Annotated in this window: 46 protein-coding genes and 3 pseudogenes (2 of these 49 only partly in view); 23 read left to right on the top strand and 26 right to left on the bottom strand. The window is 62.6% G+C overall.

Annotation, left to right across the window (positions count from 1 at the left end; all coding sequences use genetic code 11):
• From FHY19_RS15580 to FHY19_RS15565, 4 genes are all read right to left on the bottom strand, one after another.
• A protein-coding gene (locus FHY19_RS15580) for an aldehyde dehydrogenase family protein (protein WP_259167100.1) crosses the window boundary here: on the bottom strand, nt 1-679 show its 5' portion. The gene continues 788 nt to the left of window position 1, outside the view; 679 of the gene's 1,467 nt are visible here — the first part of the coding sequence; the start codon lies at nt 677-679; its stop codon lies beyond the left edge, outside the window.
• Between the two features lie 107 nt (nt 680-786).
• Nucleotides 787-1,554 carry an SDR family oxidoreductase gene (locus FHY19_RS15575; protein WP_259167099.1) on the bottom strand — a complete coding sequence of 256 codons (768 nt, stop codon included), beginning with the start codon at nt 1,552-1,554 and terminating at the stop codon, nt 787-789.
• Nucleotides 1,555-1,710: 156 nt separating this feature from the next.
• A complete protein-coding gene (locus FHY19_RS15570; protein WP_259157322.1) occupies nt 1,711-2,133 on the bottom strand; it encodes a nuclear transport factor 2 family protein in 423 nt (140 codons plus the stop codon).
• Nucleotides 2,134-2,166: 33 nt separating this feature from the next.
• Nucleotides 2,167-3,846: a GMC oxidoreductase gene (locus tag FHY19_RS15565; RefSeq protein ID WP_259167098.1), complete on the bottom strand. Its 1,680-nt coding sequence runs from the start codon at nt 3,844-3,846 to the stop codon at nt 2,167-2,169.
• Nucleotides 3,847-3,897: 51 nt separating this feature from the next.
• On the opposite strand from FHY19_RS15565, the gene FHY19_RS15560 reads away from it, so the two are divergent.
• The 4 genes from FHY19_RS15560 (at nt 3,898) to FHY19_RS15545 (ending at nt 9,081) form a co-directional block, all read left to right on the top strand.
• Nucleotides 3,898-4,824 (top strand): LysR family transcriptional regulator, encoded by a 927-nt coding sequence (locus FHY19_RS15560; protein ID WP_259167097.1) that lies wholly within the window; start codon nt 3,898-3,900, stop codon nt 4,822-4,824.
• 120 nt (nt 4,825-4,944) lie between these two features.
• Nucleotides 4,945-5,391 (top strand): Rrf2 family transcriptional regulator, encoded by a 447-nt coding sequence (locus FHY19_RS15555; protein WP_259157316.1) that lies wholly within the window; start codon nt 4,945-4,947, stop codon nt 5,389-5,391.
• A gap of 166 nt (nt 5,392-5,557) precedes the next feature.
• On the top strand, nt 5,558-6,202 hold the full coding sequence (locus FHY19_RS15550) for an NAD(P)-binding domain-containing protein (RefSeq protein ID WP_259167096.1): 645 nt from the start codon (nt 5,558-5,560) through the stop codon (nt 6,200-6,202).
• 1,061 nt (nt 6,203-7,263) lie between these two features.
• Nucleotides 7,264-9,081 (top strand): DUF885 family protein, encoded by a 1,818-nt coding sequence (locus FHY19_RS15545; protein WP_259167095.1) that lies wholly within the window; start codon nt 7,264-7,266, stop codon nt 9,079-9,081.
• A 283-nt stretch (nt 9,082-9,364) separates the two neighbouring features.
• On the opposite strand, the gene FHY19_RS15540 is transcribed toward FHY19_RS15545, so the two are convergent.
• On the bottom strand, nt 9,365-10,273 hold the full coding sequence (locus FHY19_RS15540; RefSeq protein WP_259167094.1) for a LysR family transcriptional regulator: 909 nt from the start codon (nt 10,271-10,273) through the stop codon (nt 9,365-9,367).
• A 112-nt stretch (nt 10,274-10,385) separates the two neighbouring features.
• Between FHY19_RS15540 and FHY19_RS15535 the strand changes: the two genes are divergently transcribed.
• The 7 genes from FHY19_RS15535 to FHY19_RS15505 all read left to right on the top strand — a co-directional run bounded on the left by FHY19_RS15535 (nt 10,386) and on the right by FHY19_RS15505 (nt 18,867).
• Nucleotides 10,386-11,306, top strand: coding sequence for an alpha/beta hydrolase (locus FHY19_RS15535; protein ID WP_259157309.1), 921 nt, complete (start codon nt 10,386-10,388; stop codon nt 11,304-11,306).
• A 334-nt stretch (nt 11,307-11,640) separates the two neighbouring features.
• On the top strand, nt 11,641-13,884 hold the full coding sequence (locus tag FHY19_RS15530; protein ID WP_259167092.1) for a glycoside hydrolase family 3 protein: 2,244 nt from the start codon (nt 11,641-11,643) through the stop codon (nt 13,882-13,884).
• Between the two features lie 591 nt (nt 13,885-14,475).
• Nucleotides 14,476-15,063 (top strand): hypothetical protein, encoded by a 588-nt coding sequence (locus FHY19_RS15525; RefSeq protein ID WP_259167091.1) that lies wholly within the window; start codon nt 14,476-14,478, stop codon nt 15,061-15,063.
• On the top strand, nt 15,060-15,260 hold the full coding sequence (locus FHY19_RS15520; RefSeq protein ID WP_259157304.1) for a helix-turn-helix transcriptional regulator: 201 nt from the start codon (nt 15,060-15,062) through the stop codon (nt 15,258-15,260). Before FHY19_RS15525 ends, FHY19_RS15520 begins: the two co-directional genes overlap by 4 nt.
• 55 nt (nt 15,261-15,315) lie before the next feature.
• Complete coding sequence (locus FHY19_RS15515) at nt 15,316-16,899, top strand: alpha/beta hydrolase (protein WP_259167090.1); 1,584 nt, start codon at nt 15,316-15,318, stop codon at nt 16,897-16,899.
• 31 nt (nt 16,900-16,930) lie between these two features.
• Nucleotides 16,931-17,677 (top strand): ATP-binding cassette domain-containing protein, encoded by a 747-nt coding sequence (locus FHY19_RS15510; protein WP_259167089.1) that lies wholly within the window; start codon nt 16,931-16,933, stop codon nt 17,675-17,677.
• Nucleotides 17,674-18,867, top strand: a complete 1,194-nt coding sequence (locus FHY19_RS15505; protein WP_259167086.1) for an ABC transporter permease — start codon at nt 17,674-17,676, stop codon at nt 18,865-18,867. The genes FHY19_RS15510 and FHY19_RS15505 overlap by 4 nt, the downstream gene beginning before the upstream one ends.
• 403 nt (nt 18,868-19,270) lie before the next feature.
• Here FHY19_RS15505 and FHY19_RS15500 read toward each other — a convergent pair whose 3' ends face one another.
• The 5 genes from FHY19_RS15500 to FHY19_RS15480 all read right to left on the bottom strand — a co-directional run bounded on the left by FHY19_RS15500 (nt 19,271) and on the right by FHY19_RS15480 (nt 26,865).
• Nucleotides 19,271-20,281 carry an energy transducer TonB gene (locus FHY19_RS15500; RefSeq protein ID WP_259167085.1) on the bottom strand — a complete coding sequence of 337 codons (1,011 nt, stop codon included), beginning with the start codon at nt 20,279-20,281 and terminating at the stop codon, nt 19,271-19,273.
• A 136-nt stretch (nt 20,282-20,417) separates the two neighbouring features.
• Nucleotides 20,418-21,983, bottom strand: coding sequence for a tryptophan halogenase family protein (locus tag FHY19_RS15495; RefSeq protein ID WP_259167084.1), 1,566 nt, complete (start codon nt 21,981-21,983; stop codon nt 20,418-20,420).
• Between the two features lie 10 nt (nt 21,984-21,993).
• Nucleotides 21,994-23,007 carry a cupin-like domain-containing protein gene (locus FHY19_RS15490; protein WP_259167082.1) on the bottom strand — a complete coding sequence of 338 codons (1,014 nt, stop codon included), beginning with the start codon at nt 23,005-23,007 and terminating at the stop codon, nt 21,994-21,996.
• Complete coding sequence (locus FHY19_RS15485; RefSeq protein ID WP_259167081.1) at nt 22,997-23,698, bottom strand: SapC family protein; 702 nt, start codon at nt 23,696-23,698, stop codon at nt 22,997-22,999. Before FHY19_RS15485 ends, FHY19_RS15490 begins: the two co-directional genes overlap by 11 nt.
• A gap of 152 nt (nt 23,699-23,850) precedes the next feature.
• Nucleotides 23,851-26,865: a TonB-dependent receptor gene (locus tag FHY19_RS15480; protein WP_259167080.1), complete on the bottom strand. Its 3,015-nt coding sequence runs from the start codon at nt 26,863-26,865 to the stop codon at nt 23,851-23,853.
• A gap of 490 nt (nt 26,866-27,355) precedes the next feature.
• On the opposite strand from FHY19_RS15480, the gene FHY19_RS15475 reads away from it, so the two are divergent.
• The 4 genes from FHY19_RS15475 (at nt 27,356) to FHY19_RS15460 (ending at nt 33,166) form a co-directional block, all read left to right on the top strand.
• Entirely contained in the window at nt 27,356-28,045 is a 690-nt protein-coding gene (locus FHY19_RS15475; protein WP_259157292.1) for a glutathione binding-like protein, read from the top strand.
• Nucleotides 28,046-28,538: 493 nt separating this feature from the next.
• Nucleotides 28,539-30,776: a S9 family peptidase gene (locus FHY19_RS15470; RefSeq protein ID WP_259167079.1), complete on the top strand. Its 2,238-nt coding sequence runs from the start codon at nt 28,539-28,541 to the stop codon at nt 30,774-30,776.
• A gap of 63 nt (nt 30,777-30,839) precedes the next feature.
• Entirely contained in the window at nt 30,840-31,313 is a 474-nt protein-coding gene (locus FHY19_RS15465) for a cytochrome c oxidase assembly factor 1 family protein (RefSeq protein ID WP_259167078.1), read from the top strand.
• A 68-nt stretch (nt 31,314-31,381) separates the two neighbouring features.
• Nucleotides 31,382-33,166, top strand: coding sequence for a DUF885 domain-containing protein (locus tag FHY19_RS15460; RefSeq protein ID WP_259167076.1), 1,785 nt, complete (start codon nt 31,382-31,384; stop codon nt 33,164-33,166).
• 99 nt (nt 33,167-33,265) lie between these two features.
• Here FHY19_RS15460 and FHY19_RS15455 read toward each other — a convergent pair.
• The 15 genes and pseudogenes from FHY19_RS15455 to FHY19_RS15385 form a co-directional block, all read right to left on the bottom strand.
• A pseudogene (locus tag FHY19_RS15455) lies at nt 33,266-33,636 on the bottom strand (Type IV secretion system protein virB6); the annotation flags it as partial.
• Between the two features lie 4 nt (nt 33,637-33,640).
• Nucleotides 33,641-34,990 carry a DUF6792 domain-containing protein gene (locus FHY19_RS15450; protein ID WP_259167074.1) on the bottom strand — a complete coding sequence of 450 codons (1,350 nt, stop codon included), beginning with the start codon at nt 34,988-34,990 and terminating at the stop codon, nt 33,641-33,643.
• A complete protein-coding gene (locus tag FHY19_RS15445) occupies nt 34,987-35,634 on the bottom strand; it encodes a hypothetical protein (RefSeq protein ID WP_259167073.1) in 648 nt (215 codons plus the stop codon). The genes FHY19_RS15450 and FHY19_RS15445 overlap by 4 nt, the downstream gene beginning before the upstream one ends.
• Before the next feature lie 544 nt (nt 35,635-36,178).
• Nucleotides 36,179-36,712, bottom strand: coding sequence for a DUF4189 domain-containing protein (locus tag FHY19_RS15440; RefSeq protein WP_259167072.1), 534 nt, complete (start codon nt 36,710-36,712; stop codon nt 36,179-36,181).
• Nucleotides 36,713-36,725: 13 nt separating this feature from the next.
• Complete coding sequence (locus FHY19_RS15435; protein ID WP_326521143.1) at nt 36,726-37,172, bottom strand: hypothetical protein; 447 nt, start codon at nt 37,170-37,172, stop codon at nt 36,726-36,728.
• Between the two features lie 205 nt (nt 37,173-37,377).
• On the bottom strand, nt 37,378-37,908 hold the full coding sequence (locus FHY19_RS15430; protein WP_259167070.1) for a DUF4189 domain-containing protein: 531 nt from the start codon (nt 37,906-37,908) through the stop codon (nt 37,378-37,380).
• 11 nt (nt 37,909-37,919) lie between these two features.
• A complete protein-coding gene (locus tag FHY19_RS15425; RefSeq protein WP_326521142.1) occupies nt 37,920-38,345 on the bottom strand; it encodes a hypothetical protein in 426 nt (141 codons plus the stop codon).
• Nucleotides 38,346-38,354: 9 nt separating this feature from the next.
• Entirely contained in the window at nt 38,355-38,906 is a 552-nt protein-coding gene (locus FHY19_RS15420; RefSeq protein WP_259167067.1) for a DUF4189 domain-containing protein, read from the bottom strand.
• Nucleotides 38,907-38,930: 24 nt separating this feature from the next.
• Nucleotides 38,931-39,825, bottom strand: a pseudogene (locus tag FHY19_RS15415) (type IV secretion system protein).
• A gap of 139 nt (nt 39,826-39,964) precedes the next feature.
• On the bottom strand, nt 39,965-41,440 hold the full coding sequence (locus FHY19_RS15410; RefSeq protein ID WP_259167064.1) for a DUF2235 domain-containing protein: 1,476 nt from the start codon (nt 41,438-41,440) through the stop codon (nt 39,965-39,967).
• 41 nt (nt 41,441-41,481) lie between these two features.
• Nucleotides 41,482-41,997, bottom strand: coding sequence for a hypothetical protein (locus FHY19_RS15405; RefSeq protein WP_259167061.1), 516 nt, complete (start codon nt 41,995-41,997; stop codon nt 41,482-41,484).
• Between the two features lie 160 nt (nt 41,998-42,157).
• The gene (locus tag FHY19_RS15400) at nt 42,158-42,676 is read right to left on the bottom strand and encodes a DUF4189 domain-containing protein (RefSeq protein WP_259167060.1); all 519 of its coding nucleotides are present in this window, start codon (nt 42,674-42,676) and stop codon (nt 42,158-42,160) included.
• A gap of 23 nt (nt 42,677-42,699) precedes the next feature.
• A complete protein-coding gene (locus FHY19_RS15395; protein ID WP_259167344.1) occupies nt 42,700-43,854 on the bottom strand; it encodes a type IV secretion system protein in 1,155 nt (384 codons plus the stop codon).
• 60 nt (nt 43,855-43,914) lie between these two features.
• Nucleotides 43,915-44,691, bottom strand: a complete 777-nt coding sequence (locus FHY19_RS15390) for a hypothetical protein (RefSeq protein ID WP_259167059.1) — start codon at nt 44,689-44,691, stop codon at nt 43,915-43,917.
• Between the two features lie 364 nt (nt 44,692-45,055).
• The gene (locus tag FHY19_RS15385; protein WP_259167058.1) at nt 45,056-45,496 is read right to left on the bottom strand and encodes a hypothetical protein; all 441 of its coding nucleotides are present in this window, start codon (nt 45,494-45,496) and stop codon (nt 45,056-45,058) included.
• A gap of 299 nt (nt 45,497-45,795) precedes the next feature.
• On the opposite strand from FHY19_RS15385, the gene FHY19_RS15380 reads away from it, so the two are divergent.
• The 3 genes from FHY19_RS15380 to FHY19_RS15370 all read left to right on the top strand — a co-directional run bounded on the left by FHY19_RS15380 (nt 45,796) and on the right by FHY19_RS15370 (nt 50,022).
• Complete coding sequence (locus tag FHY19_RS15380; RefSeq protein ID WP_005989387.1) at nt 45,796-46,038, top strand: hypothetical protein; 243 nt, start codon at nt 45,796-45,798, stop codon at nt 46,036-46,038.
• An 88-nt stretch (nt 46,039-46,126) separates the two neighbouring features.
• Nucleotides 46,127-47,116, top strand: a complete 990-nt coding sequence (hemB, locus tag FHY19_RS15375) for a porphobilinogen synthase (protein ID WP_259167057.1) — start codon at nt 46,127-46,129, stop codon at nt 47,114-47,116.
• A 374-nt stretch (nt 47,117-47,490) separates the two neighbouring features.
• Nucleotides 47,491-50,022: a sulfite reductase flavoprotein subunit alpha gene (locus FHY19_RS15370; protein WP_259167056.1), complete on the top strand. Its 2,532-nt coding sequence runs from the start codon at nt 47,491-47,493 to the stop codon at nt 50,020-50,022.
• A gap of 863 nt (nt 50,023-50,885) precedes the next feature.
• On the opposite strand, the gene FHY19_RS15365 is transcribed toward FHY19_RS15370, so the two are convergent.
• Nucleotides 50,886-51,767 carry a TolB-like protein gene (locus FHY19_RS15365; protein WP_259167054.1) on the bottom strand — a complete coding sequence of 294 codons (882 nt, stop codon included), beginning with the start codon at nt 51,765-51,767 and terminating at the stop codon, nt 50,886-50,888.
• Nucleotides 51,768-51,819: 52 nt separating this feature from the next.
• Here FHY19_RS15365 and aroE point away from each other — a divergent pair, with 52 nt between their 5' ends.
• The 5 genes and pseudogenes from aroE to katB all read left to right on the top strand — a co-directional run.
• Nucleotides 51,820-52,671, top strand: a complete 852-nt coding sequence (gene aroE, locus FHY19_RS15360; RefSeq protein ID WP_259157281.1) for a shikimate dehydrogenase — start codon at nt 51,820-51,822, stop codon at nt 52,669-52,671.
• Nucleotides 52,672-52,681: 10 nt separating this feature from the next.
• The gene (locus FHY19_RS15355) at nt 52,682-53,035 is read left to right on the top strand and encodes a hypothetical protein (protein ID WP_259157280.1); all 354 of its coding nucleotides are present in this window, start codon (nt 52,682-52,684) and stop codon (nt 53,033-53,035) included.
• Nucleotides 53,032-53,258: pseudogene (locus FHY19_RS15350) on the top strand (hypothetical protein). The gene FHY19_RS15355 and the pseudogene FHY19_RS15350 overlap by 4 nt, the downstream one beginning before the upstream one ends.
• Before the next feature lie 281 nt (nt 53,259-53,539).
• A complete protein-coding gene (gene dinG / locus FHY19_RS15345) occupies nt 53,540-55,675 on the top strand; it encodes an ATP-dependent DNA helicase DinG (protein ID WP_259167052.1) in 2,136 nt (711 codons plus the stop codon).
• A gap of 531 nt (nt 55,676-56,206) precedes the next feature.
• A protein-coding gene (gene katB / locus FHY19_RS15340; RefSeq protein ID WP_259167050.1) for a catalase KatB crosses the window boundary here: on the top strand, nt 56,207-57,671 show its 5' portion. 41 nt of this gene lie beyond the right edge of the window; 1,465 of the gene's 1,506 nt are visible here — the first part of the coding sequence; its start codon is at nt 56,207-56,209; the stop codon falls past the right edge of the window.

Below are 57,671 nucleotides of genomic sequence, written 5' to 3'. Positions count from 1 at the left end.
GCACATGTGCCGATGCGAACACCGCATCGGAGATCGCGCCGGCGCCGCCAGGCGCATGCGGCACGACGTTGATGACACCGGCCGGAAAGCCGGCTTCTTCGGTAATGCGCGCAACCATCAACCCTGCCGAAACCGGCGCAAATTCCGACGGTTTGATAATGACCGTATTGCCGGCAGCGAGCGGCCCAAGCGCTGCACGCCACGACAGGATATTGGCCCCGTTCCAGGGCGTGAAGCAGGCGATTACGCCGAGCGGGCGGCGAATGCTGAAGGACAGGCGGCCGGTGACATCGCTTGGAAAGGTCTCGCCCTTGGGGTTGTAGATCCAGCCCGCCGCCGCTTCCAGGTTCTGGACGACCAGGCTTTGCTGGAAGCGCGCAAAGGAAATGGTGCTGCCCGTTTCGCGCGACAGGATATCGGCGATTTCTTCCGAGCGTTGGCGATAGATGGCGGCGGCCTTCAGAAACAACGCAGCCTTCTTCGCAGGCGGCATCGCTGCCCAGGCCGGAAACGCCTGCTGAGCCGCTTCGATGGCGGTATTGGCTTCCTCCGCGCCACAGTTGGCAACATGGGACATCAGTTTGCCGCTGTAAGGCTCGAACACATCGAAGCTGGTGGTGCCGGACGACTGTTTCCATTGGCCACCGGAAAAGTAGCCATGATCTTGAATCGTGCTCATTTCACACCTTTATTGGGTTGGTCAGATGCTTGATTGCGGACGTCGAGATCCATCGCGCCACGGGTCTGCCGCAGCGCGTTGGTTTTTTCCACAGTGATTGCGAGGTTTTAGATGAACATGCCGCCGGAGGCTTCGATACGTTGTGCGTTGATCCAGCCATTGCCGTCTGACAGCAGTCCGGCAATCACCGGTCCAATGTCATCTGGCAGGCCCACACGACCAAGCGCAGTCTGCGTGGAGATCAGCGTGTTGAGTGCTGCGTTGTCGCGCACCACACCACCGCCAAAATCGGTCTCGATGGCGCCTGGCGCCACCGCATTGACGGTGATGCCGCGTGGGCCAAGTTCCTTTGCCAGGTAGCGGGTGAAGACCTCGATGCCGCCTTTCATCATCGCGTAGGCCGCATACCCTGGCAGCGCGAAGCGGGTCAGCCCACTCGACAGGTTGACGATGCGGCCACCGTCTGCGATGAGCGGCAGCAACGCTTGGGTCAGGAAAAACACGCCCTTGAGATGAACCGCCATCAATTGATCGAACATGGCCTCCGTGCTCTGTCCGATTGGCGCTGCCAGCCCGATACCTGCATTGTTGACCAGGAAGTCGATGTGGTCGCGCGACCAGGTTGCAGTGAGACTTGCACGTAATCTGGCGACGAACTCGGGAAACGCGCTGATCTCTGCGGTATCGAGGCGAAGCACGGCTGCTTTTCTGCCAAGCTGCTCCACTTCGCGCGCGACCTCACGCACGCTGTGTTCCTGCGACGTGTAGGTCAGCACGACATCGACCCCGTTGCGTGCAAGAGCCAGTGCCGTACTGCGGCCGAGCCCGCGGCCGCCGCCGGTGATCATTGCCAACTTGGGTGTATTTTCCGCCATTGTCCTTTCCTTCGGGCGTGCGCCGTCACACCGCGGTGCCGCAGGCTACTTTGGCGCTGACATTCATGGAGAGACGTTGAATCCAGGCCGCTGCGGCCTGTGGCAACCTGCACGCCTTGCCTGGGCGATGCGTGCAGGCTCCCAGCGATCGCGCGCTTAGAACTTTGCGTCGCTCAATGCGGCAAGAAACGCCATCGGATTCCAGTACTCGCGGTAATTGACCACCAGGCCATTCTTGAACGTCACCACCGTGGCATAGCTCATTTCATACGGGTTGCCGTTGGAGATGACCGTACCCGATGCACTCCACTCGGCGATCGCCACGTTGGGGTCGTCGGTGGCATGGATCTTCAGGCTCGGGATAGTCTTGACGTCGATTACGTTCGGGTAATTGCGCAGGTACTCGTAGATCGCTGCGCGACCGACCAGTTTCCTGGACGACACGTCGGGTGCGAACGGGAACTCGACGACGACATTCTCGTCGCACAGTTCTGACCAGCCTTTCATGTCCTTGGCCAGAAACGTGTCCAGGGTGCGCTTCAGAAGCTGGACGGCGGTGTGGGTGTCTGGGTGGCTCATGCGTTGCTCCGGTGGGTTTGTGGTGTGGCTGGGTCAGGCCTTTGGCCAGACCCAGTTGGATGCGATACGTTCGGCCAGCATCATGGTGGGAAACGCTGTCGCGACCGAAGGGACGTCTGGCCAGATCGATGCATCGACGACGCGCAATCGCTCGACGCCGCGGACGCGGCCATCGGTATCGACCACGGCAGTCGGATCGCGCTCGCCGCCCATCGGCACAGTGGAGGTTGGATGTTGATAGGTCGCCACGCTGGCAGGCAGCGTGGCATCCAGAGCGGCGCGATCGCTGGCAGCCGCGCCGGGCGCGAGCTCGCCGCCGACGACATCTGCAAATGGTTGATGCCGGGCGATGTCGCGGATCATCTCCACGCCGTCGATCAAGCGTTCCCGATCGCCTGGATCACTGAGGAAGCCAAGATCGATGATGGGTGCCGCCTGAGGGTCGCGGCTGGCGATGGTCACAGAGCCGACCGACCGCGGGCGCACCAAGGCCGCGAACAGCAGGAACATCGCGGTGTCGGATGACTGCCCATTGGCGGGCAACGCCGCGGTGCTGATATTGAGGTCGGCTTCATCCCCGACCGCATGCTGCGATTGCGTCCACAGCATGGCGCCGATGGGCGGGTACGGCAGCCCGACCGCCTCCTTCTTGATCGACCACACGGTCGGTACCAGCGGGTGGTCCTGCAGGCGACGGCCAACCGGCAGGTCGGCAACGACATCGATACCGAGGCCGCGCAGCGTGTCGCCAGGGCCGATGCCAGAGCGCATCAGGATCGCAGGACTGGCGTAGGTGCCTGCCGACAGAACGACGGTGTCAGCACGAATCACCTCGCCACCGGCCAGACGGACTCCGATGGCGCGCCTGCCTTCCAGTACGACGGCATCGACCAGCACCTGGTCGCGAATGGTCAGGTTGGTGCGCGCACGCACCGCCTCGCTCAACAGCGTCATGCCGGTCGTCAGCCGCACCCCCATGCGTGTGTTCATGACATAAGGACCGACGCCCAGTGGATCTGCGGTCGCAAACCCGGCCGAGCGTTGATGGCCGGCGGCGAGGGCGGAGGCAATGAAGGCGCGATGCTGGTCCGACACTTCCTCGTCGCCGAGCTGATGGACGGGGAAAGGACCGTCGTGGCCGGCGCCACCGCTGCCGGAGGTACGCTCCAGCGACTGGTAGAACGGCTGGGTGGCGTCCCAGCTCAATGCCTGCAGATCGTAGTCCCGGGCCCAGCGCTCGTGGTCCGACTTCGGCAACCGCATCGCCACTGCACCGTTGATCGCCGACGAGCCCCCAAGCACCTTGCCGCGATTGAGCGGCATGCTTCTGCCAAGCAGCCCGGGCTGCGATTGAAAGCCCCAGTTGTGCTGCGAGTCGCCGCCCACCAGGTCCTGACGCCGCACGGCGTCCGGATAAGCGTCGGGTGCATAGGCCACGCCTGCCTCGATCAGCAGAACGCGACGCGAGGAATCGGCACTCAGCCGGTTGGCCAGCACGGCGCCGGCGGACCCACCCCCAACGATGATCAGGTCGTAGGGGGAACCCGACGAATCGACGACGCCCGCCTTGTTGGAACGAGGCTGCGGTAGATCCTCACCGGTGCTTCCTGCGGCGTTACGATCGATCATCGGCAGTGGCTCCCAAACGTGTGGCGGCGATGCTGACATCCGCGCGTTGTAGTCAACAAGCCTGTATTTTTCGATGCGATCCATCGGTTAATCCGTTGGATGAGCCGGTAAGCACAAATCACAGAAGGCGCCAACATGCTGGATGGTCTATCGCTCGATCAATTGAGAACTTTCATCGCCTCAGCCGAAGAAGGCAGCTTTTCTTCGGCGGGCAGACGCCTTCGACGCACCCAGTCCGCCATCTCGGAAACCATGAACAATCTTGAACGGCAGCTTGGCGTGCGCCTGTTCGATCGGCAGGGGCGATATCCCAAGCTGACCCCGGAAGGGAGGGTGCTCCTGGCGGACGCGAGAACCATCATGGCGGGCGTGGAGAATCTGAAAGCCCGGGCGAAAGGGATATCCGCGGGGCTGGAGCCTGAGCTCGTTGCAGTGATCGACGTCTTTTTCCCGATCACTGCCATGGCAGAGGTTGCCCACGAATTTCGGATCCAGTTTCCGGATACGCCGCTGCGGCTATTTGTCGAGGCGCTGGGTGGCGCGATGCAGCCGGTTGTCGATGGCCGGGCCAGCTTTGGTGTTGTCGGGTCCTTGCAGATGTTGCCTAGTGGCCTGGAGTCGGAACAAGTTGCCACCATCGACTTTGTCAGGGTGGCCGCCAGTCATCATCCGCTTGCCAGCTATGACGGGCCGATCCCGCGCGAGGAGCTTGCCAAGCATGTGCAACTGGTGTTGACGGACCGATCGAGCATCTCGGAAGGGCAGGAGTTCGGTGTGCTGTCTCCGCTGACCTGGCGGCTGGCGGACCTGTTTACCAAGCATGCTTTTCTTGTCAGCGGTCTGGGTTGGGGCGGCATGCCGTTTCACGCGGTTTCAAAAGACATCGCTGAAGGACGGCTGGTTGTGCTCCCGATCGAGGGGATGCCGGTGGGAGGGCATCGGATGCCCATCTCGGCGATCTATCGCATGAGCGCCCCGCCGGGGCCTGCAGGTCGCTGGATGATTGAGCGTCTGAAGCAGTGCACCAGGGGTCGGCAGGTCGCAACGGACCTGGCGCAGTAGCCGGGCATGGGCGATCGGTGCGTCGAATGACGCCCGGACGAGCAGAAACAAAAAAGCTGGACACACCCAAAAAAGTGTATTAGTGTTTGTTACACACATTCACTAGATCGACCTCAGGACATGCCGACCAGCAGCCGTTTCGCCGTTGCCACCCACATCCTCACTGCGCTTGCAGTGGGCGACGGCACGCCGATGCGTTCGGACGATCTGGCGTATTCGGCCAACACCGGTGCCGTTGTCATCCGTGGGCTGCTGTCACGCCTCAGCGAGGCAGGGCTGACGCGCTCGCAACTTGGCGCCGGTGGTGGCGCGATGCTGGCCAAACCGGCGAAACAGATCAAGCTGTTGGACGTCTATGCGGCTGTGGAGGACACGGAGCTGTTTTCGGTGCATCGGACGCCGCCCTGCGAGAACTGTGCGGTGGGCGGCAACATCCTGGCCGCGCTTGAACCGACATTGACCCGAGCTCGCAAAGCACTGGAAGGCGAGCTTGGGAAAACAACCATCGCGGATTTGGCCCGCGACGTCGCTCGGCTGGGAAACTTCTCGATTCCCCTGGTCTGGTAATGTTTTTGTCTTAAATGTCGTTAAGTCGACGACACACATGCAATTTGCGGAATCAAGGCGACAACAGAGCTGCCAGTGGCTTGGGGTGCTGGCGACTTCACTCACTTCTACAACCCCTCACTTCAATCACTTCAATCACTTCAATCACGTCAACAGGATATGGATCATGAGCATCGGCATTATTGGTTCTGGCGCGCTGGGCGCCAACGTCGCACGTGCACTCGCCAAAAAAGGAATTGCAGCATCGATTTCAAACAGCCGTGGGCCGGCTTCGCTCGCTGCGCTGGTCGATGAGCTTGGCCCCTCGATCACCGCAGTCACCACAGCCGAAGCGGCGAGCGCCGACATCGTGATTGCTGCGATACGCTGGGTCGATGCCGAGAACGTCATGACTGGCCTGCCGGCGTGGAATGGACGCATCGTGATCGACGGCACCAATCCGGTGGAGTTTATCGATCCGGCTTCTCCGGACGCCAACGATCCGAACAATCCACTGGCAGCCTACGGCATCAAGGCAGTGGATCTGGCGGGCAAGCACTCGAGCGAGGTCTTCAAGCAGTTCGTGCCAGGGGCAAGGGTGGTCAAGGCGTTCAATCACCTCGACGTCAATGTCCTGGCCGAGCCCGAAGTCGCCGGTGGCAAGCGGGTGCTGTTCTATTCCGGGGACGACGCTGCCGCCAAGGCCGAGGTCCACGCACTCATCGACGCGATGGGCTTTGCGCCGGTCAACCTCGGATCGCTCGATGTCGGCGGGCCGCTTGCATCGCTTCCTTTCGGCTCGCTATCCGCACAGAACTTCGTAAAGCTCTGAGCGTATCGCACAAGGTTGCGGACGGATCGAGTTCCATTTCATCCGTCCGTGCTGTGTTGCAAGTCGCTAAGACTTGCACACAGCTGAGAGGCTGCTGAAATACCAACGCCCATCTGCCGCTGGCTGGAGCATTGTCGATACCGGTGACCCCTGCCGATCGGGCATGTCAGCGAAACAAGCACTGTTCCCCTGCACTATGGCATCCAGGCTTCCCGGTATGCTCCGCTTGATGCCCTCGCCCGGGTTGGCAGGGCCTGCGGTCATCCGGCGTCGCTGAGATGGCCACACCATTTTGAGAGTGCATCTGTCAGCAGGTCGGCCCGGAGCTGCGCGTCAACGCAGGTCTCTTTCAGCCGTCGATTCTCCTAAGGTAGCTCTTCGAGCCGGGACACCATCGAGGCGTCCATGTCGCCAAAGCTGGTGCCATGTCTAAGACGTCAGCGAGCTGATCCCTTCTTGTCAGCATAGGGCAGACGGTAAGCCACCCTCGGCTGCTTGAAAGCGGCGATGATCTGGCTGTCGGTGAAGCAGACCTTTCATGGGATCTGTTCGTTTCAGCCCGCCAAGGGATTGATCGCCGGCGTGGTCCAGATTTCCGCAGGAACCCGCTGCAGCGCCTGCAGACGCCGCCCACCGCCGTGCAACTGATCGACGCGCTAATTGGACCTTCGCAGCGCCCGCGCGCCATTGACGCGTTTTCGCGGTCAATGGCGCTCAACGCGAAGCTGCACCGAGGACGACCCGCCATACGATGGCACGGCCATATATGCTCCTGCGACCGAACACCGCATGCGGTGCTGCGACGATTGGTGCGTGTGAATGAACAGGTGTCTCAGGCAGGCGTGCGCTTGGTAGAACCCGGAAATGCACAGGTTGGAAGCAGAAATTGCATGCTCATTAGGTTGTACTGCGCCCGGCCGCGCATGGATCGTGCAGGGCGCAGGTCTGCCTTTATGAGGCTGCGCTCCAGCGCAGCGACAGGAGCAGATTCCATGCAATCAGCGACGTCGCCGTAATGCAAGGCTCGATCCAGCCTTTTTCTCGTCAATTGGAACGACTACATGAAGGTTGTGCGCCCTTTTACCATCGGTCTGCTTGCAGCTGCAGCGTTCACCGCCTGCAAGCCGGCGCCGCCCGCGGCGGACAAGGCGGCCACCGCAACGCTTGCACCCACTGCCGAACAAGCCGCCAAGGCCTTCGATGCGCTGCTCGACATGCAGTGGCAACAGCAGTTGAAACAATCGCCGGAGTTCGCAAGCACCATCGGCGACAGGCGCTATAACGACCGATGGAGTGACTATTCAGCGCAGGGAATGCAAAAACAGCGCGCCGACGTTGCGGATCTGCTCAGGCGGTTCGAGGCGGTGGATGGCCGAGTGCTGGACGAACAACGTCAACTCAGCCTGCAGATGATGATCGGGCAATTGCGCGATACGCTGGAAGGTATCGACCTGAAAACATACGAAATGCAGCTGGATCCCATCGTCGGCATCCAGCTGACACTGGCCGGGTATGCCGACAGTTTTCCCTTCGAAACCGTGAAGGACTATCAGGATTACATCAAGCGACTGCAGACGCTTCCCACCGTGGTCGATCAGATCATCGATGTCTCGCGCCAGGGCGCGAAGGATGGTCTGATGCAGCCGCGCTATTTGCTCGAGCGTGTGCCTGAGCAGATCGACAGCATGGTGGCCCAGGCTGGAGGAAAAAATCCGTTTGCCTCGCCGCTGAAGAATCTCGATGGCGTGGTGCCGGCAGAGAAGCGCGAGGCGCTGAGGACACAACTGGTGGCAGCCATCGATCAGCAGGTCCGGCCGGCCTATGCCAAGCTATCTGCCTTCGTCCGCAACGAATACGCCCCGCAGGGGCGTCTGCAGGAAGGACTGTGGTCGCTTCCCGACGGTGAGCGACGCTATCGTTACGCCATCCATACCGAAACCACTACCGATCTGTCGCCAGAGGAGATTCACCAGATCGGGCTGAAGGAAGTCGTGCGCATCGAACAAGAGATGACCGCGATCGCCAAGGCCCAGGGCTATGCGGATCTGGGCAGCTTCCGCAAGGCGGTGGCGACCGACAAGCGCCACTTCGCTACTTCCTCCGAGCAGATCTTGGAGCAGTACCGGCACTATGTTGCAGGAATGCAGCAAGAGCTACCCAAGCTGTTCGAGAAGTTGCCGCAACAGTCTCTCGGTGTTGAGGCCATGCCGGGATTCCGGGGCAGATCTCCCCCCGCCATGTACCTGCAGAGCAGCCCGGATAGCAGCAAGCCGGCAATGGTGAGTGTCAACGTCAGCGATGTCGCCCAACGTACCCTGATCAACATGGAGGTCATCGCTTACCACGAGGGCGTGCCGGGCCATCATCTGCAGGTCTCGCTTGCGCAGACCCTGCCGTTGCCGCCGTTCCGTCAGCAGGGTGGTTACAACGCCTACGGTGAAGGTTGGGCAATGTATGCCGAGCGACTGGGCAAGGACGTCGGGTTGTTCAAGGACCCCTATAGCGACTATGGCAGGCTGTCGGCCGATCTGTTGCGCGCCAATCGCCTGATTCTGGACACGGGCGTGCATTACAAGCGCTGGAATCGTCAGCAGATGATGGCGTTCTTTCACGCCCACCCGTCGGACGACGAGGGCAGCATGCAGGCCGAAACGGATCGTTATATCGCGTGGCCGGGCCAGGTGCTGGGCTACAAGCTGGGCCAACTGCAATTCATGACGCTTCGTGAGGAAGCCCAAAAGGAGCTGGGCGATCGCTTCGACATACGCGCGTTCCACACAGCGGTGCTGGGCGACGGCGCAATGCCGCTGACGATCCTGCAACAGCGCGTACGCCAGTGGATTGCAGAGACCAAGGCCGAGCAAGAGCCGCGCCGATGAGCGGCAGCTCGGCCTTGGTACGGGAAACCTCTGCGCAAGGCGCCAAAGATCCGCCACACGATCTGCTCACGTCGGCGAGCGAGCCAAGCAACTGACATTGGATGACGAGCAGGGCCTGGTCGGCCATGTCGCGCAGCGCGATGCCGATCACCAAGGCCACATCGCTCATCCTCCATTGGCGACCGTGTCCAGCGCCGCGAGCGCACTGCCAATGGATGGATACCCTTGGACGCTAGCCACGCCCAAGGCTGCGACCTTAGCCATTGGGCAGGTGCCTGAGCCCTTAGCCCCCTGGTGGATCAGCTGTCCATTCGTCGCTCAGTAGATCAATGAAGCGACGGATCTTGGGCGAAAGGTGGCGCTTGCTCGGGTAGACGATGCGGATGGGCTCAGGAGGGGGCTCGAATTTTTCCAACACCCTGACCAGCCTTCCCGATTCGAGGTCGTCTCGGATGAGATAGTCAGGAAGTTGGGCGACTCCCACACCTGCGCAGGCCGCGTGTTGCAAGGCTTCCCCGCTATCCATGACAAGCCTGCTTGCATCCGAAAAGGAGACATCGCCTTCTTCTGTTCGGAATGTCCACGGTCTTGGGCGTCCTTCGTCCAGGAAGAAACAGCAATGGTGCAGAGACAGATCAGCGGGGGTGGCTGGCTCGTCGTGCTTGGCCAAGTAACCGGGCGATGCGCAAGTGAGCATGCGTTGGTGAGTGACGGTGCGACTGAAGATGCGAGAGTCCTCGCGCGCAGGGCCGGTGCGTACCGCAATGTCGATACCATCTTCAATCAGGTCCACAAAGCGATCGGAATACTGCACAACTGCGCTGACGTTGGGCCACGCCTCGATGAACCGCTCCAGCACAGGAAGCACAAACCGCACCCCTAATGTCACAGGAACACTCAGGGCAAGGCTGCCATAGGGGGCTTCCGAGCGAAGCGCCATCGCAGTCTCGGTCTCCTTCAGATCCTCGAGGATCAGAGAGCTTCTGGCATAGAGCACTTGTCCATCGTCTGTCAGGCTCAAGCTCCTGGTTGTCCTGTTCAACAGCCGCATACCCAGTCGTTCCTCCAAGCGAACGACACGCTTGCCGACGGCCGAGCGCGTCAACCCCAGGCGTTTGGCGGCCAGCGTGTAATTGCCGCTATCGACGGCCGTAACGAACGCGATAATGTCGTTTATGTTTGTGAATTCCACGCAGGCCTCTAGGGATCGATCGCCGGAACAGTAGGGAACCCCATTCCCCAATCATGCGCCTAATCTTGGCATTCGGTTTTTTAAGAACCAATTACCAATTGAGGGAAATCCCATGAACGAGAGCGTCAAGGCAAGCGTCAAAGATTGGGCTGAGAGCTTGGCAGAGCTTGCCCCGGTGGTGACCGGGGAAAACCAAGCGCTCACGATGGAAGAAATTCGCAAAAGCTACGTGAGCATGCTCGCCAGGCAGCTTCCGCCAGCAGGCGTGAGTTTTGAGAAGATCGAGCTGGGCGGCGTGCCTACAACCTTGGTGACGCCACCAGCGCAGACAACGGACGCGGTGCTGTTCTACATCCACGGCGGCGCCTACATCGTCGGTGCGCCCGATGGATATCATGGAATAGGTGGCAACTATGCGCAGATGCTGGGCGCCAGGGTCTACATGCCCGATTACAGGCTTGCTCCCGAATATCCTTTCCCTACGCCAATCGAAGACACGCTGGCGGCCTACAAGGGGCTTCTTGCGTTGGGCATCCCGGCGCAAAAGATCGTTTTTGCCGGCGAATCGGCTGGCGGCGCCATGGTGGTTTCGGTCATGGTGGCGGCGCGCAACGCAGGCCTGCCTCTTCCTGCAGCCGGCACCGCCATTTCGCCGTGGGCGAATCTGGAGCACACCGGAGCATCGGTCACCAATCGCGAAGGACTCGATCCGCTGAACACCGCGGCGGGACTGCGTTTCCTGGCTCGCACCTTCCTGGGCGATGCGTTGCCCAATCATCCGATGGCATCTCCCGTATTCGCCGATGTCACCGGCCTGCCACCGATCCAGATTCAGATCGGCGAGAACGAGTTGATGTTGAGCGACGCGATGCGCCTGGCGACTCATCTTGGAGACAACCGTGTCCGGGTCGACCTCGAAGTCTGGCCGGGCATGTTCCATGCGTGGCACTTCTTTGCCAACGCACTTCCCGAGGCGCGCGAAGCACTAGCAAGCTCGGTGCGTTTCTTGAGTGCGCAGCTCGAAAGGAGCTGAGCCTAGCGATGTAGTGATGGCCTGGCAGAAGTGTCGGTACGCGCTATCTGCCGATGCTGTTCCTTGAACACTGTGCTATCGGCTACAAGGCAGATAGCACAATGGCGTTGGATAAGACTGCTGTGAAGTCGCCTCGCTCGCCGTGTCCGGCGACCCTCGCCATCTGCTGTTCGCCGGTCCGGGCAAGCCATCTTTCATTGAATGCCAACGCGCAGCTTTGCCTTGCGCGTCAAGCGGTCCGATGCTCGCGTCAGGCGCGTATTCGAGAGCCGCGCTTCATCACCTCCATACTCCCGGAAGCGTATTTTTCAGGGAAATTTTCAGGAGTTCCATCTTGGACAACACCCGTCACCGCGATACGCCTGGAGCCACGGATAGCGCGAGCGTCACGCGCAAGGGCCATGCTCGATCGGACGCTACCCGCGCGCAGCAATTTCCCTGGTCCGACGCAAGCCTGCCACCTGAGACGCGGGCGTCTCTGGTGGTTCAGGCGATGACCGAAGACGAGAAATTTGCATGGTTGTCCGGGCCAATGGCAATTCCGATTGCGGGCAGCGACAAGCCGGAAGGTGCCCTCGGATCAGCGGCCTACTACCCGGCAGTGCCGCGTCTGGGGATTCCTGCGCAACAGCAAACCGATGCAAGCCTGGGTGTGGGAAATCTGGCGAATGTGCGTCCTGGCGATAACGCCACGGCGCTTCCATCGTCGTTGTTGCTGGGAGCCACCTTCAACCCCGTCATGGCGCGCGAAACCGGTGCGATGGTCGGGCAGGAAGCCAGGGCCAAGGGCTTCAATGTGCAGTTGGCAGGCGGGGCGAACCTGGTGCGGGAGCCACGCGGTGGACGCAACTTCGAGTATGTCTCCGAAGACCCGCTACTCACCGGTGTGATCGCCGGCAACTCGGTCGCGGGTATTCAGTCGCAAGGGGTGGTGTCCACCGTCAAGCATTTTGCGATCAATCCGCAAGAAACAGGGCGCGTGGTGGTGAGCTCGGACATCGCGGATCAGGCGCTCCATGAGTCGGACCTGCTTGCCTTCAAAATCGCCATCGAGCTCGGTGAGCCAGGTGCCGTGATGCCAGGCTACAACCTGGTCAACGGAGAGTGGGCCAGCGAAAATGCTTACCTCATCAACACTGTGTTGAAAGGAGAATGGGGGTATCCGGGTTGGGTGATGTCCGACTGGGGGGCGACCCATTCGGTCGAAAAGGCCGCACTTGCCGGACTGGACGTCCAATCCGGAGCGAACCTGGACCCTGAACCGTATTTCGGCGAGCCGCTGCGAACGTCCGTCGGCAAGGGCCTGGTTCCCCAGGCGCGTATCGACGACATTGTGCATCGTCAGCTGCGAAGCCTCTTCGCTGTGGGGGTCATCGACAATCCGCCCCAGCCTGGCGCTGCAATCGACTACTCCGCGCATCGACTGTTGGCGCAGCGGTCTGCCGAGCAGGGCATCGTGTTGCTCAAGAACCAGGCAGATGCACTGCCTCTTGCCAGAGGCGCCAGCCGCATCGTCGTCATTGGCACCCAGGCGGACATCGGTGTCGTGGCAGGGGGCGGCTCGTCTGCCGTCACTCCGATCGGGAGTGTGACCAAGCCGGGCTTCGAGTTCATGGGAACGGTGATGGAGAAGGTCTACCACCCCAGTTCGGTGTTGCACGCGATCAAGGCCGAAGCGTGTGCGGCGCAGGTCGACTATGTGAGCGCGAACGATGCGGACGCCGCCGTCAAAGCGGCGCACGCTGCCGATGCGGTCATTGTCGTGGCCGAAGAATGGCGCTCGGAAGGTCAGGATGCCCAGGGTCTCTCATTGCCTGATGGGCAGGATGCGTTGATCGGTGCCGTGGCCCAGGCCAATGCAAACACGGTGGTGGTGCTCGTTTCCGGCGGACCGGTCACGATGCCTTGGCTTGCCGACGTCGTTGGCGTGGTCGCAGCGTTCTACCCCGGGCAGGGTGGCGGGGAAGCCATCGCTGGCATCCTGTTTGGCCGCGTCAACCCGTCCGGGCGGCTGCCGATCACCTTCCCACAGCGCGTCGAACAGTTGCCGCACCCTGAGCAGCGAGATCCGGCAACCACGACCTCCAATCCGGGTGAGCCGATCAAGGGCGAGATCTTCCATATGGATTACAACGTCGAGGGCGCGGACGTCGGTTATCGCTGGTTTGCCTCTCGCGGCCTGACCCCCCTGTTTCCGTTCGGATACGGGTTGTCGTATACGCGCTTTGAAACCCATGACCTGCACGTGCGCGATGAAGGTGGCAGGTTCGTGGCGCGGTTTGTCGTCTGCAATTGCGGCGACCTTGCCGGGGCGTATGTGGCGCAGGTGTACGTGGCGGGTGTGGGTGCGATTGAATTTGCGTACAGGCTTGGCGCCTTTGAGCGCGTCGAACTTGCGCCTGGCGAGAGCAGGCAGCTGGAACTGGAAATCGATCCCAGGTTTTTCGCCAGGTTCGATACGACATCGCGTCAGTGGGCGATTGCGCAAGGCACCTACAGCGTGCGCGTAGCGGACAACGCAGCCGATCCAGGCCAGTCGGTTGCGCTGGACGTGGTAGCTCGCAAATTCATGCGTTAGCGAACTGTAATGGCTCGCGGTGTTCCGCTCAGGTCATGCGATCAATCAGCGGCTAATGCCGCATCGGGCCCGTCCTCCTCACAACCAGGGGGGCGGCGCCTGCCGCTGTAGAACCCGGTCCCATACGTTCCAGCGCGATGGGCGATGCTGCATGTCAGTCCTCCCGGGAGCTCGGGCCGCCCCTGCCAGTGACGTGGTGCCGGCACGCGATGCACACGCAATCAACAAGCTCCCAAGGCAGGAATGGCAACCTGCAGGCGTCATAGATGGGCCGCGCGACATGGGCTGCACGCGCGCGTGTTGGGCGTACTGCATCGCCGAGTGGGGGTGTCCGGCAGATCTGCGGCGATGGTCCATCTCTGCATCCATCTGCTCTCGGGACGTTGTAAAGGACGCTTGACACATCGCAGATCTGCGCGCACGCTGCATGTCAAGGGAACTTGACACAGGGTGTGCGGTGAACAACAGCGCAAACATGTCGCCGGTGCAGGCAGTGTCTTGCCGTGCTGCGACGCTTGAGGAATCTGCTTGTGCTGCCGTGCAGTGCGCAGTGCTCCACGCGCAGGCATCCACGTCGCCGCTGGACGCACGATGAGCGCCAAGACAGCGGCGTTGCGTGTACTGCCGGTCGGCAGCGTTGTCCTCATGTTGCTGGGCGCCTTGCGGCGCTGGCTGCCGTGGCAGGTAAGCGACTACACCCAGGGGCTGCTGATCGGCTGCGGCTTGGGTGGTCTGCTGGTGGCGCTGGTGCTGCACGTCGCAGGCGATAGCCTGCGCGACAGTGCGCCGCCTGCATTGGTCCGCCGCTACCACATTGAGCTTGCGCCGCCGATGCTGGCCTACGTGGTGGTGATGCTGTGCTGGCGGTATTTGCTGGCCAGCGTGCACGCCAACTGGATCCGGGTTCTGGTCGCGTTGCTGCCTGCATTGCTGCTGATGTTCGTGGTCCGCGCCGTGGCACGTTTTGTGCGCGATTCGGATGAAATGCAGCGTCGCATCGAGCTTGAATCGATCGCCATTGCCGCGGGTCTGGTGAGCTTGGCGTACATGACCGCCGGCTTCCTGGAATCGGCTCAGCTGATTGCGGTGCCGGCATCGGCGGCGATGATCTGGGTGTTTCCGGTGCTGTGCATCACCTATGGCCTGACCAAGGCCATCAATGCACGCCGCTATCAATGAACAGCCGTGTGCGTGCCTTGCGCGAAGCCAGCGGCTGGTCGCAAGGCGAGTTGGCCGAGCAGCTGGGCGTGTCGCGGCAAACCGTCAATGCGTTGGAGACCGGCAAATACGATCCCAGCCTGCCGTTGGCGTTCCGCATCGCACGCCTGTTCGGCGAGCCGATCGAGCACGTGTTTCTTTACGAAGATGGTCAGTAGTTGCGGCGGTCACACGCGACCGTCGGCAACGTCAGGGAATGGGCACCAGGAGAGGATGGACATGCTGAAACAACTAAATGTGGCCGCCGCGGTGCTGGCTGCGCTGCTGGCGGCAGGATGCCAGCGTGCCGAGCTGCCTGCTGCCGGCAATGCCGGCGCATCCAAGCCGGGTGTGGCACAGCCGCACACGACGGACACGCATGAAGGCACTGCGGCCGGCAATCGTTATGGCCGCCTGCAATTTGCACCGTGCACGCTGAGTTCCGGCAGCGCGGCGGGCAACATCGAAGCGCAATGCGCGCAGTTGCACGTGGCGGAAAATCCGGCCGCGCCGAAGGGGCGGCAGATTGCCTTGAAGATCGCCTGGCTGGAAAGCGACACCGGTGGCGGCAGCAAACCGGATCCGGTGTTCTTCATCGCCGGCGGGCCGGGGCAATCGGCGACGCAGGTCGCCGCGATCGTGGACATGGGCTTGCATGAGGTACGCAAGCAGCGCGACATCTTTCTGGTCGACCAACGCGGCACCGGCGGTTCGCACCCGCTGGAATGTCGCGATGCGGCCGGCAAGCCGCTGGAAATGGACGGTGGCGCCGCAGCCAGCGTGACCCAGCTCACCGACTACGCGCGGCAGTGCGCAGACGGTTTGCGCAACGATGCCGACCCGCGTTATTTCACCACCACCGAGGCCATCGCCGATCTGGATGCGGTACGCGCAGCGCTGGGTGTTCAGCAGCTCAACCTGATCGGCGGCTCCTACGGCACGCGCGTGGCACAGCAGTACGCAATGCATTATCCGCAGCACACGCGCAGCGTGGTGCTCGATGGCGTGGCGCCCAACGATCTGGTGATCGGTGGCGAGTTTGCGCGCACCTTCGAAGATGCGATCGCGTTGCAGACCAAGCAATGCGCATCCACGCCGGCATGCGCCAAACGCTTCACGGTCGATACGCGCAGCCAGCTGCGACAGGTGGTCGAGCGCTTGCGCCAGGCGCCGGTGGCGGTGGACTATCGCGACCCGCGCACCGGCGCGCTGCGTCACGAGCAGGTGACCGCCGACACGGTGGTGGGGTTGGCGTTCGGATTTTCGTATGCACCGGAAACCGCGTCGCTGCTGCCGCTGGTGCTGGACGAGGCTGCCGCAGGCCGCTATGCGTCGCTGATGGCATTGGCGCAGATGAGTGCGTCGGGCATGTCCGATCAGATGAATCGCCCGATGCAATGGTCGGTGTTGTGCAGCGAGGACGCCGGGCGCTATCGCGTGCCCACGGACAAGGACGCCACGTTGCTGGGCAACGAGGTGGCCGAGATGTTCTTCGCCCCGTGCAATGTCTGGCCCTCCAAGCCGGCACCGGCCGATGCCGCCAGGCCGTTCGTATCGACGCTGCCGGTCTTGCTGCTGTCCGGCGAGCTCGATCCGGTGACACCGCCACGCTACGCGCAACGGGTCCTGCAGGGTCTGCCCAACGGCCGCCACATCATCGCGCCCGGGCAGGGGCATGGCGTGTTCCGACTCGGCTGCATGCCCAAGGTGTTGAGCCAGTTCTTGCAGAGTACCGACGCCAAGGCCCTGGATGCCAGCTGTGTGGCCAGCCTCAACAACGTGCCCGCGTTCACCTCGTTCAACGGATGGGAACCATGAGCCGCATCGACCACGCCACGGAGGCGCACGCATGATCGTCGTCGAGAATCTGCACAAGTCGTTCAAGACCAAGACCGGGCTGGTGACGGCGGTCGATGGGGTCAGTTTCAGCGCTGCCGACGGCCAGATCACCGGGCTGCTCGGTCCCAACGGTGCGGGCAAGACCACCACCTTGCGCATGCTCTACACCTTGATGTCGCCGGACCAGGGGCGCGTCGCCGTGGATGGCGTGGACGCCGCGCACGACCCGGTGACGGTACGCCGTGCACTGGGCGTCTTGCCGGATGCGCGCGGTGTGTACAAGCGGTTGAGCGCACGCGAGAACATCGCCTACTTCGGCGAGTTGCACGGCATGTCGCGCAGCCAGATCGCCGAGCGCACACGGGTATTGTCCAGCGCATTGGACATGGACGACATTCTCGACCGCCAGACCGAAGGGTTCAGCCAGGGGCAGCGCACCAAGACCGCCATTGCACGCGCGCTGGTGCACGACCCGCGCAACGTGATTCTGGACGAGCCCACCAATGGCCTGGACGTGATGACCACGCGCGCGATGCGTGGCTTTCTGCAGCAGCTGCGCGCAGAAGGGCGCTGCGTGATCTTTTCCAGTCACATCATGCAAGAGGTGGCGGCGCTGTGCGACCGCATCGTCATCATCGCCAAGGGCACGGTGGTGGCATCCGGCAGCGCCGACGAACTGCGCGCGGCGACCGGTGAAGACAACCTGGAAGACGCCTTCGTCAAGGCGATCGGCTCGGAAGAAGGACTGCACGCATGAGCAAGCGTTCCCTGTTGGCCACGTTGTGGACGGTGCTGCGCAAGGAACTGCGCGACATCTCGCGCGACCGCCGTACCCTGGCATTGGCGTTGCTGCTCTCGCCGTTGCTGTATCCGATCCTGATCCTGGGCATGGGCGCGCTGAGCGAAAGCCGCGTGCGCACGCAGATCGACAAGCCGCTGGACATCCCCACCCTCGGCCGCGAACACGCTCCCAACCTGGTGCGGTTTCTGGCCGCGCAGGGACTCAACGCGGTGGACGCACCGGCCGATCTGACCACGGCGATCCGCAACCAGGATGTGGACGTGGCGCTGCGCATCAGCGACAGCTATGCCGACGATTGGCGCGAAGGCCGTCCGGCGCTGGTGGAAATCATCAAGGACAGCACCCGCCGCGAGGCCGACGTGCCCAGCATGCGCCTGCAGGCAGCGCTGAGCGGCTACAGCCAGCAGGTCGGTGCGTTGCGTCTGTTGGCGCGTGGCATCGATGCGCAGGTAGGCCGGCCGCTGGAAATCGCTGCGCAGGACCTGGCCACCGCCGAAGCCAAGCGTGGCCAGATGATGGCGATGCTGTTGCCGGTGTTGCTGGTGATCACCTCGTTTCTGGGTGGCGCCTCGCTGATCCTGGATGCCACCGCCGGCGAGCGCGAACGCCAGTCGCTGGAGCCGTTGCTGGCCACACCGGCGCCGCGCAGTGCGATCGTCAGCGGCAAGATCGTCGCCGCCTGCGTGATCGGCATGGTGTCGTTGTTGCTCACGCTGCTTGCGTTCAAGCTGAGTGCGCAGTTGTCCACCTCGAACCTGGGGCGCCAGCTCAATGTCGGTTTTTTGCCGATGCTGCAGATGCTGTTCATCCTGGTGCCGATGCTGTTTATCGGCACCTCGCTGCTGACCTATCTGGCTGCCGCTGCCAAGAGCATGAAGGAAGCGCAGGCGCACATGACCTGGCTGCTGCTGCTGCCGATGCTGCCGGGCTACGCGCTGATGGCGTATCCGCTGAAGACCCAGCTATGGCACTTTGCGGTGCCGTTCCTGGCGCAGAACCAGATGCTGCTGAAGGTGATTCGCCACGAGCAGATCAACGCGCAGACCTGGGCGGTGTATCTGTTGGCGGGCTTCGGTGTGGCCGCAGTGTTGTGGTACGCGGCGGTGCGTCGTTATCACCAGGAGCGGCTGGCGATTTCCGGCTGATGTGTCCTTCTCCCGCCGGGAGAAGGTGGCGCGCAGCGCCGGATGAGGGTATGGATTGCCGATACGAATGCACGGTGACGCATGTTGATGTTGAATGATTGAACGTCCTTGTTGTCTGCTTAGGGCGTGACGTCCACTTGGTCGCCGTACCCTCACCCCAACCCCTCTCCCGCAGGAGAGGGCTTTACTCCTTCTCCCCTCGGGAGAAGGTGCCCGAAGGGCGGATGAGGGGACGGATGGCCAGCCAACAAAAAGCCCGCATCGCTGCGGGCTTTTTGTTGGGCGCCTGGTATTTGCCAGAAGTGCAGTGCATCAATCGTCAGCAACCATCAATCATCAACTATCAACAACCAACGCACCAACTCGGCCGCGTGCAGAGCCACGCAATCGCCCAGCCACCCACTCAACCACCTGGATTGAACGACAACGTACGCCGCGTGGTCACCGGTGCGGCAACCGGCTCGAAGCGCCAGCGCTTGACCGCATTGAGCGCTTCGCGGTCGAACACGCGCGGCGGGTTGGCGCGCAGCACGCGCGAGGCGGTGATCGAGCCGTCGGTACCGACCGTGAGCTCGACCAGCACTTCGCCCGATGTGCCGGCGCGCAGCGCTTCGGGTGGATAGCGCGGTGCCGGGGTGCTGATCGGACGCAGCGATTGCGCAGCCGGCGCCGCAGCGGCGGCGGCCGCTGCCGGGCGTGGTGCGGCCGGGGTCGGGGCAGGGGCCTCCGCCTGACGGCGGGCGGCGGCCTGGCGCTCGGCTTCGGCGGTCTGCTGGCGGGCGGCTTCCTGCTGGGCGGCAATCTGCTGGGCAGCGGCGGCCTCGCGGGTCTGCTGTTCGGCCAGACGCTTCTGCTCGGCGGCCTGCTTGGCCTTGTCCTCGACCAGCTTCTTGGCCTGCTCGGCGTCCTGCTCGGAGCGGTTGGCGGCGGTCTTCATGCCCGTCTCCAGGCCCGACTTCAGGCGCGGCAGTGCCGGTGCCTTGGGATCGACCTTTTCGATCAGTGCGATCAGGCGCTGCGCCTCTGGAAATTCTTCGCGGCTGATGCCTTGTTCGGCGGCGATCAGCGTGTACGGCAGCAGATCGGTCAGCGCGCTGTTGACGGTGGCGTCCTGCGGCTGCTTCTCGCGCAGGGCCAGGTAGTACTCCACCGCGTTGTCGCCGGCCGGGGCGTACATGCGGTTGTCCTGCAGCGCCTTGGTGGCCGATTCGCGCAACTGGTCGGCGGCCATCGACTGCACCTGTGGCGACACCGCGGTGGCGGGCGTCGGTGCCGCCGGTGCCGCCGGCGTGGCGCCGGTGGCAGGCGTGGTGGCGGCGGCCTTGTCTTCCTGCTTGGAGCAGGCAGCCAGGCCAACCAGCAAAATGACCGGCGCGATCCGGCGTGCCATACGGCCCTGTGTCAGATCCAACATGCGTCCCCCTTACCCCGAGTGCGAAAGATAACGTTGCGGCGAGCGCCGGCCATTGTTCCCGCAATGGACGGCAATGCCGCAATCTAGCATTGCTGGGGCGGTGTAAGCCAAGGGTTGCCGCAGCCGGATGCGAAATTTATCCCGCCGGGGCCGCCAGCGCCGCATCCGAGGGCATGCGCGGGGCCGGGTCGGGCGGCGGCGGGGCCGGGCAGTGGCGGCGCAGGAAGTCCGCATGCGGCGGCAACGTGGCCACGGTCGCGTCCACGCGCTGGCGGATGCTCTGCAGAAAATGGCTCAGCTCCGCATCGCCCATCAGGTCGGCGACCGGGTGGTGCTGCTGCGGGGTGATGCCCTGGCCCAGCATCACCTGCACCCAGGAGTTCTCCGCAAACAACTCGTTGCCCTGGTGGAACACGCGCCCGCTCTGGCGGAACAGCTCCATGCGGTGGCGCAGCGAGTCGGGAATCTCCATCGCCGCGCAGTCGCGCCAGAACGGCGTGTCGCGACGATCGGTGGCGTGGTAATGCAGGATCACGAAATCGCGGATATGTGCGATCTCGTCGGCCGCCTGGCGGTTGTATTCGGCGATGTCGACCGCGTTGATCACCTGCGGGAAGGTCTGCAGCAAGCGGACGATGCCGCGCTGGATCAGGTGGATATTGGTCGACTCGATCGGCTCCAGAAACCCGCTGGCCAGCCCCAGCGCCACGCAGTTCTTTTCCCACACGCGGTGACGCTGATTGGGGGTGAAGCGCAGCGCCCGCGGTTCGGTCAGCGCGCGCCCCTGCAGGTTGCGCTCCAGCACCGCCCGGGCACTGTCCTGATCGGTATAACGGCTGGAATACACGATGCCGTTGCCCACCCGGTGCTGCAGCGGAATGCGCCACATCCAGCCCGACTGGTCGGCACGCGACCGCGTATAGGTCACCGGCGGGCCCACCGATTCGGTCTGCACCGCCAGCGCGCTGTCGGCAAACAACCAGCGCGACCAATCCTCGCTGCCCACGCCCAGCGTCTTGCCGATCAGCAATCCCGCAAAGCCGGTGCAATCGATGAACAGGTCGCCTTCCACGCTGGTGCCGTCCTGCAGCGTCAGCGCGGTGAGATAACCGCTGTCCGGGTCGGTCTGGACCTGGCCGATGCGCCCTTCGAGACGCTTTACGCCAAAGCCTTCGCTGAAGCGGCGCAGGAAGCGCGCATACAGGCCCGCATCCAGGTGGTAGGCGTAATTCATGCCGCCGTTGGGCAGGTGCGCAAAGCGTCCTTCCTGGGCGGCGCGCAGTTCCAGGCAGTAGTCGCCGAAGTCGCGTGCCACCCCGCGCTGGCGGCCCTTCAACCAGAAATGATGAAACCCCGCGCTCCAGTGATCGGTGCCGGTGTGACCGAAGGAGTGGATGTAGTGCCTGTCCACATCGCGCCAGTGCTCGAAGCCGATGCCGAGCTTGAAGGTGGCCTGGGTGGCGGCCATGAAGGTCGCCTCGTCGATCTCCAGCAGCCGGTGGAAGGTGACCAGGCTGGGGATGGTGGCTTCGCCCACGCCCACCGTGCCGATCTCGTCCGACTCCACCAGGGTGATCTGCAACTGCCGGCCCAGCAGCTTGGACAAGGCCGCGGCAGCCATCCAGCCGGCGGTGCCGCCACCGGCGATGACCACGCGCCGTACCGGGCGCTGCTGGGGGGGCAAGGGGGCGGCGTGCGACATGGTCAGTCCTTCAGCGGTTCAAGCGTTGCAGCAGGCGCGCACGCAGGCTGCGGGCGCGGTTGTCGTCCATCGGGGCCAGCACGCCGCGCGCTGCGTCGGGCACATGCGCGGCAGTGTCGGCATCGGCGTCGAACACGTAATGCCGGAACACCTCCTGCCAGGTGGCGCGTTGCTCGGCCGGCAGGTCGCGGACGGTCAGCAAGGCCAGCATCAGCGCGTTCATCGGCGAATCCATGTAGGCCGGGCTTTGCCGCCACCAGAAATTGACCAGCACGTTGAAGCTCTCCAGCGCCTGGACGTGGTGCCACCACATGCTGGGAATGAACAGCGCATCGCCCGGTTCCAGCTCGGCCACCAGCGCCTGCTCCAGCGCCTGTGCATAGCGCGGAAAGCGCTGCAGATCCGGTGCGGCGATATCCACCAGGCTGACCGGTTGCCCGGCCGGGGTCAGATCCAGCGGGCCGATGTACAGATTGCGCAACTGCTCGGGCGGAAACAGCGTGAAGCGGCGGCGCCCGGCGACCACGCAGGCCAGGTTGTCCGGCAGATCCTGATGCGCGGCGATACGGGTGCGGTTGCCGATCCAGATGCTGGCCAGCGGCTCGGCCTGCGGCAGCGCGATGGGATTGGCCGCACGCAGGCCGGGCAGGTAGGTGTCCAGCGTGGTGGAGCCGACATAGATCGCCGGCGGCTGCGCGTTGTGCAGGTCGCGCAACAAGGTGTCCAGCACCACCGCCAGCGGCACGCGCTCGGGGCGGAAATTGAAGCCGCTCATGTCCGGGTTATAGAAGAACCGCCCGTCGATCTCCGGCGGCCCGACCTGCGCCACCACTGCCTCGCCGCGATCGAACCCACGCAGGTACGCAGCGGCCGCCTGCGCGGATTGCGCACCGGCGCGGGCCAGCGGCCAGTCGCGCACCAGCCCGCGCAACACCAGCGGCGTGGTCGAGCACAGCAGCGCCGGATCCAGCTGCTGCGGGTCCAGGCCGTGGCGCTCGTCGATGGCGCGCGGCTCAGCGGGCATGGCGGCGATTCAGGCGTTCGAGCAGGGGGCGGAATTGCGCCACCGAGGCCACCGCCATGTACAGCGGCTCCAGATCGCCATTCCGGTGCAGGTCCAGCAGCGCGGTCTTGCCGAGCGCGCGCAGGCGTTCTTCGTGCACGGTGTGCAGACCGGCCAGCCGGCAGTCCAGGCCGTTGTCGAGCGTGGCTTCGAACACGAACGGTTCCAGCAACTCGTAGCGCAACAGGCGCTCGACGAAGGCATCGCTCGCCGCCAGCCCGTCGTGCAGCGTGCGCAGCAATTGGCTGATGTGATACAGGAAATCGGTGGTGCCGCCGTGTTCGCGGAACAGCAGCTCGCCTTCCTGGGTGCTGATGCGCGGACTGTCCAGATCCACGTGCACCATCGGCCCTTCCGGTTGCTGGCCGATCAGGAACGGTTGGCGCTGAATCGCCAGCGGGACATACGGCGCATCCCAGCGCGCGCCATCCAGAAACAGGTTCTCGCCCAGGCGCAAGCCCAGCAGGGCCAGCGGCTGAAAACGCCCGCTGTCGCTGCGGTGGAACACGATCGGGTACTGGCCCTGCAGCTGGCGGAATTCCTGCGGAAACGTCGCCGCCGACATCACGTCATCGCCATAGGCGGCGCCATGGGCGGTGATCACGCGCAGATCGCGGTGATCGAGATTGTTCAACAACACGGCATTGGTCATGGGGGTCGCCACATCACGCGGGGGCGCGTGGCCCATGCTTGGACAGTTACCCCTCGCGCGGCAAGTGCCGGTGCAGTGCTGCACCTGTCGCAGGAAGGTCGTGCAGGCCCCCCGGCAGACGCGCTGCCGGGGTGCTCGGTACCGCAGTTACATCACCAGAACTTGTAGCGCAGGCCCAGCATGTAGCGCGGGCCGGTCTGGGTGGCGTAGACGATCTGGTTCTTCTGCCTGCCGTGCTGGCGCTGCACCTCGTCGGTGAGGTTGATCGCCTCCAGGCTCAGCGACAGGTTCTCGTTCCACTGGTAGCCGATGCTCAGATCCAGCTGGCCATAGGCTTCGGTGTAGACCGGATTGGGCTGGCCGCTACCGTCGAAACGCGCGGCTAGGAATTCGTCGCGCCAGTTGTAGGCCGCACGCACCTGCCACTTGTCGCGGTCGTAGAAGCCGACCACGTTGGCCGAATCGCTGAGCCCTTCCAGCGCGAACTGCTCGCCGATCACCGCGTTGTTGTAGGTCAGCCCGGAATCGACCATGGTGTAGTTGGCCGACACGCCGAAGCCGCTGGCGCCGAACATGTGCTGCAGGTTGAATTCCCAACCGTCCAGCGAGGCCGAGCGCTGGTTGGCCGGCGCGGTGATGGCGAAGTTGGCCACCGGATCGCCGGGCTGCCCGCTGATCACGCCGGTGGCATTGCCGTTGGCGTCGTCGGCCCCGCGCACCACGCCCGGCGCGCCGCCGCGGTTGCGGAAGATGTAGTTGCGGATACAGGTCAGGTCGGCCGAGGCGCAGCCGTTGCCCAGCGCTTCGTTCCAGTACGCGCCGCCGACCGGGGTGTTCAGGCCCAGCGAGGTGTCGTTGCGCGTGGTCACGCCGATGTAGTTGTCGATGTTCTTGCGGAAGAAGCCCACCGAAGCGTAGCTGGCATCGCTGTAGTACCACTCCAGCGAGAAATCGATGTTGTGCGAGAGCAGCGGCTTCAGGCCCGGGTTGCCTTCCTGGCCGGTGCCGCCTTCCAGGCGCGCGATCTGGTTGAGCGTCTGCCCGCCCTGGATGTCGCCCCAGCCGGGCCGGCCGATGGTTTCGCCGTAGCTGCCGCGCAGCACCAGGTCTTCGGTGAGCTTGAAGCTCAGGTCCAGGCTGGGCAGCCAGTATTCGTACTTGCCGCTGCCGCCGGCGAACGCCGAGTCGGCCAGGCGGATCGGCAACTCGTTGTTGGCGACCCAATCGATGCCCACTGCCACCGGCACCAGCGCCTGCGCGTCCACCTTGGTTTCTTCGTAACGCACGCCGGCGGCCAGGCTGATCGGCACGCGCAGATCGTCCCAGCTGTTGTTCCACTGCAGGTAAGCGTTCTTGGATTTCTCGGTCACGCGGCGGTCGGTGGTGAACTCCGGCGAGATGCGGTACAGCGCGTCATCGCCGGCGGCTTGCGCGGCGGCCTGACGTGCGCGCTCGAAGTCGAACAGGAACAGCTGGTTGAATTGCGCCGGGTTGCCGCTGCCGCCGATCGCATCGAAGTACTGCGCAAACGCACTGGGAATCCACAGATCGTCCGGATAATCGGCCGCAGTGCCGTTGCCGCCCCAGGTATCGCGCTGCACGTTGGAGAACGCCGAGCGGTTCTTGACCTCGGTGCTGCCGATACCGAACTTCAACTGCGAATAATTCTCGAAGGTGAAGTCGCCGTTGACCTGCGCCTGGTCGATCTCGGATTTCATGTAGCTGTTGCGGAACGCCGAGCCGGTGACCAGCGTGCGCGAGGGGTCCAGCCCGTTCAGGCCGAAGCCCAGCTGCTGCTGCAATACCGGGAAATCCTTGCTGAAATCCACCACCGAGGTGCCGCGGTAGAAACCCGACACGCCCAGCGAGTTGCTCGACCCATACGGGCTGTCCGCGCCGGCTTCGGCGGTGGAGCGGTGGATGTCGAAGTTGAGCTTGAACTGGTCGTTCACCGCCCAATCCACGTTGAAGCCCAGCGACTTGTTCTGGTTGCGCGTGGCCGCGTTGGAGCCGGCGGTGGCCAGATCGCTGGTGGCCGGGTTGACGATTTCCGAATACGTGATCGGACCGGCCACCGGGCCGTTGGTCCAGGCGCTGGCCGACGGGCCGTAGTTGAACCACACCGACATTTCGTTGCGCTGCTGCTGGATCTTGTTTTCCGAGTAGGTGTAATCCAGCGTGGTGGTGATGTTGTCCAGCGGCTTGTACTGCAGTACCAGCTGGCCGTTGGTGCGCTGGCGTTCGACGCCGACCACGCGGTAGTTGAGGTTCTGCGGCACCGAATAGATATCGTTCGGGCCGGGGCGGTTGACGATGTTCTCCGAACCCGGCGTACCCGGCTGCGGAATGGTGCCGTAGGCGGTGGAATCGCCACGGAATGCGCGCCAGCCATTGGGCACGCCGACCTGGCTGTAGCCGAAGTCGCGCTCCTGGTAGCTGCCGCTCAGCGACACGCCAAAGCGGCCATCGTCCGAGGTGGTGCTGAAGATGCCGGAGATTTCCGGCGTCAGCGAATCGCCCTGCAGGCGGCCGGGCAGGTTCTCGTTGGACGCATCGTGCACGCCCTTGAGGCCCACGTTGGCATGCATGCCCGGGTTGTCCAGCGGCCGGGCGGTCTTGATGTTGATGGTGGCACCGATGCCGCCGGTGGGCGTGCTGGAGCGGCTGGTCTTGAACACCTCGATCCCGGAGATCGACTCCGACGCCAGGTTGGCGAAGTCGAATGCACGCGAGTTGGAGGCGTTGGATTCTTCGATGCTGGCGCCCGGCATCTGCCGGCCGTTCAACAGCACCAGGTTGAAGTCCGGGCCGACGCCGCGCACGGTGACGCGCGAGCCTTCGCCCAGCGAGCGGTCGATCGACACGCCGCTGATGCGCTGCAGCGACTCGGCCAGGTTGGTGTCGGGGAACTTGCCGATGTCCTCGGCCACGATGCCATCGACGATGCCTTGCGCATCGCGCTTGACGTTCATCGACGAGGTGAGGCTGCCGCGGATACCGCTGACCTGGACGGTATCGAGCGTGGCAGGGTCGGCCTGGCTGGAGCCGGGGACGGTGGATGCCGACTGCGGCGCAGGCGCGGTCTGCGCGGCAAGCGGCGTCGACAATGCGAACAACAAGGCAGACGTCAAGCGCCGCGTGCGCGGCAGGGTGCGTAGCTCTCTCACGATGATTCCATCCCCAAGCAAGGAAAAGCCGGCCCCAAGCGGGACAGGCAAAAGGTCGACCAGCAATCGCGCATTTGTTAGCGCCGGCTTAACGAAGTCAATTTGCAGTGCAGCATCGGCCGCGAGCCACTGGCGTCACACATCGTTCCAGTCAGGGCACCGACCGATACACGCGCACGCAACGGCTTGGCCGTACCATCGAGCGGCGATGGGGCAGTGACTCACCGCTGGGACGTGGCAGTGGTCATTCGGAATCGGCGACGGCTCGCAGCCCTTGGGCTCGCGAGAATCCCCGATTCCACTGCCGCACCCTGTTGCGAAGGACCATCGCTGCGACCGACAGGACGGCCCCGCGTGCACCGGCGAACACGGCCGGCGCACAGGTCGGCCTGGCCGCAAGGTCGCTGCCGATCTCACGACGCGTGCCTGCGCGCGTGGATGGCCGCCTCGTTGTCCCCGTCGCGCATCACCCTCACGTACCGGAGCACGCATGATCGACCTGTATTACTGGCCCACCCCCAACGGCCACAAAGTCACCTTGTTCCTGGAAGAATCCGGGCTGGACTACACCCTCAAGCCGGTCAATATCGGCAAGGGCGAGCAGTTCGAGCCGGCGTTCCTGCAGATTTCGCCCAACAACAAGATGCCGGCCATCGTCGACCATGCCCCGGCCGATGGCGGCGGGCCGCAGAGCGTGTTCGAGTCCGGCGCGATCCTGCTCTATCTGGCCGAGAAGACCAGCCGCTTCCTGCCGCGCGACGCGCGCGGCCGCATCGCCGCACTGGAATGGCTGTTCTGGCAGATGGGCGGGCTGGGCCCGATGACCGGCCAGATGGGCCACTTCAACGTCTACGCCCCCGAAAAGATTGCCTATGCAATCGACCGCTACAACGCCGAGGTACGCCGCCTGCATGGCGTTCTCGACAAGCGCCTGGCCGATCATGCGTTCCTGGCCGGCAACGATTACGGCATCGCCGACATGGCCAGCTATCCATGGATCGAGGTCTATGCCGACATCCGCCCCGATTACGCCGACTTCCCGCACCTGAAGCGCTGGCACGACGCCATCGCCGCGCGTCCGGCAACCCAACGCGCGTATGCGCTCAAGGAGCAGGTCAACCCCAACGCCGGCAAGCCGCTCAGCGACGAAGAGCGCAAGCACCTGTTCGGCAAGCGTTGAGGCAAAGCGGCAGGTGCGCTCGCGCAACAGGCCATACGGCGAGAGCGGCGACTGTTGCAGCTGCGCAGCAACAACCACCGCAAAACCGCATCAACAAGCAACAAAGACAAGCAGCAAGCAGCATCACGGGTTGGCAGAGGCATGCGCATGCATGACCCGTGCACAACACAAGCCCGGCGCCTCGAGCCCCTCTCCCCCGGGAGAGGGGTTGGGGTGAGGGTACGCAAGTAGCGCCAGACCCACCGCCCCCGCAAGCTGCGCCGCATGAAATGCGCACCTCTCATCGACAGCGCGTCAACTGCAACCACCAGTCCACAGGCATCTCTGCTCGCCGGAAAGCAGCGTCACCAACAACCCCAGCACCACGCTGCAGCACACGCGCACCGCCGCGCGTACATCCCTCATCGCGCGCGCGCCATCGCCGCCCATCGCCGCGCTTCTCAAACACCCCACGCGCCCGCATCCTGTGCGCTATCCCAAGACAGGATCTTCGATGCGCGCCCTGTTCGCCGCTCTTGCCCTCATGCTCAGCACCGTCCCCATGGCCCACGCCGAAAAACTCACCCTGGAGGCCATCACCGGCCCGCTGCCGCTGTCCGGTCCGACCTTGCTCAAGCCCAAGGTGGCTCCGGATGGTTCGCGCGTGACCTTCCTGCGCGGCAAGGACAGCGACCGCAACCAGCTGGACCTGTGGGAATACGACATCGCCAGCGGCCAGACCCGGCTGCTGGTCGATTCCAAGGTGGTGCTGCCCGGCACCGAAACGCTCAGCGATGTCGAAAAGGCCCGCCGCGAGCGCCAGCGCATCGCCGCGTTCAACGGCATCGTCGATTACCAGTGGGCGCAGGATGCGCAGGCGCTGTTGTTCCCGCTGGGTGGCGAGTTGTATCTGTACGACCTGCACAGGACCGGCGCCGCCGCGGTGCGCCAGCTGACCCACGGCGAAGGCTTCGCCACCGATGCCAAGCTCTCGCCCAAGGGCGGCTTTGTCAGCTTCGTGCGCGAGCGCAACCTGTGGGTGATCGACCTGGCCAGCGGCAAGCAGCTGCAGCTCACCAGCGACGGCAGCCAGACCATCGGCAACGGTGTGGCCGAGTTCGTCGCCGACGAAGAAATGGATCGCCACACCGGTTACTGGTGGGCGCCGGACGACTCGGCGATCGCCTTCGCGCGCATCGACGAATCGCAGGTGCCGGTGCAAAAACGCCCGGAGGTCTATGCCGACCATACCGAGGTGATCAGCCAGCGCTATCCGCAGGCCGGCCAGCCCAACGTGGCGGTGCAGTTGGGTGTGATCCCGCCACGCACCGGTGCAGCGCCACGCTGGATCGACCTGGGCAAAAACGCCGATCTCTACCTGGCACGCGTGGATTGGCGCGATGCACAGCGCCTGACCTTCCAGCGTCAATCGCGCGATCAGAAGACGCTGGAGCTGATCGAGACCACGCTGGCCAGCGGCAGGCAACGCACGCTGATCACCGAAACCTCGCCGACCTGGGTGCCGCTCCACAACGATCTGCGTTTTCTCAAGGACGGCCGCTTTGTCTGGAACTCCGAACGTAGCGGTTACGAACATCTGTACCTTGCCTCCGAAGACGGCGCCACGCTCACGCCGCTGACCTCCGGCGCCTGGGTGGTGGACGCGCTGCTGGCCGTCGACGAGCAGGCCGGCCTGGTGTACTTCGCCGGCAGCAAGGAGTCGCCCACGCAAACGCAGCTCTACGCGGTGCCGCTGGCCGGCGGCGTCATCGAAAAACGCTCGGCCTCCAACGGCACGCATGCGGCCAGCTTCGCCAACAACGCCAGCGTGTATGTCGACAGCTGGTCCAACACCACCACACCACCGCAGATCGAGCTGTTCCGCGCCAGTGGTGAAAAAATCGCCACGTTGCTCAAGAACGACCTGGCCGATCCGCAACATCCCTATGCCAGGTACCGTGATGCACAGCGCCCGATCGGTTTCGGCACGCTGACCGCAGCCGATGGCAAGACTCCGTTGCACTACCGGCTGACCAAGCCGGACAACTTCGACCCGAGCAAGCGCTACCCGGTCATCGTCTACGTCTACGGCGGTCCCGCGGCACAAACCGTGCTCGATGCCTGGCCCAGCCGTGGCGATGCGTTGTTCGATCAATATCTTGCGCAGCGTGGCTACGTGGTGTTTTCGCTGGATAACCGCGGCACCCCGCGACGCGGCCGCGACTTCGGTGGCGCGCTGTACGGCAAGCAGGGCACGGTGGAAGTGGACGACCAGCTGCAAGGCGTGGCCTGGCTCAAGGCGCAGCGTTGGGTGGACCCGGCCCGCATCGGCGTACAGGGCTGGTCCAACGGCGGCTACATGACGCTGATGCTGCTGGCCAAACACAGCGACGCCTACGCCTGCGGCGTGGCCGGCGCACCGGTCACCGATTGGGGCTTGTACGACACCCACTACACCGAGCGTTACATGGACCTGCCGGCCGGCAACGCCGCCGGCTATCGCAACGCGCGCGTCGCCACCCATCTGGACGGCCTGCACGCCAGGCTGCTGCTGATCCACGGCATGGCCGACGACAACGTGCTGTTCACCAACTCCACCGCGCTGATGAGCGAGCTGCAGCAACGCGGCACGCCCTTCGAGTTGATGACGTATCCAGGCGCAAAGCACGGCCTGTCCGGCAGTACGGCGTTGCACCGTTACAAGACCGCCGAGGCGTTCTTGCAGCGCTGCCTGATGCCGTCGCAGCAGTAGACGCTCGCCGCTTCCTTCCAGGTCTCGCCTGCCGTTTTCCCCTGCATCTGCGCAAGGAGTGCCATGTCGCTGCCCCCACCCATCCCCGCTGCATCGCCGCAGCACCCGCGCGCTGTCGATGTCTGGAGCCGGCATTGGAAGTGGGTCGTGCCCGGCATCGGCGTGGTGCTGTTCGTGCTGCTGGCATTGGTGATCGGCGCGCTGATCTACGCGATTGCCGCAGTGGTGAAATCCAGCGATGTGTACCGCGACGCGCTGCGCATCGCCAAGGCCGATACGCAGGTCGTGCAGACCCTGGGCACGCCCATCACCGAAGCGCTCCTACCCGATGGCAGCATCAGTTACGTCGGCGACATGGGCGAGGCGCATTTCAGCGTGGGCCTGCATGGGCCGCGCGGGAACGGCAGCGTGCAGGTGGATGCCACACGCCGGCATGGCCGTTGGACCTACCAGGCACTGACCTTCGCCGGCACCCATGGCGGCCAGATCGATATGCTGCCGGCCACAGCATCGCCACCGCAGCCCTGCCTGCCATGACCTAAGGCAGATTGCCGCGGCCGTTGCAGATGGGTAGGGTCGCGCTACTCAATTCGCGGATCTGCCTCATGAAGCCACTCGTTCTCGCCGTTGCGCTGGCGCTCGGTTCCTCGTTGCCGTTGCAGGCACAGACCGGCAAGACAGCGCCGACACAACCCGCCAGCCCGGCCTGGGTACAGACCAGCAACGGCTACGCGCAGATCCTGCTCAACGCGCAGGCACCGTTCCAGCCCGAATACGCCAGTTTTTTCGGCGTGCCCGGCTATGACGACCAGGTCGTCGACCTGGGGCCGGACAACGCCGCGCGTTATCGCGATGCCATGCGCAAGGCGCGCGCCACGCTGCAAACCAAGCTGACCACCGAGCGCGATGCCAACGTGCGTCAGGACCTGCAGATCATGATCGGCGCCGCCGAGCAGAACATCGAAGGCAGCGAGCTCAACGAGCGCTATCTGTTGCCCTGGAGCGACGCGCCTGAGGCGGTCTTCAGTGGCCTCAACGGTCTGCTGTCCGACCAGACTGTGCCTGAGCGCCGCGCCAAGGCGCTGGACCGCCTCAAGCGTTACGTCGGCCTGGTGCCGGGCAGCACACCCACCACCACGCTGGCGCGCCAGCGCTACGAGGAAAAGCTGGGCAACAAGGCGTTGCTGCAGCCCACCCAGCGCGAAGTGGAGCAGGCGCTGGCCAACGTGGACACCTACGTCGCAGGCATCGGCGAGCTGTTCGCCAAGTACAAGATCGCCGGCGCCGACGAAGCGCTCAAGGCCATGTCCACCCAGCTCAAGGACTATGCCGCCTGGACCCGCAGCACCGTGCTGCCCAAGGCACGCAAGGACACCCGCCTGCCGGAACCGCTGTACGCGTACCAACTCAAGCAGGTGGGCATCGATATCGCCCCGCAGCAGCTGATCCAGCGCGCGCAACTGGAATTCATGGAGACCCGCTCGGCCATGCGCCAGCTGGCCCCGCTGGTGGCCAAGGCCAAGGGCGTGCAAGGCGCGGATTACGTGCAGGTGATCCGCGCGCTCAAGGGCAACAAGATCGCCGACGACCAGCTGGAAACCCACTACCGCGGCGTGATCGACCAGATCGACCCGATCATCCGTCAGCAGCGCATCGTCGATGTGCCCAACCGCCCGATGCAGATGCGCCTGGGCAGTGCCGCCGAAAGCGCTGCGCAACCTGCGCCGCACTTCCTGCCCGCGCCGTTGATCGGCAATACCGGCCAGCAGGGCCAGTTCGTGCTGCCGCTGGGCAACCCATCCGCCGAGGGCGGCAAGAAGGAGCAGTACGACGACTTCAACTTCGGCTCGGCCGCCTGGACGCTCAGCGCGCACGAAGGTCGCCCCGGTCACGAACTGCAGTTCACCGCCATGGTCGAACGCGGCGTGTCGCTGGCGCGCAGCATGTTCGCGTTCAACTCGGTCAACGTCGAAGGCTGGGCGCTGTATGCCGAAGCCGAAATGGTGCCGTACGAACCGCTGGACGGCCAGCTGATCGCCCTGCAGTTCCGCCTGCTGCGCGCTGCCCGCGCCATGCTCGACCCGATGCTCAACCTGGGCCTGATCGACCGTGAACGCGCACGCCAGGTGCTGGAAGACGACGTCGGCCTTTCGCCGGCGATGACCCGCCAGGAACTGGACCGCTACACCGTCCGCGCGCCCGGCCAGGCCGGCAGTTACTTCTACGGCTACACCCGCATCCTCGAACTGCGCATGCGCACCGAACTGGCCCTCGGCAAGAAGTTCGACCGCCTGGCCTTCAACAACTTCCTGCTCGACCAGGGCCTGCTACCACCGGATCAGCTGGCCAAGGCGGTGGAAACGCAGTTCATTCCGGCGCAGCAGAAGTAATCACGGTACTCGCTGTTCTAGATGCCAGTTCCTGGCAAACAAGCGCCTGGTCAGATCGCGCGCTGAAACGCGCGATCTGGTTCCGGGCCGTGTTGGCTTAGCCAACAGCGCGATCTGGGTGTAGGCCAGGGTCTCGCCGATGGCATCGGCGGCGGTGCCCTCCTTGCCGGTAAAAAGGGTGTGGATCTGCTGATCCAGATTCTGGGTCGTGTTTTGGTGCAGCATGGCGCCATTCGCGCCCAGTGCCGAGGCAAGGCTGATGATGAGGGCCACCTTTGCCGGCCTTGATCATGGTGGCCATCGCACTCTAGCGCGATTGCCCGGTGGCGATGCAGTAGCACAGAATCAGCACCCACAGCGGGTCACCGTCAGCGCAATGGTGCTGACCCACTTCATGCACGGCCCATCAACGCCAAGCCAAAGTCCTGGAAGGTAGGGCTGACATCGTCGTTGTCGATCAGCCGCGCCATCGCCCTACATCACACGCGTCGGTGTCGGCGCTGTCATCTCCGGCTGCGCCCGTTGCGCATCCAGTGCGCGCAACTGCTGCTGGCTCTCTTGCAACGGCGGTGCCTCCGCCGCCAGATCCACTTTGGCACGGAACCCCGGCGTATTGCCGACTATCCAGGCATTGCCCTCTTGCATGGTCACGCTGCGCAGCTGGTGGACGTCGACGATGCCGGCGCGTTTGGCTTCCACAGTCGCATGCATGACCATGGCATCGGACGTGCCCTGCGGCAACTTGCTGTGGATGGAGCGGTACAACGGATCATTGGACATGGCCGCCGCGCCCGGATCTACGCAGCGCTCTGGGGTACTGCCCAGCGGCAGCTTCCAGCCAGGGGCCACATAGACCGGCTTGTCTTCGCGCTCCATGCGCTGCTGCGTTTCCTTCCAGCGCTCGGCTGCCATCTCCTCCGCGCCGGCACCAGGGGCCAGTGTGCCATGTAGGTGTTTGATGGCATCGGGTAAGTTCATCGATTGGGCGCTGCGCGATGCCAGGGTCAGGCCGCCGCGCAAGAGCGCCACATCGCCACGGTACTTGTCGATCATCGGTGCGTACTGATGCGCCAGCTGTTGCGATTTGGAGTCTTCCAGTACCGAGCGATCTGGCTTGCCATTGCCGTCAACGGGCAGGAAGTTATGCATGCGATGCGAATCGCCCAACTCCAAAGCGGCAAGCGGGTTGCGGTCATCCAGCACACTGCGGTCGTTGGCATAACCGGCCTTCTGCAATGTGGCCACTTCTTGTGGCGTGGCGTAGATCTTGACCTGGCCATAATGCTCGCTGGCAGCACTGACCGCATCGCCAGCCATCACGTGATTGATGACATCGGTGCCGCCTTCGGGGATGCGCCGGTCCAGGCTGACCGCGCCGTAGGCGTTGAACGTCTCGCCTTTGAGGCCGAAGTGGTGTGCGGTCACCTGGGCCAAGTCGCCGCCAAGCGAGTGGCCGGTGACGGTGACTTCCACCGTTTCACCGTCCTTACCGAGTTTTTGTGCATAGACCAACGCCTGCTTAGTCAACTCAATTGCTTCGGCGGCTTGGCGATTGTGACGTGCTGCGACCATGCCGCCATCGGCGTAAACACCGTCCTGCTTAAGCTCGCGCTCAGTCTCGGTGCCACGATGGGCGACGATGATCTCGTTCGTATCGATCCGCTGGTAGACCATGCCTTGATAGCCTGAAGGGCTGTCTACATACTCGAGGCGCTTGTAAGTAATGCCGCCAATATTTACAGGTCGACTAACCGGGCCTGTTTCTCGCGGCTCCTGATAAACATCGTCAGAGAGAGCGGCATATTGCTGGCTCGTAAGGCTCATGGGGTCACCTTTTCAGTAGTCAGGGTGACTTTAAAGATGTCATTACGGGCATTGTCATTGAATTGGTCGATTCTTGATCTGCCGCTGTCAGGGAAGTTCTCCACATCTTCCTTCGGGTAGCGTCCTTTCCAAAAGTAGGTGACCTTTGGAGCTTTGCTGTAAATCTCGTTCTTAAACAGGGCGGGCTGAAAGCGTGTATCTTCATGCTTTTCGGAAGCTTTCAGGGAGATTCCAACTCCGTCTAACTCAAAATAACACGTCCCCTTGCCATAATAGTCCGCATCTACCATGCCGTCGGCATAGACCGTGCCAACATACGTGGATGCATTTATCTTCTCGAAGTGGATGGGAACTCCGTCTTCACCAGACTTGTTCCACACGCCGGCAACGGGTTCGATTGGCGTGCATTGCTTGTGGTTGGTCATCTGGTAGAACGCCGTACCCGAGACCCACTCGAACGGCCCCGGCGCATCCTCGATTGTCATCGTGATCCGGTACGCTTGCGTCGGATGCGAGTTCTTCCGGTAAGTCGGATCGCTGGTCGTCGCGTCGGCTTTTGAGGATGGGGTAGTCATGGGTTTGCATCCTGCAAGGAGAAGGGGCATGAGGATGAAAGCGAAACGACCGATAATCTTGGGATTCATTGGAAATGCTGTCGCTGCCTGTGCGCATTGCGCAATCGAGGAAATGCAGTTTTGGCCCGGATTGGGCGATTCGCTGATCCCGACATCGCACTAGTGCGGCGACGCGAACTTCCCAGGACCAGCATAGGTTCAAAGGGCACCTCGAACAACCCCGCCTGATCCAATGCGGCCCATGCACGATACTGTCCTGTCATTCGAAAAATCAACAAGCTGACATGTTCGGGCACGCCCCCAGCTGGCCCATGCAATGGGTGTGGCGCTCTTTCGCTCGCGGCCATGTTGTAGCGGACCTTGCATCCATACGTCGAATAGCAGGCTGCACCAAAACTATGGCGTACAAACTTTAAGAGCCAATCTGCCACGGTATTGTCAGGTTTTGCATAGGTAGTGTTCATAGGGTTGCAACCTGTCAAAGAAAGAAAAGACAAGTGGCAAGGAATCATCACATTTATGTGCTTAATCATTTTTTTTGGGCCATGTGGCAATAAAGTAAATCTCGGCATGTAGTAAACATGGCTTTGAGAATTTGTTGCTTTATGGTGCTCTAGAACTTTTCAAAAATTGGTTCTGAGCAGGCGCTGTAAACAATCGCGCACTTTGATCCTGAAAATTCTTTGTTGGTTTGATTGCATTTAATCAGCGCAATATCGCTTGCTTTCTGCACCGTGCTGGCCCCGATGAATGCGGAGTATCCTTCGGAAAATGGCTTGTCATTGACATGGGGTTCGGCAACAACTGCACATTGATTTCTATAAGCCAATCCAATCCGGCAGTTAGTTTCACCGTGCGATCGGCATCGTAATAATGCATCTGCCTCTGCCTCTGCTTTTGAGAGTTTTCCCGTAGTTACACCGTAGCTTGTGACGGAGTCAATAGATCCCATGGCTATGGCACCCCACGTTTTAATCCATTTCCCGCTTGGCCTAGCTTGTTGTTGGTTATTGCCTTGAGGTAACGGGGCGCATGCCATTGCTCCTTGGCCACCTATCGGAAACTGGCCGGGCGGACATCCGCCTTCAGCGTGTGCAAAACCCACGAAAGAAAGTAAATAAAAAGATAATAAAACTAAGATATTCAAATTAGCCTCTATTCTAAGTAAAGCGACTGTTATCTTGATTGGCTACGCCTCCAGTGCCCGTGCCTTCCTGGGGTGCAGTAATCTGATGAGTGCCTGATGCTCTCTGTCCGCCCGATGCATTGAGCAGGGGGGCTTGTGAGTTAGCCTTATCGTTGGAGATCTGCTGCGGCATATAAGACCCAGGCGGCTGCCCCTGTGGCCCGGGTGCAGCACTGCTAGCACCAGCGGTACCAAATGCCGAGTACGCCATAAACGTTCCCATGCTTCCCTGCCATAGCGCTGCCGCGACGGTAGGCATGGTGATGATGAGGGTGGTCAGCAGTAAGCCGATGCCGCCTTGCTGCAAGGCTTGCGAGCTCAGGCCTTCCGTATTGTTACCCATCAGCCCGGTGATGCCTTTGGCAACCCAGAGCGCGATGGCGACCTTGGTAGAGAGCTTGAGCACGATGGCCGAAGTCACACTAATGTATACGTACTGTGATCAGTCTAGGCTGTAAAACGTTCCCGAAGAAATCCCTTGGCTAGACGCCGAAAAGCTATGGGGAATTTGCAATTATCGTGATTTCACCTGAAATGTAAGCGGACACAAGATGAGGATGGCTAAACGCATACTATTTCACAGCCATTCCGACCGTTCTGTGAGTCTGTGTTCTATTTAAAATAATTCAAAACTTCTCAAAAATTTGCTCAGAACAAGCTGTGTGAATTATTTTGCACTCAGCGCGTGGATTTTCCTCGCTACATCCACGAAGGGCTGCGCCTTTTGCAAGCTGTTCGGTAGGCTGCCTTGAAAACTCAATAATACCATCAGGTTTTGGCGATCCTTCGATTTGAGGTTCACCTATGGACATGCATTGATTACGAAAAGTCGTCGAGGGCCGACACCCCTTGGCGCCTGACTTGTTGCATCTATCCAAAGCTTCTTTTTTTGCTGCGTCTTCTGAGGCGAGACCAACCGGTACGGCATACAGGGGTTTGTCGTCCAATATACCAACTGCAACCGCACCCCATGTTTTTATCCACTTTCCACTTGGGCGAGATTCTTGCTGAACACTTCCCTGTGGGATTGGGGCGCATGCGATTGCTCCTTGACCCCCAATTGGGTATTGCCCCGCCGGGCACCCGCCTTCAGCCTGCGCTAGAGGTGAAAAGCAAATAATCAAAACTAGTAAGAGGAGTGTAAAGTGGATTCTCATAACTATTTCGCTCAAGTGAAGCGGCTGTTGTTATTGGCTGCACCCCTCGAACCGCTACCTTCTTGCGGCGTGGAGGTTTGTAGTGATCCTGAGTAATTATGACCACTTGGCATCTGGCGTGAGGTTTCTGGAGTAGAGGTGTTACTTCCGCCATGCTGGGGAACATACGACCCCGGTGGCTGTCCCTGTGGCCCGGGTGCAGCACTGCTAGCACCAGCGGTACCAAACGCCGAGTACGCCATAAACTTTCCCATGCTTCCCTGCCATAGCGCTGCCGCGACGGTAGGCATGGTGATGATGAGGGTGGTCAGCAGTAAGCCGATACCGCCCTGCTGCAAGGCTTGCGAGCTCAGGCCTTCCGTACTGTTACCCATCAGCCCGGTGATGCCTTTGGCAACCCAGAGCGCGATGGCGAACTTGGTGGCGAGCTTGAGCACGATGGCCGATTAGAAATCTTGGAAAAAGGGCTCTGAGCAGGCAGTGTATACAATCTTGCAGTTTGCGTTTGTTACCTTGCTATTGTCTTTTTTGCAAATTGCTAAAGCATCGTCGCTGGCCGCGCGGATAGTCTTTCTGCCAATGAAGCGAACAAATCCGCCAGAAAGAGGCTTTCCATCCACTTGTGGTTCGACAATGACAGCGCACTGATTCTCATATGTGAGTCCAACGCTGCAATTTTTCTCTCCATGGGATGCGCAGCGTCTCAATGCGTCAGTTTCTGCCTCTGCTTTAGTGCGTTTTCCTGTAGTAACGCCATAACTCGTAATTGAGTCTATAGAGCCCATCGCAATGGCTCCCCAGGTCTTAACCCATTCCCCGGTAGGCTGAGCTGGCTTTTGCTGTTGATAATAGCCAGCAGGTATCGGTCCGCAGGAGGACATACTGCCTCCTGCCTGACTAGGAATTTGCCCTGCGGGACAGCCTTGCTCTGCCTGAACCTCGCCAGTCGTGAAAAGTATAAAAATAAAAATAATATTGAAATTTAAAATTTTCTTCATATAATAATCAGCTCAATTTTTCCATTAAGTAAATCTGCTGGAATCTTGGTTGGCCACCCCTCTTGATCCCGAATTTTCAGAGATCAGAGTTGGCTGTGGGGACCCTGAGGCTCGATGATTAGTTTGCGGGAGCTGGGCAGGTGAGCTATTTGATCGCGTATCGTTGTTTTCAATTCGGCCTGATCCATAAGATCCGACCGGTTGCCCTTGTGGCCCGGGTGATGCAGCGCCACCTCCGCCAAATGCTGAGAAGTGCATGAAGCTGCTCATGCTTCCTTGCCACAGCGCTGCCGCAACGGTTGGCATCGTGATGATCACTACAGTCAGTAACATCCCGATACCGCCCTGCTGCAAGGCTTGCGAGCTCAGGCCTTCCGTATTGTTACCCATCAGCCCGGTGATGCCTTTGGCAACCCAGAGCGCGATGGCGATCTTGGTGGCGAGCTTGAGCACGATGGCCGATACCACCGAGAGCATCGACATCGAGAATAAGGTGCCGATCACATAGAACAGCCACTTCTTGAAGAGATCCTTGGTTGCATCAAACATCAGTGCCAGGATGAAGATGGGGCCAACGCCGACCAGGAACGCCATCGTGAACTTGAACAGCAGCAACATCGCACCGGCCGCCATGGCGGGGCTGGATGCGCCAACGCCTGCCACCAGCATGGCACTGCGCTTTTGCTCGAGCGACTCCGGGTCGTCCGGGTCGATGCGCACTACATCCACCGCCGCCAAGGCGAGCTGGGTCAACGCCAGATTCTGGTCGATTGCATCGGCCGACGTGGTGTCTTCCGGTGAACAGCCCATGCAGCTCCTTGTCCAGGTTCTGGGTGAAGGTCTTGTGCAGCGGGGCGTCGTTGGCGCCCAGGCTGGTGGCGATCATCACGATGAAGACGATCTTGGTCGTCTTGCCCATGGCCGCCAGGGCCGATTCGCGCGACTGCCAAGTGCCCTGGCGGTAGCCGACAATCAAGCTGTGGCGATGAGGACATCGACTGGGCCAAGCGACAACACGCACAAGAGGATCCTTCCGTTCGTCGAACGGCCAGTATGTCTTACATGGTGTGGACGGGCGAGGGCGTGCGGTCAGGCGTAGGACGCATGCGCTGCTCATCAAGCGCTTGCGATTGGCGAATGCTTTCGTCCAAGGGAGGCATGGGGGCAGAAAGGTCTACTTTGACCCGAAAACCTGGTGTCTGACCAACGATCCAGACATTGCCTTGCTGCAGCGTCACGCTCTGCAGCTGATCGGCCCGCACGATGCCTTCGCGCTTTGCCTCGACCGTGGCATGCATGGCAATGGCGTCAGAAGTACCTGCCGGTAGCTTGCTGTGAATCGCTTGGTAGAGCGGGTCGTTTGGAACTGTTGATTGTGAAGCTTTGAGTGCATGTGGCTCAGCCGGCACCGGTCCAATCGCAACCGGCTTGAACGTAAATTTCTCTGCCAAGGCCTTATCGACCGGCTGTGCATCCAGGCAATCGATGCGACACAGCGCAGGTGGTGCCAGTTCTGTTTGCACGCCGCGCGCACCGGTCTTGTCGTACAGCGAAGTGCTGTAGATAAACTGATGTTCCTCAGACCGGTGGACGACATTCATTTCTGGTGCGCTTGGTACGGCGCGTTTATCTAGAAATGGTTGGGCACTTAACCCATTGAGATAATCCACCATGACGTTGCCGCTGCGGATGGCAAGACCATTTTGACTATAGCTTCCACCGATGTCGCTGTGTGCGCCACCCACGGTGACGTTGAGGAAGCGGCCGTCTTCTGTGCGGCCGTTATCCATAATGGCCGTAGACTGGAACAGATTGCGGCGTTCATCCTCGGCAGTGATCTGGAAGCCGGAAATCACCGATGGCGGCAGGCGTCGGTCATGGTCGCGAGGAACGCCAGTACCCACAGGATCGAACAGTCCAACCGATTGGGCGACTTGCCCTGGTGCAACCAGCGGCGGCTTGGTGAATTCGATATGCTCGATCAGGCCATTAGTTCCGCGCTTGATCACCATACCCTCAGGGTCCTGGATGCCGCGCTCGTGGACCAAGCGTGCGAAGCCTGCTGCCTGCTCGGCGCCACGGCTGAAACCAATCGGAGCGACACTGATCTTTGCTTCGGGGTCCTCTCGAATCCACTTCGCTGATTGCTCTGCAAATTTCACATACATCTCTTCCAGGCGTGCCTCATAGGTGTAGCCCTGCATGAGATCGCGTGTACCGCCTAGCCCACCTTGGGTGCCGACCCCTTCGACGTAGCCAGCGCCGATATTTTCAATTCCCTCTTTCCTCCGCGCAGCATCAATCTGCAGGTAGGCTTCAGCGACATTCGTTCGATGCTCAGGCGCATCTTTGTACAAATTATTGCCAGTACCATCGAAGGCGGCAACAAATAAACGGGAATGCGGCTGTGCCGAGTCCACCATTATTGGTAATTTCTGAGCTGAGAGCGCTTGGGTCGCGTTATCGTAGCTAGCAAGGTCCTTTGCATCGGCTGGATAAGTGGTCACACCATCCGGAAGGGGTTTCTTTTCCATGAAACATCTCCATGATTACAATGACAAAAAAACAGTGGACGCTAGTACGATCTTGTCCAAGCTACGACCAAGTCATCCCTAAAGCTACTGCGAGGGTTTCCCGGGATCTGAGGGGTTTTTGTAGGGATGAAGGCACGCATGTAAACATTCACCGTACGATCATTAACCTCTAACACGATTTCTGGATCGCCGATTGAAATGCCCGCCGGGATATCTTCGCGTTTGACGTTATGTCGGATCAAACCGTCACCAAAAATCTCTGCCAAATCGACCTTGGCCTCATGGGTCTGACCATCTTTTGAGCGCCAGGAGATCTCGATCGGGGGCGGAAAGTTCTTTACGCCTAGGTAGCCGCCACCAAGATTGGAAGGATACTTTTCTCCCAACGAAGCCGACGACACTTCGAGCTTGTCATCCGGGTCATCAATGAACAGGAAATTGTTGTAGCGGACCTTGCATCCATACGTCGAGTAGCAGGCGGCGCCGAAGCTATGCCGTACAAACTTTAAGGGCCAATCGGCCACGGTATTATCAGGTTTTGCATAGGCAGCATTCATAGGGTTGCAACCTGTCAAAAAAAGTAGGGCGAAGCAGAGTAGGGCTTTTATAAATAGGTGCTGCATAACGAGCTTGGTCTCTGGCAGATTTTCAATTCTGTTATAAGTCGTGCTCGCGTGCAATAAATCAATTTACACGTTGTTGTTATCTATAGAGTTCCTAGAACTCCTCAAAAATTGGCTCTGAGCATGCAGAATAAATAACCTTGCATTGCATTGTAGGATTTCTCCTTTCGCAACTTTTTAGAGCTTCTTTAATTGCGTTTTCTTGGCCTGGTTGTCGTGCGAACTGAACATATCCGTTCGGATCTGGCTTCCCATTACTCTGAGGTTCACCTATTGCTGTACATTGGTTGCGATAAGTGACAACAATGTGGCAGTTGTCTGCGCCTAGCTTCGTACATCTTGCAAGGGCTTCTTTTTTTGCCGAAGATTCGCTAGGTAATCCCGTTGGCACGCCGTAATTCGGAACCCCATCAATAGTTCCTAGCGCAATAGCGCCCCAAGTCTTAATCCATTTTCCGCTTGGGCGAGGTCGCGACTGTTGAGTGGATTGAGGTATAGGAGCACATGCAACTGCGCCCTGACCGCCAATTGGGTATTGCCCGGATGGACAGCCTTGTTCCGCTAATGCGGAACAAGGAATTACTAGAAAAAAAATAAATAATAGTCTCAACATCGGCGCTACCTTCTAATCAGCTCTTAGGCGATTCGGTTGTCTGTACCTGAATTTGCTAAACCTCGCGAACCAGCTGCAGCCGTGACAGCATTACTGGCAGAGGATCCCGAAACTCGGCCGGCACTCAGGTCTGCTGGTCGAGATTCTGGGGTAGATCTGGCTCCATCATCACTGCGCGCTGGTGTGTAAGACCCAGGCGGCTGCCCCTGTGGCCCGGGTGCAGCACTGCTAGCACCAGCGGTACCAAATGCCGAGTACGCCATAAACGTTCCCATGCTTCCCTGCCATAGCGCTGCCGCGACGGTAGGCATGGTGATGATGAGGGTGGTCAGCAGTAAGCCGATGCCGCCCTGCTGCAAGGCTTGCGAGCTCAGGCCTTCCGTATTGTTACCCATCAGCCCGGTGATGCCTTTGGCAACCCAGAGCGCGATGGCGACCTTGGTGGCGAGCTTGAGCACGATGGCCGATACCACCGAGAGCATCGACATCGAGAATAAGGTGCCGATCACATAGAACAGCCACTTCTTGAAGAGATCCTTGGTTGCATCAAACATCAGTGCCAGGATGAAGATGGGGCCAACGCCGACCAGGAACGCCATCGTGAACTTGAACAACAGCAGCATGGCGCCTGCCGCCATCGCGGGACTTGCTGTGCCAAATCCGGCAAGCAGCATGGCATTGCTCTTCTTTTGAAGCGCCTCCGGATCGTCGGAGTCGATGTTCACCACATCCACGGCGGCCATCGCAAGCTGCGTATAGCCAAGATTTTCGTCGATTGCATCGGCTGCTGACGTACCGCTTTCGCCTGTGAACAGTTCGTGGATCTCCTTATCCAGGTTCTGCGTCATCGTCTTGTGCAGCATCGCGCCGTTGCTTCCCACCGCGGTGGCGATACTCAGGATAAAGACGATTTTCGCGGCCTTACCCATGGTCTCCATTGCCGAATTGCGAGACTGCCCGGTCGCTAGCCGATAGCCAACGACCATCACCCACAGCGTGACCAAAATCATGGCGATTACGCTCACCCACGTCATGGCACGGCCGATGAGCTCCATACCGAACGTGTCGATTTCCTTATTTAGGTAATCATTGATCAGCTTGAAAAAAACATAGTCGCCAATGCCTACATCGGCCATCGGCTTAAGCCAACTCAATGCACCCTGAAAAACGCTGTCCATATCCGCCCCGATTTGATCCTGAAAAACTGCCTGCCGTGCATGACAAATGTGCAAGTGCATTCAATCAACTGATAATGCCGCCTTCAAAGCAGCAGCCTGTACCAGCTGGGTGACCAGTGGAATGCCGCCCTCCTTATTGCCATCAAAGGCGCGCTTGGTCAGCTTTCGCTGGTCGCCTTTCAAGGAAGCCTCGTAGTAGTCGTAGGCCTTCAATTTTGCCTGCCAGTAATCGAGCTCCATCGAGTTCTGCGCCACAAAGCGTGCGACCTCGTTGTCATTTGCGGCAAGCGCGCCCTGGCTGGTTCCGACGCCTTTCCGTTGCGACTGAATCCTCTGATCGAACTCTTTGTTGCGCTGAATCAATCGTTTGAGCATGCGGACAGATTCGTTGTAGCGCGCGTTGTCAGTCATCACCATCAGCTGACAGATCTTGGTCTGCTCAGTCACCAGGTTGCCATCCATGTTGGGCAGCATGTTTTTGATGCTTGTCATAATGCCTCCCAGGCCACCGCCTGTACCAGAGCATGCTGCTGCCATCCCGTAGTTGAGATCGCGCTCGACGAAGTTGTCTTCCAACTTCGTAACGCTCAAGTTCAGGCTCTGCAGCCTGATCAGCTGTTGCTGGTAATGCGCATATTCCTTCTGGTATTGCGAAATGGTCTCCTTCCAGCGCGATAATTCCTTTCCGTATTCACCCAAAATGCTTTCCAGCGTCAGCGGGTCATGGGTAATCACCCCCTGTGCATTTGCTTGACCCGCACAAAGCCCCACGGCGAGGAACAAGCCTGCTGCAAGGCGGGAAAACGGGGCGCGCGAACGACGGACATGGTCAGTCATGGCAAGTCTCACTGAATTAGCTTGATACGGAAAGAAAGACAGACGGCAGCCCCGACCGGTCCTCTCGGCGGCTTTCCTGAGAGCGGACCCAAGGCTGCCGATGCAGCGATAGACGCCCGCGCTGGCGCTACTGTCAGCGCTGAAATTGTTCGTTTGAGTGCCTGCCACGGCCATCTTCCTTGTGTGCGGTTAAACGCAGGTCTGCCGTAAGGTGCCACAGAGCTAACCGCATTTCCAGACTTTTAATGCCTATCGCCTGATGAATGTCTTCAGATTTTCGGCAGGAGCCCGCTCCAGGCGACGTGCGTCCTAACTGCTCGTCCTCGCAAGGAATCTCCGGCGCGTTGCCGTCCTGAAGCGACTCTCAGGGTTCTTTGGTGGCCGTCTCCCTGGCCCCCGCCGGCACCCAGATCGCCATACCCGCCGCACGCTTCTGGGTGGTCGGGATGCCGATACCCAGGCCGCCACCGACGCGGCCGCCGTAGCTGCCGCCGCCGACCGACAGGCCGCCGCCGGAGCGTTCCGAGCCGACGCCGACAATGACCACGCCGTTGGCGCCCAGCTTGGCGGCTTCGCGCTTGAGGCGCTGCACGGCGGCATCGGTCTGGCCCTGGGTGCCGAAACCGGCGGCGCTGGTGGATTCGAGCTGGGCGATCTCCACCGAGCCGACCGGGGCATGCGAATAGACCTGCACCTGGGCGGGGTCGATCGGGGCGCGTGCCTGGCCCAGCATGACCTTGGAGCTGCTGGCGCAGCCGGCCAGCAGCAGGGCAAGCGCAGCGCCGACGACGAAATGCCTGTTCATGATGTGGCCCCCTGAAAGATGGTGATGACGGCGATGATCCGGCGCCCTGACTGAAGAGTGGCTAACACGACGCGGCAAGCCGACGTGCCACCTGGCGGCGACGACGCCATGGTCCTGGCAGCACTCTGAAACCCATCGGACGCTGTCGCACACTAGCCACGCCCGTGTGAGGCTGCCGCCAAGCCGCCAAGCCGCCAAGCCGCCAGGCCGCCATTGGTCAGGGTGACCGCCTGCCCACGCCGTGCGGACGGCCGCGCCGGTATGCTCGCGCTTTGTTCAAGGAGAGGTGGCACGTGGGATTGATCAGTCTGTTGTGGGGGATCGTGGCGCTGCTGTGGATGGTGCTGGCCTTCATTCCGCTGCTGGGCTGGGGCAACTGGTTCCTGATTCCGTTCGCGGCAGTGGGTGCGCTGATCGCGGCGATCGCGCTGTTGTTTACCTCGGCCGGCAATCGTGGCCGTGCCAAGACCGGCCTGCTTCTCAACGGTCTGGTGATCGTGGTCGGGGTGATCCGCTTGAGCCTGGGCGGCGGCGTGATCTAGCCGTTGCAGCGCTGCGACAGTGCGTCGCAGCGGCGTCCGCAGCAAGGTGGCGGGCGTAGACTTGTTGGCTGTCACAAGGAGCCTTGTCATGGCCCACCCGCACTATCGTCCCCGTCGCATGCGCCACGATGCGTTTTCGCGCCGCCTGATGCGCGAAAACACCTTGACCACCGATGACCTGATCTGGCCGGTGTTCGTGCATGAGTTGTCCGGCCGCGCGCCCATCGCCTCGATGCCGGGCGTGGAGCGGCTGTCGCTGGACGAGCTGCTGCGCGAAGCGGAAAACGCGCTGGAACTGGGCATTCCGGTGATCGACCTGTTCCCGGTGATCAACCCGGCCGGCAAGAGCCTGGATGCGGCCGAGGCCTGGAACCCGGATGGCCTGGCGCAGCGTGCGGTGCGCGCGCTCAAGGCGCGCTTCCCGGAGCTGGGGGTCATGACCGACGTGGCGCTGGACCCGTACACCACCCACGGCCAGGACGGCATCATCGACGCCAAGGGTTATGTGCTCAACGAGATCACCGTCGACGCGCTGGTCAGGCAATCGCTGTCGCATGCCGAAGCGGGTGTGGACATCATCTCGCCCTCGGACATGATGGATGGCCGCATCGGTGCGATCCGTCGCGCGCTCGATGCCGACGACCATCTCAACGTGCGCATCATGGCGTATTCGGCCAAGTACGCCTCGGCGTTCTACGGCCCGTTCCGCGATGCGGTCGGCAGCGCCGGCAATCTGGGCAAGGCCGACAAGACCACCTATCAGATGGACCCGGCCAACAGCGACGAGGCCATGCGCGAGATTGCGCTGGACCTGGAAGAGGGTGCGGACATGGTGATGGTCAAGCCGGGCATGCCGTACCTGGATGTGGTGCGCCGGGTGAAGCAGGAATTTCGCGTGCCGACCTTCGCCTACCAGGTCAGCGGCGAGTACGCGATGCTCAAGGCGGCCGCCGCCAACGGCTGGCTGGACGAACGCCGCTGCGTGCTGGAAGCGCTGATGGCCTTCAAGCGCGCCGGTGCCGATGGCGTGCTGACCTATTTCGCACCGCAGGTGGCGCGCTGGCTGCGCGAAGGTTGAGCGCGTTTAGACGTGCTGCGTGAGAGGCGTTGTGGTGGCATCTTTCGTGGATGCCGCTCAACGCGCATTTGATGCGGTGAAGAGGGCATCCGATGGTCGTGTCGGATCTTCCGCGTTGTTGCACGGACCGGCAGCGCCGGCCTGTTGTGCGCTGTAGCGGTCCGATCTGATCCACGCGATCTGCTTCTACTTACCGGCACATCGCCGGCCTAGGGCCGCAGGCCGGCAACCAGGCGCCTGATCGCGATGCGCAAGCAGCGTGGCCGGCCAGGGCTGCCTGCAAGACGACGCATTCGCCATCGATCCAGGCGCGCCGACTGCGATAACGATTCTCATCTACAATGGCGAGCCCTGCCGCTTCAGGTTGTTCGCGCGTGCTCAAGACGGTTCTGTTCCAACTGCACTGGCTGCTCGGCATCACGGCCGGGTTGGTGCTGTCGGTGATGGGCGTGACCGGCGCGCTGATGTCCTTCGAAAACGAGATCGTGCGGCTGGCCAACCCGGCCATCGCGCAGCTGGCCGTACGGCATGCCGCCGGCGAGCGTGCGTTGCCGGTGGATGTGTTGTTGCAGCGGCTCGACCTGACTCCGCGCGATGCAGGAAAACAGCAGGCGGTGACACGCATGCTGATCGACCCCACCGGCGCGCGGCCTTCCACCGCACGTCTGGCAGGCAAGGGCGGCGGGCGCGTGTACTTCGACCCTTACACCGGCGAGCGCGTCGCCGCGCCGCGCTTGAGTGGCGCGTTTGCGTTTATCGAAGACCTGCACCGCCATCTGACTGCGGGCAAGCGCGGCCAGGCAGTGACCGGGGCATGTACCTTGATCCTGCTGTTTTTCTGCGCGTCCGGGCTGTATCTGCGTTGGCCGCGGCGCTGGTGGAGCCTGCGGACCTGGTGGGCGGTGGAATGGCGGCGGCAGGGGCGCAGTTTTCTGTGGAGCCTGCATGCGGTGTTCGGCACCTGGTGCCTGCTGGTCTACCTGCTGGTCGCGCTGACCGGGCTGACCTGGTCGTACGACTGGTATCGCGACGGCATGGTGGCCTTGCTCGGCAAGGAGCCGGCCATGCGCGGCGACGGGGGCGAGCATCGGCCGGCGACGGTGGATTTCGCGCGCGTGCAGCGCACTCTGGACGGTATCCCGGGCACCCATCACGCCGCGTTGGATCTGCGGGTCCCCACCCGTGCCGGGCAGCCGATGAGCGTACGGTTCTTGCCGGCCCGGCCCGACCACGACCGCGCCTACGACAATCTGGAAATCGACGCCGCCAGCGGCGCCTTGCTGCGTCGCCAGGATTACGCGCAGTTGCCGCGCGGCCAGCAGTGGCTGGTGAGCATGTTCCCGCTGCACTCGGGCAGTTTTTTCGGATTGCCGGGGCGCATCGTGGTGATGCTGGCGAGCATCGGCATGTCGGTGTTCTTCATCAGCGGCTGGATGCTGTACCTGGATCGCCGCCGCAAGAAGCGCGAGTTGCGCGCCGCACGCGTGCTGCTGCAGGGCGCGCCGCCGGCCTCGCAGGCCGAGCCGTGGTTGATCGCCTTCGCCAGCCAGAGCGGTTTTGCCGAGCGGCTGGCCTGGCAGGCAGCCGGGCATCTGCAGGCGGCCGGCCTGCCGGTGCAGGTGCGCGCGCTGGCGCAGGTGGATGCGCCGCAGTTGCAGGCCACCCGGCACGCCTTGCTGGTGATCAGCACGTTCGGCGATGGCGAGCCGCCGGACGCGGCGCGCGGATTCGAGCGCGAACTGCTGCGCCAGCGCATCGCCTTGCCGCAGCTGGCTTACGCGGTACTGGCACTGGGCGACCGCCAATATGCGCAGTTTTGCGGATTTTCGCGGCGCATCGAGCAGTGGCTGGACGCGCAGGGCGCACGCGCGTTGTTCCCCGCCGTGGAAATGGACAACGCCGACCCGCAGGCGCTTGCGCAATGGCATGCGCAACTGGCGCAGATTGCCGGCGCGCCGGTGGCCGCTGTCGCGCTGACGCGGCCGCGCCTGACGCAGTGGACGCTGTCCGCGCGCACGCATCTCAACCCGGGCAGCGAGGGGGCGCCGATCTGGCGCATCGACCTGCAGCCATCGCTGCAGGCGCACTGGCAGGCGGGCGATATCCTCGAGGTGCAGCCTGCGCACGCCGATGCGCAGGTGCGTGCATGTCTGGCGGCGTGGGGCCTTTCGCCCGATGCATTGGTGCATGTCGATGCGCAGTTGCTGCCGCTGCATCAGGCCGCCGCCGAGCGTGTGCTGCCGCCGCCGGCCGCGCCGCCAGCGCCGTGTCCCGATCCACAGGCCTGGCTGGATGCCTGCGACTGGCTGCCTACACGCGACTATTCGCTGGCCAGCGTGCCGGCCGATGGCGTGGCCACGGCGGTGGTGCGCCTGACCGCCCGCAGCGATGGCAGTCCAGGGCTGGGCTCGGGCTGGCTGATCTGCCATGCGCCGATGGGTGCGGCGGTGCGCGCGCGGTTGCGCACCAATCCCGGCTTCCATCGCGTCGAGGCGGCGCCGATGGTATTGATCGGCAACGGCACCGGCATCGCCGGTTTACGTGCCTTGTTGCGCGAGGCCGAGCTGGCCGGCGTGCACGGGCATTGGCTGCTGTTCGGCGAACGGCAGGCCGCGCACGATGGTCTGTTTGCCGACGAACTCCAGGCCTGGCATGCACGTGGCCATCTGCAGCAGCTGGACCGGGTGTTCTCGCGTGACCAGGCGCACAAGCGCTACGTGCAGCATCACTTGCGCGAGACCGGCGACACCTTGCGCCACTGGATCGATCGCGGTGCGGTGATCCATGTCTGCGGCAGCCTGGACAGCATGGCGCGTGAGGTCGATGCCACGCTGCGCGACTTGCTGGGCGAGACGCGGCTGGAGTCGCTGACCGCAGCGGGACGTTATCGGCGCGATGTGTATTGAGCGCGGTCATCGCCACTGCATCGCTGCGTTGGAGCGGCTAGTAAAACGTGGCGTGCGGTCGCTAAGCGGGTGCGAGCGGTTTGGAGAAATCGCGGTGAACGACCGATACATGCTGCGTCCTAGCTAGGATCGACCATGCACTCCTTGCAGCGTGCGCGGTGGTTTTGTGAGCCGCCAACCATGGCGGCGTCTAAGCGCGGTCCGATGCTTGAATCGAAAGCCTGGTTGATCGAGGGCGCGATGCCCTCACCACCTCCGGGACACGCCGTGAATCCGTCCATGCAGGCTCCTTGGCGGCATCCATGCCGCCAAGGGTCCCGGAACCGGTAAGGACATCACGCCTGCCAAATTGGTCGTGCGCTGATGGAACCGCACAAGCGGGATGACTTAAGCGAGAGGACTTAACGCAGCGGCCTGGCTGCTTGTATGCATGTGTGGATGACGATTAGCGATAGGGGGAAACCCCATCCACTTGCTGCGCGCCTTCGACGGAAAGTTTTGGAAATCAGACCACGTCTGCCAGATCACAAGGATCATGCAACCACCGCTGCATCTGACCCGCTTGCTGCCGCTCCCGCTTTTGACCATGCACACCGACCATCTCGACTGGCCCTTGTCCGCCTACCGGCGCGGGACCTTACGCGGCACGGATGCCGCGTAAGAGCCTAGCAGGACGTACTTGCGGCGTATCCTGCGATGGTAGGCGGGCAAGGGCCCTGCGACCAAGCCTCAGATCAGCAGCCCTACAGTCACACCGCAGATCAGCGCCCTGCAGCGTGACCCAGATCATCCGCTCTGCAACAGCTTGGCGTGAAGTCGTGTCCCAGGCAGCCCCTGGCAAGAGTTTGCGCATCCATCCGCCTTCAACGGCAGCTGGCATCTCCCTCCACCGCCGGCGCCTTCATCCGGTAGATATCCAGTTGCCCCGCGCGTGGTGCGCGCGCGCTGCCGGTGACCAGCAGCTCGCCCGGTTTGGCCGCATCCACCACCGCGCCGAACGTGCGCTCCTGCGGCCCGTTGAACGACAGCGGCAAGGCCTGGTCCTGGGCGTAGTGCCCGTTGCTGCATGTGGCCAGCAACAACTGGCTGGGGCCATCGACTGCACCGCGCGCCCATACCAGGCCACGCCCGTCGCCAAGCCAGGCCGCATCCAGTTCGTCGGCACCGGTATTGATGTCGCGCAGTGGCGCAGGTGCGGTGAACGCGCGCCCATCCCAGCGCGCCACCAACACATCCAGGCCGCCGGCGCCGCCGTGGCCATCGCTGGCGAACAGCAGTCGCGTGCCGTCCAGCGACAGGCTGGGCGCGCGCTCGTTGCCGCGGCTATTGATCGCCGCGCCCAACGATTGCACCGCGCCCAGGCCACCCTGCGCATCCACCGGCACGCGGTACAGGTCGCTGCCACCGGTGCCGCCCGGCCGCGACGAGGCGAACAGCAGCCAGCGCCCATCGGCACTGAACAGCGGCGTGATCTCGTCCTGGGCGGTATTGAGCGGCAGCGGCTGCGCGTCCTGCCAGCGCCCGCCGCGCAGATGTGCCTGCCACAGGTCCCAGCCACCGGGGCCCCCGGCGCGGTCGCTGGCCCAGACGATGCGTTGCCCATCCGGGCTGAGCGTGGCGTGCGCCTCGTTGGCCGGTGTGGACACCACGCCCATGCCTTCGATGCCGAACTCGGCAAGTCCCGACGCGGACGGGACGAAGAGTAAACTCGCCGCCAGCGCGAGCGGCGTCCATCGAAGTTGCATGCGGTGTTCCTGCTCCAGGTCACGCACAGTCTAGTCAACCAGAGATCGTTTCATGCCCGTATCCCGTTATGCCGTGTTCGGTCACCCTGTCGCCCATTCGCTGTCGCCGGCCATCCATGCCGACTTCGGCAAGCAGACCGGCATCGCGCTGGACTACACCGCCATCGATGCGCCGCCGGAAGCGTTCGCCAGCACGCTGCAGCGCTTCGCCGACGAAGGCGGCAAGGGCGCAAATGTCACCTTGCCGTTGAAAGAGGCCGCCTTTGCGCTGGCCGCCAGCCTGAGCGATCGCGCGCAGCTGGCCGGGGCGGTGAACACGCTGGTGCGCAACGACGGCCAATGGCAGGGCGACAACACCGACGGCATCGGCCTGGTACGCGATCTCACCGATCGCCACGGCCTGGATCTGCGCGGTCGTCGCGTGTTGCTGCTCGGCGCCGGTGGTGCCGCCCGCGGCGTCGCGCCGGCCTTGCTGGAAGCGGGCATCACCGAAATGGTGGTGGTGAACCGCTCGCCCGAGCGCGCCGATGCGTTGTGCGATGCGCTCGGCGAACCCGCTAGGGTGGTGTCGCGTTACATCGAAGACCTGCGCGAACTCGGCGACTTCGAGCTGATCGTCAACGCCACCGCCGCCGGACGCGACCGCGACGCCGGTGCGTTCGCGCTGCCGCTGGGCCTGGTCAACAGCCTCACTGCCGCGGTGGATCTCAACTACGGGCAAACCGCCATCGCGTTCCTGGCCTGGGCGCGCGCGGCGCAATGCCGTTACGCCATCGACGGCCTGGGCATGCTGGTGGAACAGGCTGCCGAAAGTTTCGCGCTGTGGCACGGCGTGCGCCCGGACACCGACCCGGTCTACGCCGCGCTGCGCGCACGCGATGCCGTGCTGGTCAGCGCGGACTGAGCCGTTGGCCATGACCACCACCGACATCCTGCTCAGCCTGATCACCGGCCTGTTGTCGCGGGTGCCGATGCTGATCGCCTTGTTGCTGGGGCTGGTACTGCTGTGGCGCGCCCCCTTCGGGCCGTTGCGGCGTGCCGCGCTGGCCGGGCTGTGGCTGCTGCTGGGCTGTGTGCTGGCCGAGGTGGGCCTGCAGGCGATTCCGATGTTGTTGATGCAGCAGGGCAACGTGCGCCAGATCGGTCTGGTGATGGGCGTCGGCCGCTTCGTGCTGACCGCCGTGCAAGGCGTGGGCATCGGCGTGCTGGTGTGGACCCTGGCGCGCAGCCTGCAACGGCTGCCGCCTGCTGCCGGTCCGCGCGCATGATCCCGCTCAAGGCGCTGGCGCTCACCCTGGTCGGGCTGATCTGTGCAGGGCAGGGCGGTTGGACTTGCTGCATCCGCAGTCCCTGGCGACCGTCAACCGGGCGGGCCTGCTGTACGCGCGCTTCGGTCCGGCCGGGGTGGGCATCGGCATGCTGGCGGAGGGCGCGATGATGGCGGTGATCGGCCTGGTCTGGACGCGTTACGCCTGGCCACAACGCGCTTGATCGCACTGGTCTGACAGTCTGGCGGTGCTTGCCGGGTGCCGGTCTTCGAGCGCGCCCACGCATCGCTGCCTGGCATTCAAAACAACCAGCAGTGCGCGACAGCGGCACGCGCGGCAGGCAGGCACGTGTCGAGCGCAGCGTTTGCCTCTACCCGCCGACGCCCCGCCGTTCTTCCGTTCCAGCGCTTGGGTCCCAGGCGATGCATCGGCAGTGCACAAACAGGTTCAGCTGCCCCGCGTATCGGTCGCAGGCGCTGCGCCGGTCCGTGCGAAAATAGCGCGATGAGTGATCTTGCCCCACCGGCTGCGCCGTCCGCGCCCGTTCCCACCCAGCGTGTGCTGACCGACCCGATCAAGGCCGGCATCCGCGACGCCTACGCCAAGCTGCAGGCCAACACGCCCGGCTTTGCCACCCGCCGTGCGCAAAGCCAGATGATCGGCCTGGTCTCGCGTGCGCTGGCCACTTCCGGTGGCATCGGCATTGCCGAGGCGCCTACCGGCGTTGGCAAGAGCCTGGGCTATCTCACCGCCGGCGTGCCGATCGCACTGGCCACCAAGAAGAAGCTGGTGATCAGCACCGGCACCGTGGCGCTGCAGTCGCAGCTGGTGGAGCGCGACATCCCGGCCTTCCTCAAGGCCACCGGGCTGGAAGCGACCGTGGCGCTGGCCAAGGGCCGCACCCGCTATCTTTGCACGCGCAATGCCGCCGAGCTGGAAGGCGACACCAGCCAGAACGCCATGTTCGAAGACGAGCAGGCGCTGTACGACCGCCCGCTCAGCCCCGTCGATGCGGACCTGGCCAAACGGCTGGCCAAGGCCTATGCCGCGCGCACCTGGAACGGCGACCTGGACGATGCTCCCGAGCAGATTTCGGTGCCGCTGCGCATGCGCATCACCACGCCTGCCTCCGGCTGTGCGGGGCGCCGTTGCAGTTATGCCGCGCAATGCCCGGTACTCAAGGCACGCACCGATGTGCGCGAAGCGCAGATCGTGGTCACCAATCACGCCTTGCTGCTGTCTTCGCTGTCGCTGGGCGATGCCGAAAACGGTCAGCCGCTGATCGCCCCGCCGTCGGACATGCTGCTGGTGCTCGACGAGGGCCATCACATCGCCGGCGTGGCGATCGACCAGGGTGCGGCCAATCTGCCGCTGGACGAGATGGCCAAGCGCACTGGCCGCATGCAGATTCTCATCGCCGCTGCGTACCGCGCGGTGGACAAGGACAGGATCGGCAACCTGCTGCCCAACGAAGCCATCGACGTGGCGGCGCGAGTGTCCAAGCTGCTCAAGGCCTTCCATGCCGAGGTCGAGCGCGTCTGGAAGCCCGAGCCAGGCGAGCGCGATCCGTTGTGGCGTGCTGCCAACGGCAAGTTGCCGCCGCAGTGGGGCCCGGCCATCGAAGAACTCGGCGAAGAAACCCGCGCGCTGTTCAACTGGGTGCATGCCGCCCATGGCGCGGTGGCCAAGGGCAAGCAGGACGATGCCGCACGCGAGCGCCTGCAACGCAACCTGGGCCTGGCGCTGGAAATGGCCGAGCAGCAGCACAATCTGTGGAGCGGCTGGCGGCGCGAGGACAAGGAAGGCCAGCCGCCGATGGCGCGCTGGATCACCCTCTCGCGCGACGGCGACCTGATCTGCCACTGCTCGCCGGTGTCGGCCGCGCAGGTGCTGCGCACGATGATCTGGAACGAGGTGGATTCGGTGGTGATGACCTCGGCCACGCTCACCGGCGGCGGCGATTTCCAGTCCTTCGCCATCGACAACGGGTTGCCCGATCACGCCGAAATGGCCTCGCTGGCCTCGCCGTTCGACCTGCCCAATCAGGCCGAATTGATCGTGCCCAATTTCCCGGTCACCCCGGACGACCGCGAAGGCCATCCCAAGGAAGTGGCCAGGTATCTGGTGCGCGAACTGGATTGGAACGCCAAGGGCAGCATCGTGCTGTTCACCTCGCGCTGGAAGATGGAAAAGGTCGCCGACCTGATGCCGCTGGCGCAACGCAACCGCGTGCTGGTGCAGGGCGAGGGCAACAAGTCGCAACTGATCACCGAACACCTGCGCCGCATCGCCGCCGGCGAGGGCTCGGTGCTGTTCGGGCTCAATTCCTTCGGCGAAGGCCTGGATCTGCCCGGCGAGGCCTGCACCACGGTGGTCATTACCCAGGTGCCGTTCGCCGTGCCGACCGATCCGCAGACCTCCACCTTGAGCGAATGGCTGGAGAGCCGCGGCCATAACGCCTTCAACCTGATCGCCATCCCGCACGCGCTACGCACGCTGACGCAGTTCGCCGGCCGTTTGATCCGCAGTTCCAGCGACCACGGTCGCGTCATCATTCTCGACTCGCGCCTGCTGACGCGTCGCTACGGAAAACGCATCATCGACGCGCTGCCACCGTTCAAGCGGGTGATCGGGCGTTGATCCACTACCAGGTGCCGCATCGGTGCAGGTTCTGCATCGATGCAGGCATCGGCCGATACACAAGCGGTGCCGCTGCGTCAGCATCGCTGTATGAGCGAGATCGCACCCTGGGTTCGTACACCGATCAGCGCATCGTCATGCAGGCAGTGATTGCTGCGGCGACAGCCGCGGCGGCAGATGGACAGCGCAGCGCATGCATGCCCGTGACCTCATTCCGCGCGCGAGGAGTGCGTTTGGAACGACGGCGCTCTGCCAATCGTTCCAGGCGTTCCAACCTTGCAGCGCAGCATTGCGCTAAACCCATCCGCATTTTCTTCATGCGCGCCGGAGTCCGCGTGGGGCGTTTGCGCGGACACAACCCGACGATCTGCAACCTACTACCTGGGCATTTAGCGATACATATCACGCAACGCAGTCATCATCATGTTCGCCTATCGCTGCGATCATAACTAACGACTTCTCTCGCTTCGGCCCGCTCGCCATGATTCAGCTCCCTCAACACGAGCTGACGCCATGCGCCCTGGATCCCTCATGGTGCTAGCCCTGCTAGCCCCCACATTGATCGCCCCACCGGTCTTCGCCCAATCCGTGCTGACCCGCGACAACGGCGCCAAGGTGGGCGACAACCAGAACTCGCAGACTGCCGGCGCCACCGGCCCGACCCTGCTGCAGGACGTGCAGCTGATCCAGAAGCTGCAGCGCTTCGATCGCGAGCGCATTCCCGAGCGCGTGGTGCATGCGCGCGGCACCGGCGTCAAAGGCGAGTTCACCGCCACCGCCGATCTGTCCAACCTGACCAAGGCCAAGGTGTTCAGCGCCGGCGAAAAGACCCCGGTGTTTGTGCGCTTTTCATCGGTGGTGCACGGCAATCACTCGCCGGAAACGCTGCGCGACCCGCATGGTTTCGCGACCAAGTTCTACACCAGCGAAGGCAACTGGGATCTGGTCGGCAACAACTTCCCCACCTTCTTCATCCGCGATGCGATCAAGTTCCCCGACATGGTCCACGCGTTCAAGCCGGACCCGCGCACCAATCTGGACGACGACTCGCGTCGCTTCGACTTCTTCTCGCACGTGCCCGAAAGCACCCGCACGCTGACGCTGCTGTATTCCAATGAAGGCACGCCTGCCGGCTATCGCTTCATGGATGGCAACGGCGTGCATGCCTACAAGCTGGTCAACGCCCAGGGTGAGGTGCATTACGTCAAGTTCCACTGGAAGACGTTGCAGGGCATCAAGAACCTCGATCCCAAGCAGGTTGCCGCGGTCCAGGCCAAGGACTACAGCCACCTGACCAACGATCTGGTCGGTGCGATCAAGAAGGGCGATTTCCCGAAGTGGGACCTGTACGTGCAGGTGCTCAAGCCCGAAGACCTGGCCAAGTTCGATTTCGACCCGCTGGATGCCACCAAGATCTGGCCGGACGTGCCGGAGCAGAAGGTCGGCCAGATGGTGTTGAACAAGAACGTCGACAACTTCTTCCAGGAAACCGAACAGGTTGCGATGGCACCGGCCAACCTGGTGCCGGGGATCGAACCGTCTGAAGACCGTCTGTTGCAGGGGCGTATCTTCTCCTACGCCGACACCCAGCTGTATCGCGTCGGCACCAATGGTTTGAGCCTGCCGGTGAATCGTCCGCGCGTGGCGGTCAACAATGGCAACCAGGATGGCGAGGCCAATCACGGCCACACCACCAGCGGCGTGAACTACGAGCCGAGCCGCCTGGAGCCGCGTCCGCAGGACACCGCTGCACGCTACAGCGAATTGCCGCTGTCGGGCACCACGCAGCAGGCCAAGATCGCCCGCGAGCAGAACTTCAAGCAGGCCGGTGAGTTGTACCGCTCCTACAGCAAGAAGGATCGCGCCGATCTGGTGCAGAGCTTCGGCGAGTCGCTGGCCACCACCGATACCGAGAGCAAGCACCTGGTGCTGTCGTTCCTGTACAAGGCCGACCCCGAGTACGGCACTGGCGTCACCCGCGTTGCCAAGGGCGACC

It is taken from the genome of Xanthomonas sp. 4461 (assembly GCF_024806475.1).
GTDB classification, from domain to species: Bacteria; Pseudomonadota; Gammaproteobacteria; order Xanthomonadales; family Xanthomonadaceae; genus Xanthomonas; species Xanthomonas arboricola_F.
This window is presented reverse-complemented; position numbering and strand designations above follow the sequence as displayed.

Excerpts from the sequence above, each read along its gene's own strand:
- FHY19_RS15575 (WP_259167099.1), bottom strand. The coding sequence starts at position 1,554 with ATGGCGGAAAATACACCCAAGTTGGCAATGATCACCGGCGGCGGCCGC.
- FHY19_RS15570 (WP_259157322.1), bottom strand. The coding sequence starts at position 2,133 with ATGAGCCACCCAGACACCCACACCGCCGTCCAGCTTCTGAAGCGCACC.
- FHY19_RS15565 (WP_259167098.1), bottom strand. The coding sequence starts at position 3,846 with ATGGATCGCATCGAAAAATACAGGCTTGTTGACTACAACGCGCGGATG.
- FHY19_RS15560 (WP_259167097.1), top strand. The coding sequence starts at position 3,898 with ATGCTGGATGGTCTATCGCTCGATCAATTGAGAACTTTCATCGCCTCA.
- FHY19_RS15555 (WP_259157316.1), top strand. The coding sequence starts at position 4,945 with ATGCCGACCAGCAGCCGTTTCGCCGTTGCCACCCACATCCTCACTGCG.
- FHY19_RS15550 (WP_259167096.1), top strand. The coding sequence starts at position 5,558 with ATGAGCATCGGCATTATTGGTTCTGGCGCGCTGGGCGCCAACGTCGCA.
- FHY19_RS15545 (WP_259167095.1), top strand. The coding sequence starts at position 7,264 with ATGAAGGTTGTGCGCCCTTTTACCATCGGTCTGCTTGCAGCTGCAGCG.
- FHY19_RS15535 (WP_259157309.1), top strand. The coding sequence starts at position 10,386 with ATGAACGAGAGCGTCAAGGCAAGCGTCAAAGATTGGGCTGAGAGCTTG.
- FHY19_RS15525 (WP_259167091.1), top strand. The coding sequence starts at position 14,476 with ATGAGCGCCAAGACAGCGGCGTTGCGTGTACTGCCGGTCGGCAGCGTT.
- FHY19_RS15520 (WP_259157304.1), top strand. The coding sequence starts at position 15,060 with ATGAACAGCCGTGTGCGTGCCTTGCGCGAAGCCAGCGGCTGGTCGCAA.
- FHY19_RS15515 (WP_259167090.1), top strand. The coding sequence starts at position 15,316 with ATGGACATGCTGAAACAACTAAATGTGGCCGCCGCGGTGCTGGCTGCG.
- FHY19_RS15510 (WP_259167089.1), top strand. The coding sequence starts at position 16,931 with ATGATCGTCGTCGAGAATCTGCACAAGTCGTTCAAGACCAAGACCGGG.
- FHY19_RS15505 (WP_259167086.1), top strand. The coding sequence starts at position 17,674 with ATGAGCAAGCGTTCCCTGTTGGCCACGTTGTGGACGGTGCTGCGCAAG.
- FHY19_RS15500 (WP_259167085.1), bottom strand. The coding sequence starts at position 20,281 with ATGTTGGATCTGACACAGGGCCGTATGGCACGCCGGATCGCGCCGGTC.
- FHY19_RS15495 (WP_259167084.1), bottom strand. The coding sequence starts at position 21,983 with ATGTCGCACGCCGCCCCCTTGCCCCCCCAGCAGCGCCCGGTACGGCGC.
- FHY19_RS15490 (WP_259167082.1), bottom strand. The coding sequence starts at position 23,007 with ATGCCCGCTGAGCCGCGCGCCATCGACGAGCGCCACGGCCTGGACCCG.
- FHY19_RS15485 (WP_259167081.1), bottom strand. The coding sequence starts at position 23,698 with ATGACCAATGCCGTGTTGTTGAACAATCTCGATCACCGCGATCTGCGC.
- FHY19_RS15475 (WP_259157292.1), top strand. The coding sequence starts at position 27,356 with ATGATCGACCTGTATTACTGGCCCACCCCCAACGGCCACAAAGTCACC.
- FHY19_RS15470 (WP_259167079.1), top strand. The coding sequence starts at position 28,539 with ATGCGCGCCCTGTTCGCCGCTCTTGCCCTCATGCTCAGCACCGTCCCC.
- FHY19_RS15465 (WP_259167078.1), top strand. The coding sequence starts at position 30,840 with ATGTCGCTGCCCCCACCCATCCCCGCTGCATCGCCGCAGCACCCGCGC.
- FHY19_RS15460 (WP_259167076.1), top strand. The coding sequence starts at position 31,382 with ATGAAGCCACTCGTTCTCGCCGTTGCGCTGGCGCTCGGTTCCTCGTTG.
- FHY19_RS15450 (WP_259167074.1), bottom strand. The coding sequence starts at position 34,990 with ATGAGCCTTACGAGCCAGCAATATGCCGCTCTCTCTGACGATGTTTAT.
- FHY19_RS15445 (WP_259167073.1), bottom strand. The coding sequence starts at position 35,634 with ATGAATCCCAAGATTATCGGTCGTTTCGCTTTCATCCTCATGCCCCTT.
- FHY19_RS15430 (WP_259167070.1), bottom strand. The coding sequence starts at position 37,908 with ATGAGAATCCACTTTACACTCCTCTTACTAGTTTTGATTATTTGCTTT.
- FHY19_RS15420 (WP_259167067.1), bottom strand. The coding sequence starts at position 38,906 with ATGAAGAAAATTTTAAATTTCAATATTATTTTTATTTTTATACTTTTC.
- FHY19_RS15410 (WP_259167064.1), bottom strand. The coding sequence starts at position 41,440 with ATGGAAAAGAAACCCCTTCCGGATGGTGTGACCACTTATCCAGCCGAT.
- FHY19_RS15405 (WP_259167061.1), bottom strand. The coding sequence starts at position 41,997 with ATGAATGCTGCCTATGCAAAACCTGATAATACCGTGGCCGATTGGCCC.
- FHY19_RS15400 (WP_259167060.1), bottom strand. The coding sequence starts at position 42,676 with ATGTTGAGACTATTATTTATTTTTTTTCTAGTAATTCCTTGTTCCGCA.
- FHY19_RS15395 (WP_259167344.1), bottom strand. The coding sequence starts at position 43,854 with ATGGACAGCGTTTTTCAGGGTGCATTGAGTTGGCTTAAGCCGATGGCC.
- FHY19_RS15390 (WP_259167059.1), bottom strand. The coding sequence starts at position 44,691 with ATGACTGACCATGTCCGTCGTTCGCGCGCCCCGTTTTCCCGCCTTGCA.
- FHY19_RS15385 (WP_259167058.1), bottom strand. The coding sequence starts at position 45,496 with ATGAACAGGCATTTCGTCGTCGGCGCTGCGCTTGCCCTGCTGCTGGCC.
- hemB (WP_259167057.1), top strand. The coding sequence starts at position 46,127 with ATGGCCCACCCGCACTATCGTCCCCGTCGCATGCGCCACGATGCGTTT.
- FHY19_RS15365 (WP_259167054.1), bottom strand. The coding sequence starts at position 51,767 with ATGCAACTTCGATGGACGCCGCTCGCGCTGGCGGCGAGTTTACTCTTC.
- aroE (WP_259157281.1), top strand. The coding sequence starts at position 51,820 with ATGCCCGTATCCCGTTATGCCGTGTTCGGTCACCCTGTCGCCCATTCG.
- FHY19_RS15355 (WP_259157280.1), top strand. The coding sequence starts at position 52,682 with ATGACCACCACCGACATCCTGCTCAGCCTGATCACCGGCCTGTTGTCG.
- dinG (WP_259167052.1), top strand. The coding sequence starts at position 53,540 with ATGAGTGATCTTGCCCCACCGGCTGCGCCGTCCGCGCCCGTTCCCACC.